The sequence below is a fragment of the Pseudomonas asplenii genome, from assembly GCF_001293465.1.
Classification (GTDB): Bacteria; Pseudomonadota; Gammaproteobacteria; order Pseudomonadales; family Pseudomonadaceae; genus Aquipseudomonas; species Aquipseudomonas fuscovaginae_B.
The window spans coordinates 83,627-137,541 of the sequence record NZ_JSYZ01000025.1; the positions used below are offsets into that span (position 1 = coordinate 83,627).

General features: G+C 64.7%; 53 protein-coding genes and 1 pseudogene. 36 read left to right on the top strand and 18 right to left on the bottom strand.

What is annotated here, in order from left to right; all coding sequences use genetic code 11:
- The first annotated feature begins 179 nt into the window (after positions 1–179).
- Genes PF66_RS27090 through PF66_RS27100 form a run of 3 tightly spaced genes read left to right on the top strand, consistent with a single transcriptional unit; the run spans position 180 to position 2,860 of the window.
- Positions 180–1,361: an acetyl-CoA C-acyltransferase family protein gene (locus PF66_RS27090; RefSeq protein WP_054064358.1), complete on the top strand. Its 1,182-nt coding sequence runs from the start codon at positions 180–182 to the stop codon at positions 1,359–1,361.
- 11 nt (positions 1,362–1,372) lie between these two features.
- A complete protein-coding gene (locus PF66_RS27095) occupies positions 1,373–2,227 on the top strand; it encodes a 3-hydroxybutyryl-CoA dehydrogenase (protein ID WP_054061216.1) in 855 nt (284 codons plus the stop codon).
- A gap of 6 nt (positions 2,228–2,233) precedes the next feature.
- The gene (locus tag PF66_RS27100; RefSeq protein WP_054061221.1) at positions 2,234–2,860 is read left to right on the top strand and encodes a TetR/AcrR family transcriptional regulator; all 627 of its coding nucleotides are present in this window, start codon (positions 2,234–2,236) and stop codon (positions 2,858–2,860) included.
- Positions 2,861–2,969: 109 nt separating this feature from the next.
- Here PF66_RS27100 and PF66_RS27105 read toward each other — a convergent pair whose 3' ends face one another.
- Positions 2,970–3,320, bottom strand: coding sequence for a hypothetical protein (locus tag PF66_RS27105; protein ID WP_054064359.1), 351 nt, complete (start codon positions 3,318–3,320; stop codon positions 2,970–2,972).
- A 275-nt stretch (positions 3,321–3,595) separates the two neighbouring features.
- Here PF66_RS27105 and PF66_RS27110 point away from each other — a divergent pair, with 275 nt between their 5' ends.
- Both PF66_RS27110 and PF66_RS27115 read left to right on the top strand, forming a co-directional pair.
- Positions 3,596–4,702: an enoyl-CoA hydratase/isomerase family protein gene (locus PF66_RS27110; protein WP_054064360.1), complete on the top strand. Its 1,107-nt coding sequence runs from the start codon at positions 3,596–3,598 to the stop codon at positions 4,700–4,702.
- 4 nt (positions 4,703–4,706) lie between these two features.
- Complete coding sequence (locus PF66_RS27115; protein WP_054064361.1) at positions 4,707–5,858, top strand: acyl-CoA dehydrogenase family protein; 1,152 nt, start codon at positions 4,707–4,709, stop codon at positions 5,856–5,858.
- 133 nt (positions 5,859–5,991) lie between these two features.
- Here PF66_RS27115 and PF66_RS27120 read toward each other — a convergent pair whose 3' ends face one another.
- The 6 genes from PF66_RS27120 to PF66_RS27145 all read right to left on the bottom strand — a co-directional run bounded on the left by PF66_RS27120 (position 5,992) and on the right by PF66_RS27145 (position 12,909).
- A complete protein-coding gene (locus PF66_RS27120; protein WP_054064362.1) occupies positions 5,992–6,765 on the bottom strand; it encodes an enoyl-CoA hydratase in 774 nt (257 codons plus the stop codon).
- A 15-nt stretch (positions 6,766–6,780) separates the two neighbouring features.
- The gene (locus tag PF66_RS27125; RefSeq protein WP_054064363.1) at positions 6,781–7,908 is read right to left on the bottom strand and encodes an acyl-CoA dehydrogenase; all 1,128 of its coding nucleotides are present in this window, start codon (positions 7,906–7,908) and stop codon (positions 6,781–6,783) included.
- A 9-nt stretch (positions 7,909–7,917) separates the two neighbouring features.
- Complete coding sequence (locus PF66_RS27130) at positions 7,918–9,105, bottom strand: acetyl-CoA C-acyltransferase (protein ID WP_054064364.1); 1,188 nt, start codon at positions 9,103–9,105, stop codon at positions 7,918–7,920.
- 11 nt (positions 9,106–9,116) lie between these two features.
- Positions 9,117–9,884, bottom strand: a complete 768-nt coding sequence (locus PF66_RS27135; RefSeq protein ID WP_054064365.1) for an SDR family NAD(P)-dependent oxidoreductase — start codon at positions 9,882–9,884, stop codon at positions 9,117–9,119.
- A 120-nt stretch (positions 9,885–10,004) separates the two neighbouring features.
- Complete coding sequence (locus PF66_RS27140) at positions 10,005–11,651, bottom strand: AMP-binding protein (RefSeq protein ID WP_054064366.1); 1,647 nt, start codon at positions 11,649–11,651, stop codon at positions 10,005–10,007.
- Between the two features lie 241 nt (positions 11,652–11,892).
- Positions 11,893–12,909 carry an AraC family transcriptional regulator gene (locus PF66_RS27145; RefSeq protein ID WP_054060814.1) on the bottom strand — a complete coding sequence of 339 codons (1,017 nt, stop codon included), beginning with the start codon at positions 12,907–12,909 and terminating at the stop codon, positions 11,893–11,895.
- A gap of 211 nt (positions 12,910–13,120) precedes the next feature.
- Here PF66_RS27145 and PF66_RS27150 point away from each other — a divergent pair, with 211 nt between their 5' ends.
- The 6 genes from PF66_RS27150 to PF66_RS27175 all read left to right on the top strand — a co-directional run bounded on the left by PF66_RS27150 (position 13,121) and on the right by PF66_RS27175 (position 19,706).
- Positions 13,121–14,755: a J domain-containing protein gene (locus PF66_RS27150; RefSeq protein ID WP_054064367.1), complete on the top strand. Its 1,635-nt coding sequence runs from the start codon at positions 13,121–13,123 to the stop codon at positions 14,753–14,755.
- A complete protein-coding gene (locus PF66_RS27155; RefSeq protein ID WP_054064368.1) occupies positions 14,755–15,723 on the top strand; it encodes a DUF3829 domain-containing protein in 969 nt (322 codons plus the stop codon). Before PF66_RS27150 ends, PF66_RS27155 begins: the two co-directional genes overlap by 1 nt.
- A 108-nt stretch (positions 15,724–15,831) precedes the next feature.
- Positions 15,832–16,296 carry a VOC family protein gene (locus tag PF66_RS27160; RefSeq protein ID WP_054060811.1) on the top strand — a complete coding sequence of 155 codons (465 nt, stop codon included), beginning with the start codon at positions 15,832–15,834 and terminating at the stop codon, positions 16,294–16,296.
- Between the two features lie 113 nt (positions 16,297–16,409).
- Positions 16,410–17,285 carry an alpha/beta fold hydrolase gene (locus PF66_RS27165; RefSeq protein WP_054064369.1) on the top strand — a complete coding sequence of 292 codons (876 nt, stop codon included), beginning with the start codon at positions 16,410–16,412 and terminating at the stop codon, positions 17,283–17,285.
- 101 nt (positions 17,286–17,386) lie between these two features.
- On the top strand, positions 17,387–18,679 hold the full coding sequence (gene dctA / locus PF66_RS27170) for a C4-dicarboxylate transporter DctA (RefSeq protein WP_054060809.1): 1,293 nt from the start codon (positions 17,387–17,389) through the stop codon (positions 18,677–18,679).
- A 112-nt stretch (positions 18,680–18,791) separates the two neighbouring features.
- Positions 18,792–19,706, top strand: a complete 915-nt coding sequence (locus tag PF66_RS27175) for a LysR substrate-binding domain-containing protein (RefSeq protein ID WP_054060808.1) — start codon at positions 18,792–18,794, stop codon at positions 19,704–19,706.
- A gap of 54 nt (positions 19,707–19,760) precedes the next feature.
- On the opposite strand, the gene leuD is transcribed toward PF66_RS27175, so the two are convergent.
- The 5 genes from leuD to PF66_RS27200 form a co-directional block, all read right to left on the bottom strand.
- Entirely contained in the window at positions 19,761–20,375 is a 615-nt protein-coding gene (gene leuD / locus PF66_RS27180) for a 3-isopropylmalate dehydratase small subunit (RefSeq protein WP_054064370.1), read from the bottom strand.
- Positions 20,372–21,793: a 3-isopropylmalate dehydratase large subunit gene (gene leuC, locus PF66_RS27185; RefSeq protein WP_054064371.1), complete on the bottom strand. Its 1,422-nt coding sequence runs from the start codon at positions 21,791–21,793 to the stop codon at positions 20,372–20,374. The genes leuD and leuC overlap by 4 nt, the downstream gene beginning before the upstream one ends.
- A 167-nt stretch (positions 21,794–21,960) precedes the next feature.
- Positions 21,961–22,542, bottom strand: a complete 582-nt coding sequence (locus PF66_RS27190) for a hypothetical protein (protein ID WP_054064372.1) — start codon at positions 22,540–22,542, stop codon at positions 21,961–21,963.
- Positions 22,539–22,766, bottom strand: coding sequence for a hypothetical protein (locus PF66_RS27195; RefSeq protein ID WP_054064373.1), 228 nt, complete (start codon positions 22,764–22,766; stop codon positions 22,539–22,541). Before PF66_RS27195 ends, PF66_RS27190 begins: the two co-directional genes overlap by 4 nt.
- 326 nt (positions 22,767–23,092) lie before the next feature.
- A complete protein-coding gene (locus tag PF66_RS27200; protein ID WP_054064374.1) occupies positions 23,093–24,286 on the bottom strand; it encodes a lysozyme inhibitor LprI family protein in 1,194 nt (397 codons plus the stop codon).
- Between the two features lie 267 nt (positions 24,287–24,553).
- Here PF66_RS27200 and PF66_RS27205 point away from each other — a divergent pair, with 267 nt between their 5' ends.
- The 9 genes from PF66_RS27205 (at position 24,554) to PF66_RS27245 (ending at position 34,496) form a co-directional block, all read left to right on the top strand.
- Complete coding sequence (locus tag PF66_RS27205; protein ID WP_054064375.1) at positions 24,554–25,387, top strand: ABC transporter substrate-binding protein; 834 nt, start codon at positions 24,554–24,556, stop codon at positions 25,385–25,387.
- 15 nt (positions 25,388–25,402) lie between these two features.
- Positions 25,403–26,905: an amino acid ABC transporter permease/ATP-binding protein gene (locus PF66_RS33705; protein ID WP_054064376.1), complete on the top strand. Its 1,503-nt coding sequence runs from the start codon at positions 25,403–25,405 to the stop codon at positions 26,903–26,905.
- Positions 26,902–27,579 carry a GntR family transcriptional regulator gene (locus PF66_RS27215; protein ID WP_054064377.1) on the top strand — a complete coding sequence of 226 codons (678 nt, stop codon included), beginning with the start codon at positions 26,902–26,904 and terminating at the stop codon, positions 27,577–27,579. The genes PF66_RS33705 and PF66_RS27215 overlap by 4 nt, the downstream gene beginning before the upstream one ends.
- Before the next feature lie 16 nt (positions 27,580–27,595).
- Positions 27,596–28,444, top strand: coding sequence for an urea carboxylase-associated family protein (locus PF66_RS27220; RefSeq protein WP_054060759.1), 849 nt, complete (start codon positions 27,596–27,598; stop codon positions 28,442–28,444).
- 362 nt (positions 28,445–28,806) lie between these two features.
- Positions 28,807–29,103 carry a hypothetical protein gene (locus PF66_RS27225; RefSeq protein ID WP_054064378.1) on the top strand — a complete coding sequence of 99 codons (297 nt, stop codon included), beginning with the start codon at positions 28,807–28,809 and terminating at the stop codon, positions 29,101–29,103.
- 286 nt (positions 29,104–29,389) lie between these two features.
- Positions 29,390–32,104, top strand: a complete 2,715-nt coding sequence (mgtA, locus tag PF66_RS27230; RefSeq protein ID WP_054060761.1) for a magnesium-translocating P-type ATPase — start codon at positions 29,390–29,392, stop codon at positions 32,102–32,104.
- 116 nt (positions 32,105–32,220) lie between these two features.
- Complete coding sequence (locus PF66_RS27235; RefSeq protein WP_054060762.1) at positions 32,221–32,436, top strand: hypothetical protein; 216 nt, start codon at positions 32,221–32,223, stop codon at positions 32,434–32,436.
- 24 nt (positions 32,437–32,460) lie between these two features.
- Positions 32,461–34,161 carry a Na/Pi cotransporter family protein gene (locus PF66_RS27240; RefSeq protein ID WP_054064379.1) on the top strand — a complete coding sequence of 567 codons (1,701 nt, stop codon included), beginning with the start codon at positions 32,461–32,463 and terminating at the stop codon, positions 34,159–34,161.
- Positions 34,149–34,496: a DUF2493 domain-containing protein gene (locus PF66_RS27245; RefSeq protein WP_054060764.1), complete on the top strand. Its 348-nt coding sequence runs from the start codon at positions 34,149–34,151 to the stop codon at positions 34,494–34,496. Before PF66_RS27240 ends, PF66_RS27245 begins: the two co-directional genes overlap by 13 nt.
- 184 nt (positions 34,497–34,680) lie before the next feature.
- Here the strand turns inward: PF66_RS27245 and PF66_RS27250 are convergent, their stop codons facing one another.
- Entirely contained in the window at positions 34,681–34,980 is a 300-nt protein-coding gene (locus tag PF66_RS27250; protein WP_054064380.1) for a putative quinol monooxygenase, read from the bottom strand.
- A gap of 184 nt (positions 34,981–35,164) precedes the next feature.
- On the bottom strand, positions 35,165–35,368 hold the full coding sequence (locus tag PF66_RS27255; protein ID WP_054060766.1) for a hypothetical protein: 204 nt from the start codon (positions 35,366–35,368) through the stop codon (positions 35,165–35,167).
- Between the two features lie 137 nt (positions 35,369–35,505).
- Here PF66_RS27255 and PF66_RS27260 point away from each other — a divergent pair, with 137 nt between their 5' ends.
- Positions 35,506–36,156, top strand: coding sequence for an HAD-IA family hydrolase (locus tag PF66_RS27260; protein WP_054064381.1), 651 nt, complete (start codon positions 35,506–35,508; stop codon positions 36,154–36,156).
- A 12-nt stretch (positions 36,157–36,168) separates the two neighbouring features.
- On the opposite strand, the gene PF66_RS27265 is transcribed toward PF66_RS27260, so the two are convergent.
- The gene (locus PF66_RS27265) at positions 36,169–37,425 is read right to left on the bottom strand and encodes a 3-phosphoshikimate 1-carboxyvinyltransferase (protein WP_054064382.1); all 1,257 of its coding nucleotides are present in this window, start codon (positions 37,423–37,425) and stop codon (positions 36,169–36,171) included.
- A gap of 207 nt (positions 37,426–37,632) precedes the next feature.
- On the opposite strand from PF66_RS27265, the gene PF66_RS27270 reads away from it, so the two are divergent.
- From PF66_RS27270 to PF66_RS27305, 9 genes and pseudogenes are all read left to right on the top strand, one after another.
- Complete coding sequence (locus PF66_RS27270; protein ID WP_054064383.1) at positions 37,633–37,911, top strand: hypothetical protein; 279 nt, start codon at positions 37,633–37,635, stop codon at positions 37,909–37,911.
- Positions 37,912–38,006: 95 nt separating this feature from the next.
- Positions 38,007–38,126: pseudogene (locus PF66_RS33545) on the top strand (hypothetical protein); the annotation flags it as partial.
- Positions 38,127–38,309: 183 nt separating this feature from the next.
- On the top strand, positions 38,310–38,900 hold the full coding sequence (locus PF66_RS27275) for an amino acid synthesis family protein (protein WP_054061345.1): 591 nt from the start codon (positions 38,310–38,312) through the stop codon (positions 38,898–38,900).
- A 26-nt stretch (positions 38,901–38,926) separates the two neighbouring features.
- Positions 38,927–39,757: an alpha/beta fold hydrolase gene (locus PF66_RS27280; protein ID WP_054061344.1), complete on the top strand. Its 831-nt coding sequence runs from the start codon at positions 38,927–38,929 to the stop codon at positions 39,755–39,757.
- Positions 39,754–41,232, top strand: coding sequence for an aldehyde dehydrogenase (locus tag PF66_RS27285; RefSeq protein ID WP_054064384.1), 1,479 nt, complete (start codon positions 39,754–39,756; stop codon positions 41,230–41,232). The genes PF66_RS27280 and PF66_RS27285 overlap by 4 nt, the downstream gene beginning before the upstream one ends.
- Positions 41,233–41,244: 12 nt before the next feature.
- Positions 41,245–41,730: a flavin reductase family protein gene (locus tag PF66_RS27290; RefSeq protein ID WP_054059577.1), complete on the top strand. Its 486-nt coding sequence runs from the start codon at positions 41,245–41,247 to the stop codon at positions 41,728–41,730.
- 57 nt (positions 41,731–41,787) lie between these two features.
- Complete coding sequence (locus PF66_RS27295; protein ID WP_054059576.1) at positions 41,788–42,183, top strand: carboxymuconolactone decarboxylase family protein; 396 nt, start codon at positions 41,788–41,790, stop codon at positions 42,181–42,183.
- Positions 42,184–42,262: 79 nt separating this feature from the next.
- Positions 42,263–43,015, top strand: coding sequence for a GntR family transcriptional regulator (locus PF66_RS27300; protein ID WP_054059575.1), 753 nt, complete (start codon positions 42,263–42,265; stop codon positions 43,013–43,015).
- Position 43,016: 1 nt separating this feature from the next.
- The gene (locus tag PF66_RS27305) at positions 43,017–43,580 is read left to right on the top strand and encodes an NUDIX hydrolase (RefSeq protein ID WP_054064385.1); all 564 of its coding nucleotides are present in this window, start codon (positions 43,017–43,019) and stop codon (positions 43,578–43,580) included.
- A gap of 143 nt (positions 43,581–43,723) precedes the next feature.
- On the opposite strand, the gene PF66_RS27310 is transcribed toward PF66_RS27305, so the two are convergent.
- Positions 43,724–44,017 carry a DUF1330 domain-containing protein gene (locus tag PF66_RS27310; RefSeq protein WP_054059573.1) on the bottom strand — a complete coding sequence of 98 codons (294 nt, stop codon included), beginning with the start codon at positions 44,015–44,017 and terminating at the stop codon, positions 43,724–43,726.
- A gap of 73 nt (positions 44,018–44,090) precedes the next feature.
- On the opposite strand from PF66_RS27310, the gene ribBA reads away from it, so the two are divergent.
- The 6 genes from ribBA to PF66_RS27340 all read left to right on the top strand — a co-directional run bounded on the left by ribBA (position 44,091) and on the right by PF66_RS27340 (position 50,168).
- Positions 44,091–45,200: a bifunctional 3,4-dihydroxy-2-butanone-4-phosphate synthase/GTP cyclohydrolase II gene (gene ribBA / locus PF66_RS27315; RefSeq protein WP_054064386.1), complete on the top strand. Its 1,110-nt coding sequence runs from the start codon at positions 44,091–44,093 to the stop codon at positions 45,198–45,200.
- A 236-nt stretch (positions 45,201–45,436) separates the two neighbouring features.
- Positions 45,437–46,462, top strand: coding sequence for a polyamine ABC transporter substrate-binding protein (locus PF66_RS27320; RefSeq protein WP_054059572.1), 1,026 nt, complete (start codon positions 45,437–45,439; stop codon positions 46,460–46,462).
- On the top strand, positions 46,459–47,403 hold the full coding sequence (locus PF66_RS27325; protein WP_054059571.1) for an ABC transporter permease: 945 nt from the start codon (positions 46,459–46,461) through the stop codon (positions 47,401–47,403). Before PF66_RS27320 ends, PF66_RS27325 begins: the two co-directional genes overlap by 4 nt.
- Before the next feature lie 6 nt (positions 47,404–47,409).
- Positions 47,410–48,219, top strand: coding sequence for an ABC transporter permease (locus PF66_RS27330; RefSeq protein WP_054059570.1), 810 nt, complete (start codon positions 47,410–47,412; stop codon positions 48,217–48,219).
- A gap of 19 nt (positions 48,220–48,238) precedes the next feature.
- Positions 48,239–49,393 (top strand): ABC transporter ATP-binding protein, encoded by a 1,155-nt coding sequence (locus tag PF66_RS27335; protein WP_054059569.1) that lies wholly within the window; start codon positions 48,239–48,241, stop codon positions 49,391–49,393.
- Positions 49,394–49,541: 148 nt separating this feature from the next.
- Positions 49,542–50,168 (top strand): START domain-containing protein, encoded by a 627-nt coding sequence (locus PF66_RS27340; protein WP_054059568.1) that lies wholly within the window; start codon positions 49,542–49,544, stop codon positions 50,166–50,168.
- 3 nt (positions 50,169–50,171) lie between these two features.
- Here the strand turns inward: PF66_RS27340 and PF66_RS27345 are convergent, their stop codons facing one another.
- Complete coding sequence (locus PF66_RS27345) at positions 50,172–51,200, bottom strand: HNH endonuclease (protein ID WP_054064387.1); 1,029 nt, start codon at positions 51,198–51,200, stop codon at positions 50,172–50,174.
- A gap of 3 nt (positions 51,201–51,203) precedes the next feature.
- Complete coding sequence (locus PF66_RS33550) at positions 51,204–53,531, bottom strand: AAA family ATPase (RefSeq protein ID WP_241494458.1); 2,328 nt, start codon at positions 53,529–53,531, stop codon at positions 51,204–51,206.
- Between the last annotated feature and the right edge of the window lie 384 nt (positions 53,532–53,915).

Genomic DNA, 53,915 nt, shown 5'->3' on the forward strand with positions numbered 1-53,915 from the left:
CGGCTCGGAATGCTCATTGACAACCAGTCAAGTCGGGCGCGACCCCGGGCGTTCCTCGCCGGTTTTCGCCTTGCCTAACCTGCGTTTCAAACAATTTCGTACACAGCCTAAGCTTCCCCACCGGCTCCCCCAACAACAGCAACAGCGAAGCGCCCACGACAACCCAACAGGAGTGCCCCATGTCAAAGCCCGAAGTGTATATCGTCAGCGCCGTCCGGACAGCCATCGGCACCTTCGGCGGCGCCCTGAAGGATGTGCCCCTGAGCGATCTGGCCACCACTGCCGTCAAGGCCGCGCTGCAGCGCAGCGATGTGGACCCGGCGCTGGTCGGCCATGTGGTGATGGGCAACGTCATCCCCACCGATACCCTGGATGCCTACCTGTCCCGCGTTGCCGCGATGAACGCCGGCATTCCCAAGGAAACCCCGGCCTATAACGTCAACCGCCTGTGCGGCTCGGGCCTGCAGTCGATCGTCTCGGCCGCCCAGACCCTGCTGCTCGGCGACGCCGAAGTGGCCATCGGCGCCGGTGCCGAATCCATGAGTCGCGGCCCGTACCTGCTGCCGGCCGCCCGCTGGGGTGCGCGCATGGGCAACGTGCAGGCCATCGACTACATGCTCGGCATCCTCCACGATCCGTTCCACGGCATCCACATGGGCATCACCGCCGAGAACATCGCCGAGCGCAATGGCATCACCCGCCAGATGCAGGACGACCTGGCCCTGGAAGAACAGGTGCGGGCCCGCCGCGCCATCGACGAAGGCCGCTTCGAGGGGCAGATCGCCCCGGTGGAAGTGCGCAGCCGCAAGGGTACCGAGCTGTTCAGCGTCGACGAGCACCCGCGCAGCACCTCGCTGGAACAGTTGGCGCAGATGCGCACCGCCTTCAAGAAGGACGGCACGGTCACTGCCGGCAACGCCTCGGGCCTCAACGACGGCGCGGCCGCCGTACTGATGGCCAGCGCCTCGGCGGTGCAGGCCAACGGTCTCAAGCCCCTGGCCCGACTGGTGGCCTACGCCCATGCCGGGGTCGAACCGGAACTGATGGGCCTCGGCCCGATCCCGGCCACCCGCCTGGCACTCAAGCGCGCCGGCCTGAGCATCGCCGACCTCGACGTGATCGAGTCCAACGTCGCCTTCGCCGCCCAGGCCTGCGCGGTCAGCCAGGAACTGGGCCTCGACCCGGCGAAGGTCAACCCCAACGGCTCGGGCATCTCCCTCGGCCATCCGGTCGGGGCGACCGGTACCATCATCGCCACCAAGCTGATCCACGAGCTGCATCGCACCGGCGGACGCTATGGCCTGGCCACCATGTGCATCGGCGGTGGACAAGGCATCGCCGTCATCTTCGAACGGGTTTAAGGACGATCTTCATGACTATCCAACGTATCGCCGTGATCGGCGCCGGCATCATGGGCAACGGCATCGCGCAGGTCTGCGCGGTGGCGGGCCTGCAGGTCAGCCTGATCGATGTGTCCCAGGCTGCCCTGGACAAAGGGCTGGCGACCCTCAGCGGCAACCTCGACCGCCAGGTGCGCAAGGCCGTGATCAGTGCCGAGGACAAGCAGGCCGCCCTCGGCCGCATCAGCCTGAGTACCGACTACGCGGTGCTGGCCGGAGCCGAGCTGGTGATCGAGGCCGCCACGGAAAACCTCGAACTGAAAAAACGCATTCTCAAGCAGGTCGCCGAAGTGGTCGGCGCCGAGTGCATCATCGCCACCAACACCTCGTCGCTGTCGATCACCGAACTGGCGGCAGCCATCAGCCAGCCGGCACGCTTCATCGGCCTGCACTTCTTCAACCCGGTCCCGGTGATGGGTCTGCTGGAAGTCATTCGCGGCCTGCAGACCAGCGACGCCACCCACGCCAGCGCCCTGGCCCTGGCCACGCAGATCGGCAAGACCGCCGTGACCGCCCGCAACCGCCCTGGCTTCGTGGTCAACCGCATCCTCTGCCCGATGATCAACGAAGCCATCTTCGTCCTCCAGGAAGACCTGGCCAGCGCCGAAGACATCGACGCCGGCATGCAACTGGGCTGCAACCAGCCGATCGGCCCGCTGGCCCTGGCCGACCTGATTGGCCTGGATACCCTGCTGGCGATCATGGAGAGCCTGCACTCGGGCTTCGACGAACCGAAGTACCGGCCGGCGCAGTTGCTCAGGGAAATGGTGGCGGCCGGTTACCTGGGTCGCAAGAGCGGGCGTGGCTTCTACACGTACGAAGGCTGATTGGCCATGGCCCGGGCAGCTCTTGCCATTGCATCGCAGGCGCCGGAACAGAAACCTTCACGCCATCTGGAAACCCGCACCAAAGCCGTGGCGCTGTTTGCCCGGCGCGGGTTCGCCCAGGTTGGCCTGCGGGAACTGGCCGCGCACCTGGGCATCCAGCCGGGCTCGATCTACAACCATATCGAGAGCAAGCAGGCGCTGCTGTTCGAGCTGATCGAGAGCCTGCATCTGGACCTGCTCGAAATTGTCGCCGCGCCTTCGGCGCGGGCCTCGCGCTCGGCAGAAAAGCGCCTGGACGCACTGATAACCGCGCACCTGGACCTGCACCGCGACAAGGCCGATTTCTTCCGCGTCGCGGAGCATGAATTCCACTGCCTGGACGACTCGCAGCAGGCGGCCGTGCTGGAATTGCGCCGCCGCTACGAAAGCCACCTGGTCAAGTTGCTCACGCCCCTGGGCCTCTCCCCTGACGAGTCCCTGGCCCGCACCACCGTGCGCACCTTCCTCTGTCTGCTGAACAACCTGCCGGCCTGGACCGACGATGCCGGCCTGGAGCCACAGGGCCATCGACTGCTGATGCACGGAATTGCCTTGGGCGCAGTGAAAGGCGCCCTGGCCAGTGCCTCTCGGTGAAAATCACCTGAATCAACGGGTGACGTGATCGCCGTTGCTGCTTGATTTCTTCCGGCTGAAAATCAGACGTGCTGCATACCCAGGCCTGCAACTGAGCCCGGCTCCCCCCTCAGAGACAGGTCGCGACAGCCGCCAGCCTTCTGGCACCGATCGGTTTGGTCACGGTGGCGTAGTAGTCGACCACGGTACCCTCGGCCTCGCGGCGGACATCGACGAAGTATTCGGAACCACGGGTGTAGACCGTCGAGCCCCCCTTGTAGCCCGGTTGCAGATAGGCTGCGGCGTCGACATCGAAGACCTTTTCGTCCTGCCAGGAGAACTGGATGCACTGGGCGACGACATTGTCGGCCTTGGTCGAGGTGAAACTCTTGGTCGGCCCGGTGCTGCGGGTCTGATTAATGCCGGGGCCCATGCACCCCGCCAATGCCACTGCCGCCACCGCCCCGATTAACATCCGCATGACCGTTCCCTGCTCGAAAAAAAGAAGCGACTTTAGCACTGAGTCCACGCAATACGAACCGGATTCGCACAGCCTGCCAGCCATGCGGACAGCGCGGATCCGGCTTGCAACCCCGGCACCTTGAGCCAGACTGTCCAGAGGCCTGCCCACACAGGCAAAAATGCAGACAAGACCTGCACTTATCTCGGTTGTACACGGCAAATTTGCACTGATACGATCAACCATCGTTCGCTTGCGAACGCACCTAAAAAGACAATAAAAGCAGGGAGTTAGTAATGACTGCTCGGGTTTCATCCTCCGCTGCGACCGATTTTGACGACACCTCGGCCGATGTCCTGGCGCAGGTGCGCAACCACATCGGTCACCTTACCCTCAACCGCCCCGCCGGCCTCAATGCCCTGACCCTGGACATGATCCGCCTGCTGCAACGCCAGCTCGATGCCTGGGCCGAAGACCCGCAGATCCACGCCGTGACCCTGCGCGGCGCCGGCGATCGCGCCTTCTGCGCCGGCGGCGACATCCGTTCGCTGTACGAAAGCTACAAGAGCGGCAGCCGGTTGCACGAAGAGTTCTTCGTCGAGGAATACGCTCTCGACCTCTGCATTCATCACTACCGCAAACCGGTGCTGGCGCTGATGGACGGTTTTGTCCTCGGCGGCGGCATGGGCCTGGTGCAAGGCGCCGATCTGCGGGTCGTCACCGAGCGCAGTCGGCTGGGGATGCCGGAAGTCGGCATCGGCTACTTCCCGGATGTCGGTGGCAGCTACTTCCTGCCCCGCATTCCCGGCGAGATCGGCCTGTACCTGGGCGTCAGCGGCGAGCAGATTCGCGCCGCCGACGCGCTCTACTGCGGCCTGGCCGACTGGTACCTGGACAGCGACAGGCTGGCCCTACTGGACCAGCGCCTCGACCAGCTGGAATGGCACGACACCCCGCTCAAGGACCTGCAGAGCCTGCTGGCCAAGCTGGCCGTACAGACCCTGCCGGATGCACCGCTGGACAAGCTGCGCCCGGCCATCGACCACTTCTTCGCCCTGCCCGACGTGCCCAGCATCATCGAACAGATGCGTGCAGTGACCGTCGCCGACAGCCATGAGTGGGCCCGGGACGTCGTCAGCCTGCTGGAAACCCGCTCGCCTCTGGCCATGTCCGTGACCCTGGAGATGTTGCGCCGGGGCCGTCACCTGAGCCTGGAAGCGTGCTTCGCCATGGAGTTGCACCTGGACCGCCAGTGGTTCGAGCACGGCGACCTGATGGAGGGTGTGCGCGCCCTGTTGATCGACAAGGACAGAACGCCCCGCTGGAATCCACCCACCTTGCACGCGCTGCAACCCGAGCGGGTCGCACGTTTTTTCCAAGGCCTAGACACAAGCGAAAACTGAAGCCATGCACGATATCGAACTGAGCGAAGAACAAGTGATGATCCGCGACATGGCCCGGGATTTCGCCCATGGCGAAATCGTGCCCCATGCCCAGGCCTGGGAAAAGGCCGGCTGGATCGACGACGGCCTGGTCCGCAAGATGGGCGAGCTGGGCCTGCTGGGCATGGTGGTCCCCGAGGAATGGGGCGGCACCTACGTCGACTACGTCGCCTATGCCCTGGCCGTCGAAGAGATTTCCGCCGGCGATGGTGCCACCGGCGCGCTGATGAGTATTCACAACTCGGTTGGCTGCGGCCCGATCCTCAACTACGGTTCCCAGGCGCAGAAGGAAACCTGGCTGCAGAAGCTGGCCACCGGCCAAGCCATCGGCTGTTTCTGCCTGACCGAGCCGCAGGCCGGCTCCGAGGCGCACAACCTGCGCACCCGTGCCGAACTCAAGGACGGCCAGTGGGTGATCAACGGCGCCAAGCAGTTCGTCAGCAATGGCAAGCGTGCCAACCTGGCGATCGTCTTTGCCGTGACCGACCCGGAGTTGGGCAAGAAAGGCCTCTCGGCCTTCCTGGTGCCGACCGATACGCCAGGCTTCATCGTCGACCGGACCGAACACAAGATGGGCATCCGCGCCTCCGACACCTGCGCCGTCACCCTCAACCAGTGCACGGTACCCGAGGCCAACCTGCTGGGTGAGCGTGGCAAGGGCCTGGCGATCGCCCTGTCGAATCTTGAAGGCGGGCGGATCGGTATCGCCGCCCAGGCGCTGGGTATCGCCCGCGCCGCCTTCGAAGCGGCCCTGCGTTATGCCCGCGAGCGTGTGCAGTTCGACAAGCCGATCATCGAGCACCAGAGCATCGCCAACCTGCTGGCCGACATGCACACCCGGATCAACGCCACGCGACTGCTGATCCTCCACGCCGCACGCCTGCGCAGTGCGGGCAAGCCGTGCCTGTCGGAGGCGTCACAGGCCAAGCTGTTCGCCTCGGAAATGGCCGAGAAGGTCTGCTCCTCGGCGATGCAGATCCATGGTGGGTATGGGTACCTGGAAGATTATCCGGTGGAGCGTTACTACCGGGATGCGCGGATCACGCAGATCTACGAAGGGTCGAGCGAAATTCAGCGGATGCTGATTGCGCGGGAGCTCAAGCACTACCTGGTATAACGCCGGCACCTGTGCCGCAAGCCCAGCCTTGTAGGAGCCGGGCTTGCCCGCGAAGGCGCCCTTGAGGACGCCAGGAGCTTCGCGGGCAAGCCCGGCTCCTACACTGTCCGGCCCTCACAAGATTGGGCCAGACTCAACGATCCTTGAACTGCGCCTCGCGCTTGGCCACGAACGCCGCCATGCCCTCTTTCTGGTCCTCGGTGGCAAACGCCGCATGGAACACCCGACGCTCGAAACGCACCCCCTCGGACAGGCTGACCTCGAACGCCCGGTTGACGCTCTCCTTGATCATCATGCTGATCGGAATCGACTTGCCGGCGATCACGGCCGCCACCTTCAGTGCTTCGTCCAGCAACTCATCGACCGGCACGATCCGCGCCACCAGGCCGCAACGCTCGGCCTCCACCGCATCGATGAAACGCCCGGTCAGGCACAGGTCCATGGCCTTGGCCTTGCCCACCGCACGGGTCAGACGCTGGGTGCCACCCATGCCCGGCAGCACGCCGAGGTTGATCTCCGGCTGGCCGAACTTGGAGTTGTCGGCAGCCAGGATGAAGTCGCACATCAGCGCCAGCTCACAGCCGCCGCCCAGGGCAAAACCGGCCACCGCGGCGATGATCGGCTTGCGCCGGTTCGCCACCCGATCGCTGTCGCTGAACAGGTCGTCGAGGTAGATTTTCGGATAGGTCAGCTCGGCCATTTCCTTGATATCGGCGCCCGCGGCAAAGGCCTTCTTCGACCCGGTCAGCACGACGCAACCGATCTCCGGGTCGGCCTCCAGGCGGTCCAGCGCCTGGTTCAACTCACTGACGATCTGTGCGTTCAGGGCATTGAGCGCCTGTGGGCGGTTCAGGGTGATCAGGCCGACGCGGCCCTTGATGTCCAGCAGAATGGTTTCGTAGCTCATCGTTAATGTCCTTGCTCACAGGTTGCGCGAAATGACCATGCGCTGAATGTCGCTGGTACCTTCATAGATCTGGCAGACCCGCACGTCGCGGTAGATCCGCTCCAGCGGGAAGTCGTTCAGATAGCCATAGCCGCCGAGGGTTTGCAACGCCGAGGAACAGACCTTCTCGGCCATTTCCGAAGCGAACAGCTTGGCCATGGAGGCCTCCACCAGCGCCGGCTTGCCGCTGTCGCGCAGGGCGGCGGCGTAGTGCACCATCTGCCGCGCCACGGCGATCTGGGTCGCCATGTCCGCCAGGCGGAACGCCACGGCCTGGTGCTCGATCAGCGCCTTGCCGAAACTCTGCCGCTCACGGGCATAGTCGCGGGCCGCCTCGAACGCCGCCCGGGCCATGCCCACCGATTGCGCGGCAATCCCGACCCGACCGCCCTCCAGGTTCGCCAGGGCAATACGATAGCCCTCGCCCTCCTCGCCCAGGCGGTTGGCGACGGGGACCTTCACCCCCTCGAAGAGGATCTGGCAGGTATCGGAGGCATGCTGGCCGAGCTTGTCCTCGACCCGCGCGACCTTGTAACCCGGCGCATCGGTGGGCACGATGAACGCGCTGATACCGCGCTTGCCGGCACTCGGGTCGGTCACGGCAAAGACGATCACCACCCCGGCATTCTGCCCGGAGGTGATGAACTGCTTGCAGCCGTTGAGCACGTAGTGGTCGCCCTCCAGCCGGGCGCGGGTCTTCAGGCCACTGGCGTCGGAGCCGGCCTGGGGTTCGGTCAGGGCGAAGGCACCAAGCATCTGCCCACCGGCCAGGGCCGGCAGGAAACGAGCCTTCTGCTCGTCGTTGCCGAAGTTGAGGATCGGCACGCAGCCCACCGAGTTGTGCACGCTCATGATGGTCGAACAGGCGCCGTCACCGGCAGCGATCTCTTCCAGGGCCATGGCGTAGGCCAGGTAACCTGTATCGCAACCGCCCCACTGCTCCGGCACCAGCATGCCGAAGAAGCCCAGTTCGGCCATTTCGCCGATGGCTTCCCGGGGAAAACGGTGCTCACGGTCCCACTCGGCGGCGAACGGTTTGAGCCGTTCCTGGGCAAAGTCCCGGGCGGCATCGCTGATCTGTTGTTGCTCTTGGTTCGGTAGCATGGGGACTCCTTACAGGCACTCGATCGCCATCGCCGTGGCCTCGCCACCGCCGATGCAGATCGCCGCGATACCACGCTTGAGGTTCTGCTGACGCAGTGCCGACAGCAGCGTCACCAGGATTCGCGCACCGGACGCACCGATGGGGTGTCCCAGGGCACAGGCGCCGCCATTGACGTTGACCTTCTCATGGGGGATCTGCAGCTTGTCCATGGTTACCAGGGTGACCACGGCGAAGGCCTCGTTGATCTCGAAACGGTCGACCTGGTCCAGGGTCCAGCCGGTCTTTTTCAACAGCTTGTGGATCGCGCCCACCGGCGCCACCGGGTACAGGCTCGGGGTGTCGGCGAATGCCGCATGCCCGTGGATCACCGCCAGCGGTTTCAAGCCGCGTTTTTCGGCTTCGGAGCGGCGCATCAGCACCAGCGCCGCCGCACCATCGGAAATCGAGCTGGAGTTGGCCGCAGTGACCGTACCGTCCTGGCGGAACGCCGGTTTCAGCGAGGCGATCTTGTCCAGCCTGGCCTTCGGCGGTTGCTCGTCATCGCTGATCAGCCGTTGCTCCTTGCCGACCGTCACCTGCAGCGGCACGATCTCGTCCCTGAAGCGGCCTTCGCGGATGGCCTGTTGCGCACGGGTCAGGGAGGCGACGGCGAAAGCATCCTGGGTTTCGCGGCTGAAGCCGTTGGTCTCGGCGCAGTCCTCGGCAAAGGTGCCCATCAGCCGGCCCTTGTCATAGGCGTCTTCGAGGCCATCGAGGAACATGTGGTCAAGCACCTGGCCATGGCCCATGCGATAGCCCGCGCGGGCGCGGTCCAGCAGGTACGGAGCGTTGGACATGCTTTCCATGCCGCCGGCCACCACCACTTCGGCACTGCCGGCCAGCAGCCGGTCATGGGCCAGGATGGTCGCTTCCATGCCGGAGCCGCACATCTTGTTCAGGGTGGTGCAACGGGTGCCCTTGTCCAGCCCGGCGCCCAACGCCGCCTGACGGGCGGGAGCCTGGCCGAGACCGGCCGGGAGCACACAGCCGAACAGCACCTCGTCGACGGCATCCGCCGCCACCCCGGCGCGCTCGACCGCGGCACGGATCGAGGCGGCGCCCAGTTGCGGCGCGGTCAGGCTCTTGAGGTCGCCCTGGAAGCCGCCCATGGGGGTGCGCACGGCGCTGACGATGACCACGGGATCCTGGATAGTCATGGGTATTTCTCCTATTTGGCAGCCATGCGCAAGGCGCCGTCGAGACGGATCGTTTCGCCGTTGAGCATGCTGTTTTCAATGATGTGCCGAACCAGTGCGGCGTATTCAGACGGTTTGCCCAGCCGCGGCGGGAACGGCACGCCGGCCGCCAGCGAGTCGCGGACTTCCGGGGTCATGCCGGCCATCATCGGGGTTTCGAAAATGCCGGGGGCGATGGTCATCACGCGGATACCGAAGCGTGCCAGTTCGCGGGCGGCCGGCAGGGTCAGGCTGACGATCGCGCCCTTGGAGGCGGCGTAGGCGGCCTGGCCGATCTGACCGTCATAGGCGGCGACCGACGCCGTGTTGATGATCACCCCACGCTCGCCACCGGCATCCGCCTCGCTCTCGGCCATGGCCGCGGCGGCCAGGCGCAACAGGTTGAAACTGCCGATCAGGTTGACGTTGATCACCTGGCTGAAGCTCTCCAGCAGGTGCGGTCCGTTCTTGCCGAGGATCTTCTCGCCGCGCACGATGCCGGCGCAGTTGACCAGCCCGTGCAGGCCGCCGCAGGCGCTGAGCGCTGCCTCGACGGCAGCCTTTGCCTGGTCTTCCCGGGTAATGTCGGCGACCACGCTGCGGGCATTGGCACCGAGCTTCTGCGCCTGGGCGGCGACGGCCTCGGCGTTGAGGTCCACCAGCATCACCCGGGCGCCAGCCGCCACCAGCATCTCGGCGGTTGCCGCGCCAAGGCCGGAGGCACCGCCGCTGACCAGGAAAGCCTTGTCTTGTATGTTCATTGCACTGTCCTTCGTTGGTATTTCAATTCTGGATGGATCTCGGTAGGAGCGGGCTTGCCCGCGAAGCTTTTTCAGCCTGAGGGCCTATTCGCGGGCAAGCCCGGCTCCTACGGGGTCATGTCAGGCCCCGGCCTGGGCCTTGGCGATCTCCTGGTTACGCAGGATGAAACGCTGCAGCTTGCCGCTGGGGGTCTTGGGCAACTCGTCGACGAATTCGATTTCCCGTGGGTAGGCATGAGCCGCGAGGCGCTTGCGCACATGCAGGCGCAGCTCCTCGGCCAGTTGCGGCTCGGCGCGGTACTGGGCATTGAGCACCACGAACGCCTTCACCAGTTCGGTGCGCTCGGGGTCAGGCTTGCCGACCACCGCCGCCTCCACCACCGCCGGGTGTTCGACCAGGGCGCTTTCCACATCGAACGGCCCCACCCGATAGCCGGAGGTGGTGATCACATCGTCGCTGCGGCCAACGAAACTGATACTGCCGTCGGCGTTCAGCTCCACCGTGTCACCACTGAGGTAGTACGGGCCGACGAACGCCTTGGTCTCGAAGCCCTTGTAGCCGTTGAACCAGCACATCGGCGACTGGGAACGATCCAGGGCGAGAATCCCCGGCTGGCCGACACCCAGTTCCCGATGATCGTCGTCGAGCACCACGATGCGATGACCGGGCGAGGCGAAACCCGCCGAGCCGACGTGCACCGGATGCTGCAGGCCGTGGTGGTTGCACAGGACCATGCCCAGTTCGGTCTGCCCGTAATGATCGAGAATAGTGACGTCGAGGTTTTCCGCGAACCAGCGGATCACCTCCGGGTTCAGGGGCTCACCGGCGCTGCTGACGGCGCGCAGGCGCCCCCTGATCCGGCTGGAAAACGCCTCGCCGGCGGCGATCAGCAGGCGGTAGGCGGTCGGTGAACCGGTCAGGTTGGTGATGCCATATTTCTCGATCACCCGGCAGGTGCTGTCCACGGTGAACGGGCCATCGTAGAAGGTGATCGGGTGGCCCAGGCCCAGCGGCCCGGTGATGCCGAAGTAGAGACCGTAGGCCCAGCCCGGGTCGGCGACGTTCCAGAAGGCATCCTCGGGGCGCAGGTCGACCGCGTCGCGGGTGTAGCTCTGAAAGGCGATGATCGCCTTGAGCGGCACTTCCAGCGGCTTGGCGGGGCCGGTGGTACCCGAGGTGAACATCAGCAGGAACGGATCTTCGCCACTGAGCATCAGCGGCTCGCAAGCCGCCGGGTAATTGTCCACCTCGGCCCAGAAGCTGAAGTCGCCACGAACGATGCCCTGCCCCTTGGCACCGGCGACCGTGACGATCGTTGGGCAGTCGGCGACTTCATCGAGCTTGCTGCGGTTGGCCGCATCGGTGACCACCACCTTGGCTGCCGAACTGTTCAGGCGATGCTCGATGGCCTTGGGCCCGAACGCGGTGAACAGCGGCTGGTACACCGCACCGATGCGCCAGGTGGCGAACAGCGTCACCAAGAGCTCGACATTGCGCGGCAACAGCCCGGCAACCTTGTCGCCGCGCCCCACGCCCTGGGCCAGCAGGAAATTGGCGAAACGCCCGGCCTGCTCCTGCAACTGCGTGAAAGTATAGGTGGCACTGCTGCCATCGCAGCCCTCCCAGAACAGGGCGATCCGCCCCGGCAAGGCATACCGGTCACAACATTCGACGCAGGCATTGAGCGCCGTCAGGGTGCCTTTCAGGCTCGTTTCAGCCACGTGCTGATAATTGAAAGTCTCGGTGGCAGTCAGATAGTCACGCATCCCAGCAATCTCCCGGTCTTGTTATTAGAGGAAACCGTAGAAAAACCGAGGAAATAGTCGCCCCGTCAGGGACTTGCGACAATGGTCAAAGCCTTCAACCTGCTTGACTGGTTTGGCCAATGATGAATAGGCACAAGCACCCTCCGGGCGGACGCGGAGCGTCCTGGGAGGCATTCCCACGGGGACCGTGGGAACGATCAAATGAAATGCCGCACAGGGCGGACCAGCATCCTGCCCGGCGCTACTGGCTGTCGTTGAGAATCAGGCTGCGATAATGCCCCGGGTTTGAGCCCGACCACTTGCGAAAGGCCTTGTAGAACGAGCTGATATCGGCAAACCCCAGCCGCGTGGCGATTTCGCCGAAGCTGATCGTCGGTTCGGCCAGCCAGGCAATCGCCAGTTCCTTGCGCACGCTGTCCTTGAGCCCCTGGTAGGTCTGCCCCTCCTCCGCCAGCCGCCTGCGCAGGGTCGAAGCCGACATGCACAGCCGCAGCGCCAGCGCCTCGGTTTCCGGCCACTGCTGGGCCGGCAACTGCCGCAGGTCATGCCGGATCCGGCTGGAAAAACTCTGGGCATCGCGGTACTTGACCAGGATATTGGCCGGCGCATGCCCGAGAAAGCGCTGCAGCTCCTGGTGGCTGCGCTTGATCGGCAGGTCCAGGCAATCGGCGGCGAGGATCATCCGCGTCCGCGGCCGGGCAAAGCGCAGGTTCTCGGAAAACATCACCCGGTAGTCATCGCAGTAGTCCGGCTCGTCGCACCGCAACTCGATGGCCAGGATCGGGATCCGCCGTCCGGCCAGCCAGCAGGCCACGCCATGGACGATCATCCAGTAGGTGAAATAGGTGAACGGTCGCCGGGCCTCCCCCTCAGGCTCCGCCAGGACGATCTCCGCCAGGCTCTGCTGGGTCACCAGTTGGGCCGCCAGGCGTTCGAACATCAGCGAGAGGAACGCCAGCACGGACTCCAGCCCGGCCCTTACCGTCGGCTGCGCCATGCTCGTGCGGGACAGGTAGGCAAAGCTGCCGGCGCGCAGCTTGCGCGGGTCCATGCCGAAGAACTCATCATCATTGCGTCGCGCGAGCAGGCGCCACAGCCGCGCATAGTCACTGGCCGGCACCCGCGCCTCGGGCCGCTGCAGCAACTGCGGGTCGATCCCGACCTTGTCCAGCACCTCTTCGGTGGCCGCGCCCGGGACGCAACTCTGCAGCAGCGCCTCGCGCACCAGATGGATGGAGATGGTGTCTTTTTCCGCCATTGGCTGTCGCCTGAGCCTTGTGCTGATCCTTGTGTCGGCCATCTTAGGCAGCGCCGAGCAAAAAGCCAGCCTGCTGCGCCGATAAAGCCTGTTGCGGCGCAGACAGCAGCACTTTGATACCATCGCTCCCCCATCAGGGAATGATCTTTACCGGGAGTCTTGTGGGCATGATCGTGGTAGCCGCATCGAACACGGCGTTCGAGGTGTATCGATGAGTTGTTGGGAAGTCCTCGGCCTGCCCTCGGATGCCGATCCCCGGAGCATCAAGCGCCAGTACGCCAGCCTGCTCAAGCGCACCCGCCCGGACGATGACCCGGAGGGTTTCCAGCGACTGCGCGAGGCCTACGAGCAGGCACTGGACTGGCGCGAAACGGGCCCCGAGCCAGTACGCGAGGACATCGCAGCAGCCAGCGATACCATCCACTACGACACGGACACCGGCCTGCAGCCCCGCCCCGCCGGCCACTCTGGCGCCCAACGCGCGGCCACGCGGTTACTCGAAGGCATCACTGCGGCCCTGCTCGACGAGCGGTTCGCCAAGGCCCCCCTCTATGGCTGCGAGCACGAATTCGGCGAACAACTGCTGCTGCGCTGTCTCGAACCCGGGCAGGACTTCACGGCGCTGGCCCACTGGGGCCTGGAACGCTTCCAGTGGATGAGCCCGTGGCGGCCTACCGATGTTCCCCGCAGCGCCCTCGCCGAGCTGCATCGACGCCTGTTGGGGAACCTGGAACAAGCCCTCGGCTATCAGCTCGATGTGGGCAATGTCGAAGGTTTCTGGCGCGAGTACTACCACCGGGTGCAACTCTACGGGCTCGACGCCCTGGAGCACCAGCAACCGCTCGATGAAGTACTGGCCAGGTTGTTGCTGGAGTGCCCGCTCTGGTCTGCCCGGCTCTTTCACGCGATGTGCAAGCTGCGGCAGTGGAACGATGTCGGTCCCGCGCCCCGCTGTCCGGAGCCGTACTGGACGCGCCTGCTGGAACGCAGTCGGGACGAAGAACTGCTGTCCCAGCACATGCATCGCCTGCAACTGCCGGCGAATACGCCCGACAACCGCGCCACGCAACTGCTGTTCGCCCCGATGTCACTGGCCGAGCGACGCAGCTTCGCACGCCGCTTCCACAAGGAGGACTGGCAGGCCTGCCAGCAGGCTGCGCAGAGGATCCGGCACGGCCATCCACGCCTGGAAAGCCGGCTGCCCGACGCCAATGCATTCTTCTGGCGCGACTGGCAGTCCGCCGATACCGGTTGGCTTGGCTTCGCCGCGGTGATGTTGGCCTGCACTGCCGCCGCGGTGCAGCAGAAGCTGTTGCCGGGCAGCGGGTTGAAGGCGACGGCCGACGCCATTGCCCTTTGGTCACTGGCCTTGGGCGGGCTCACCGGCACCCTGCTCTGGTTCTGGCCGGCGGTGGCGGACAGCGTCTGGACGCTGGATCATCGTCTCAGCCAACGCCTGTCGCACCGGCTCAGCCCCCGCCGTCCTGCGCCGCTGCTACTGCGCGAACTGCTGCCCTGCTGGCTGGTGGCGGGAGTGACCGCCGCCTGGCTGGGCATGCTCCCCCTGCTGACCTACGCCGGTACGATGCTGGCACTGGCCTGGACTGACCGGATAGGCAAAAGGCCGCGGCGCCATCCCCTCTCCTGCTGGCTGGCCGGCGCCCTGATACTGAGTATCAGCCTCGGCACGCTGGCGCTCTATCTGGCGCACGGCAGGACCGTAGCGGGCCGCAACGAGGGGCTGCAGCCCTGGCCCGAGCGCCTGTGCAGCCGCATGCCGGCAAGCGTCGAGGACTGCCGTCTCCCGGCCACCCGGGAACAGTGGTACGGCAAGGAGGCCCGTTGATGGACAAGCGCTGGTTTCTCTCTGGCGGCGTACTGCTGATCTGCGGTCTCTACCTGCTGGTCGGCACCGAGCGGCAACAGAACCGTTTCGACATCTGGCTGGACCGTCACGACAGTGAGGCGACAGCCGAAGCCAATGCACTGCGGCCACTGGTCAAGTGCGTGAATGTCGCCGAGGTGCCCTGGCGCCTGGATCGCGAGGCCGGGCAAAGCCACAGGGACGATGACTTCCCCTCTCTGCAACGCCATGATTACCAGGCGATAAAAAACGATTTCTGCAAACCCGCCAACGCCTTCAAGGCCAGTCTTGTCGACGGCACGCGGCAGATCGGCCTGCTCGCCGATCGCTACCTGCCAGCCCTGACAAGCGCCCAGGCACCTGGGCTCCTGGACTCGGTCTCGGCCAAGCCTGTGCTGCCGGAGAGACTGGAGGCCCAGTTCAGCAGCGTAATAGCCGAATCGGACAGAAAGCGGCACGCCGAAAGAGTCCAGGCCTTCCTCCCGCTTTCCGACACCTTGCGCCGCGAACTCGAAAGCACCGAGCTCGCGCTGCGCCCGAGGCAGTTGGAACACCTGGAGCAGAAGCTGGGCCGGGACATGCACTGGCACCTGCTGAACTACATGCTGCAAGCCCGCCTGGGCATCGACCGCCTGGAAGCAGCGGCACGCCGGCAGCGACTCGACCTGCCCCTGCTCGGCAGCACCCGTGACGAACTGCGCCAAGCTCAGGAGTCTGCCGAAGCTTATCGCAACGCCCTCCCCGCCAACCGCCGCCATGGTCCGGTCCACGAATTGTGGTCGAGGCTGCAACAGCCGATGCAACAGTACCAGGCCGCCCTGGAGCAGTTGGCAAGCGACTGGCGCAACCACGCCGAACCCCAGGTGCTGAGCGATGCCTTCTGGAACGTCGGCCACCGCTATGACGTCCTGCTGGCGCTCTACAACCGACAGGCGGATGTCGACTTCTGAGACGGCAGCACACTCCGTCAGTTCGCCCAACCCCTCGTCCCCCGTGGCCTATAGTCAGATGACCGGCCACGGTGGCCGGTCATCGCCACACGACAAGGGAGAACGAAGATGAGCGTCAAAGCGATACCGGAGGGTTTCCACAGCATCACCCCCTACCTGGGCGTCAGCCAGGCCGCTGCGGCCATCGACTTCTACAAGCAAGCCTTCGGCGCCACGGAGATCATGCGCCTGTCAATGCCTGATGGCAGCATCGGCCATGCCGAACTGCGCATCGGCGACTCGCCGCTGATGCTCGGCACACCCTGCGGCGAAGGGCCGTTCGTCAGTCCCCAGGGCCCCACCTCGGTCGGTATTCACCTGTACGTCTCGGATGTCGACAAGCAGTTCGAAACCGCCACGGCGGCCGGGGCCACGGTGGTCAGCGAAGTGCAGGACCAGTTCTACGGCGACCGCAGTTGCACCCTCAGGGACCCGTTCGGCCATGTCTGGTTCCTCGCCAGCCACAAGGAAGACCTGACCCAGGCCGAGATCGAGGCACGGGCGGCGAAGCTGTTCCAGCAGTCCAGGGGCTGAACCCTCGCCCGCGACCAGCAACACACTTCATGAACGAGCGCACCACGCTTTGCGCCTTGCCTGTAGCGCTGTGGGACTTAGGATGTCGGCAACCATAACGAGGAGCCACTTCCATGTTCGCCGGATTCCAGAAAGACCAGCGCCACGTCAACGGTGTGGACATCGCCTACCGCGTGGGCGGCAGCGGACCAGGCCTGCTCCTGCTGCACGGCCACCCGCAGACACACGTCATCTGGTACAAGGTCGCGGGCGAGCTCTCCAGGCATTTCACCGTGGTCGCCGCCGACCTGCGCGGCTACGGTGACAGCAGCCGGCCAGAAGCCGACGAGCAGCACCTGAACTACTCCAAGCGCGAGATGGGCCGCGACGGCGTCGAGCTGATGCGCGCCCTGGGTTTCGCGCAGTTTTCGATCCTGGCCCACGACCGTGGTGCCCGCGTCGCCCACCGCCTGGCCCTCGACCACCCCGACGCGGTGCAGCGCATGGTGCTGCTGGATATCGCGCCAACCCTGTCGATGTATGCCCAGACCAACGAAGCCTTCGCCCGCGCCTACTGGCACTGGTTCTTCCTGATCCGCCCGGCACCGTTGCCGGAAAGCCTGATCGAGGCCAACCCGGAGCAGTACCTGCGCAGCGTCATGGGCAGCCGCAGTGCCGGGCTCAAGCCGTTCACCGACGAAGCCTTCAGCGAATACATCCGCTGCCTCAGCCTGCCCGGCAGCGCCCGCGGCGTCTGCGAGGACTACCGCGCCAGCGCCGGTATCGACCTGGAGCACGACCGGGCCGATCTCGACGCCGGGCGCAAGCTGAACCTGCCGCTGCTGGCGCTGTGGGGCGAAGAAGGCACGGTCGGCCGCTGCTTCGACCCACTGCACGAGTGGCAACGGGTCGCCACCGATGTGCGCGGCAAGGCGCTGCCGGGCGGCCATTACCTGGCCGAGGAAATCCCGCAGGCGCTGCTGGACGAGGTGCTGCCGTTCCTGCGTTGACGGGCGCCCTGCAACCCTGATCTGAAACACCCCCTTCCCCGTGGGCCGCCGTGACGGCCCATGGCGGGATCGGCTTGCCTGAAACTCCGGAGATAATAAAAATGACAATCAGAAAACTGCTGGGAACCCTGTATATCCAGGTGGTCATCGCCATCGTCCTGGGGGTGCTGATCGGCAACCACTGGCCACAGGCCGGTGTCGAGCTCAAGCCCCTGGGTGACGGTTTCATCAAGCTGATCAAGATGATCATCGGCCCGATCATCTTCTGCACCGTGGTCTCCGGCATCACCAACATGCACGACGTGAAACAGGTCGGGCGGGTCGGCGGCAAGGCGCTGCTGTACTTCGAGATCGTCTCCACCCTGGCCCTCGCCATCGGCCTGCTGGCGGCCCACGCGCTGCACCCGGGCGCGGGCTTCAACGTCGATGTGAAGACCCTCGACACCTCGGCCATCGCCAACTTCGTCGGCCAGGCCCAACACGGCGAAGGCGTGACCGGTTTCCTGCTGCACGTGATCCCCACCACCTTCTTCGATGCCTTCGCCCAGGGCGAGATCCTGCCGGTGCTGTTCGTATCGCTGCTGTTCGGCCTGGCGCTGGTAATGGCCGGCGAGAAGGCCCGGCCGCTGGTGGGCGTGATCCACCAGGCCAGCGAAGTGTTCTTCCGCATCGTCGGCATGATCGCCCGGGTCGCCCCCATCGGGGCCTTCGGCGCGATGGCGTTCACCATCGGCAAGTATGGCCTGGGCTCGCTGCTGCCGCTGATGAAACTGGTCGGCACCTTCTACCTGACCGCACTGATCTTCATCACCTGCGTGCTGGGCAGCATCGCCCGTTATGCCGGCTTCAGCATCCTGCGCCTGCTGGGCTACATCAAGTCGGAACTGCTGATCGTACTCGGCACCAGCTCATCGGAATCGGCGCTGCCGCAACTGATCCAGAAACTGGAGAAACTGGGCTGTTCCAAGGGCGTGGTGGGCATCGTGGTGCCGACCGGCTACACCTTCAACCTCGACGGCACCAACATCTACATGACCCTGGCGGTGCTGTTTCTGGCCCAGGCCACCAACATCGACCTGACGCTGGAACAGCAACTGACCCTGCTGGCGGTGACCATGCTCACCTCCAAGGGCGCCGGTGCGGTGGTCGGTGCCGGCTTCGTCGCCCTGGCCGCGAGCCTGGCGGTGGTGCCGACCGTACCGGTGGCGGCGATGGTGCTGATCCTCGGTGTGGACCGCTTCATGGCCGAATGCCGCTCGCTGACCAACATCATCGGCAATGCTGTCGCGACCCTGGTGGTGGCGGCCTGGGAAGGCCAGCTCGACCGCAGCAGGATGGCGCCGATCGCCCTCGGCCGCGAGCGCAAGGCCTTGGTGAGCCAGCCCGCCGAGTAATGCTGTAGAAGCAGGATTTATCCGCGAACGGGCCCTCCAACTTCGCCGATAAATCCTGCTCCCACGGATGCTATTCTGGCGGCTCCTGCCGCCAGTGCCCGTTGCCCCGCCCATGAACCCAAAGAAAGACGCCGTGCCCCTGCCCGAAGACCTGCGCGTATTCCTCACCGTCATCCGCAAGGCCGGCTTCGCTGCCGCGGCCGATGAGCTGGGACTGTCGCCCGCCTACGTCAGCAAGCGCATCCAGATTCTCGAAACCACCCTCGCCACGCGCCTGCTGCACCGCACCAGCCGACGGATCGCCCTGACCGAGGACGGCGAACGGGTGCAACGCTGGGCCGTGCGCATCCTCGAAGATTTCCAGCAGCTCAGCGACGAACTGTCCGAAGCCCATGACAGCCCCAGCGGTCGCCTGCACCTGTGCAGCAGCTTCGGTTTCGGTCGCAACCACGTGGCCCCGGCGCTGTCGCGGTTGGCCGAACGCTACCCGGAACTGGAAATCCGCCTGGACCTGTTCGACCGCGTGGTGGATATCGTCAGCGAAGGGTTCGACCTGGAAATCCGCGTCGGCGATGACATCCCCGGCCAGCACATCGGCCGACGCCTGGTCAGCAACCGCCGGGTGCTGTGCGCCGCCCCCGCCTACCTGGAACGACGTGGTACGCCGCACCAACTGAGCGACCTGGAACAGCATGACTGCCTGGTGCTCAAGGAGCGCGACAACGCCTTCGGGATCTGGAACCTGGAGTGCGACGGCCGCCAGGACAGCGTGCGCGTACGCGGGCCGCTGTCGTCCAACAGCGGCGAGATCGTCCTGCAGTGGGCACTGGATGGGCGCGGCATCCTGCTGCGCTCGCTGTGGGACGTCAAACCGCTGCTGGAGCAGGGTCGACTGGTGCAGGTGTTGCACGAGCATACCCAGAGTGCGAATGTCTGGGCGGTGTACCCGACGCGGCTGGCCTACTCGGGGAAGTTGCGGGCGTGCGTGGAGTTTCTGCAGGAGCACTTCCGACAGTTGTCGATCTGAAATTCTTCGGCTGTCGAGTCTTCCCCGTAGCGGGGAAGACTCGACAGTCTCCGTTCAGCTCAACCAGGGATTGGCCTGCAGATGCGAGCGCTCGAACGCCTCGATCTGCTCACGGCGCTGCAACGTGCTGCCGATGGCATCCAGCCCGAGCAGCAAGGCGGATTTACGCAGGGCATCGATCTGGAACCCGATCACGCTGCCGTCCTGCAAACCAATCTGCTGGGCCTGCAGGTCGACCGAAATCTCGGCCCCCTGCGGCTGGCTCACCACCTGCCCCAACCGCTGCACCGTCGCCTCGTCGAGGGTGATCAGCAACACGCCGTTACGCTGGCAGTTGTCGTAGAAGATCCCGGCGAAACTGCTGCCGATCAGGGCGCGGATGCCCACCTGCTTCAACCCCCACACCGCGTGCTCACGGCTGGAACCGCAACCGAAGTTCGGCCCGACCACCATGAAGCTCGCTCCCTGCCAGGCCGGCTGGTTCAGCACGAACTCGGGGTTGGGTTCGCCCGAAGGCAAAAAGCGCAGGTCGAAGAACAACCCGCGATCCAGACCGTTGCGGTCGATACCCTTGAGAAACTGCTTGGGCATGATCACGTCGGTGTCGATATTGGCCGCCAGCATCGGTGCGGCCTTGCCGGTGACCCGGGAAAACGGTTGCAGGCTCATGGGCGTTGCTCCAGGGAACGGATATCGGTCAGGCGCCCGGCAATCGCCGCGGCCGCCACCATCGCCGGGCTCATCAGGTGCGTGCGGGCACCGGCGCCCTGGCGACCTTCGAAGTTGCGGTTGGTACTGGAGGCACAGCGGTCGCCCGCCGACAGCACATCGTCGTTCATCGCCAGGCACATCGAGCAGCCGGACTGGCGCCATTCGAACCCGGCTTCGATGAACACCGCCGCCAGCCCCTCGGCTTCGGCCTGATCGCGGACCTGGGTGGAGCCCGGCACGATCATCGCCCGCACATGCCTGGCCACCTGCTGGCCGCGCACCACCCGGGCCGCGTCACGCAAGTCCTCGATCCGGGCATTGGTGCAGGAGCCGATGAAGGCATGGCTGATGATGATCTCGCTCAACGGCATGCCGGCTTCCAGGCCCATGTAGTTCAGGGCCCGGCGCATGTCCTGGCGCAGGATCGGATCGTCGAGGCTTTCCGGGTCCGGCACCCGTGCACCGATCGGCGCCGCCTGGTCCGGGCTGGTGCCCCAGGTGACCATCGGCTCCAGGGCCGTGGCATCCAGATGCACCTCCCGGTCGAACCGCGCGCCGGCATCGCTCCTGAGCTCGCGCCAACGGGTGACAGCCTGGTCCCACAGTTCTCCCTGTGGCGCCCGCGGCTTATCCTTGAGGTAGGCGAACACCTTCTCGTCCGGGGCCATGAAGGCGCCCCGGGCACCGGCTTCCACGGCCATGTTGCAGATGGTCATGCGCGCTTCGACGCTCAACGCATCGATGGTCGAACCGCAGAACTCGATGGCGTAGCCCGTCGCGCCAGAAGCACCGATTTCGCCGATCAGCGCCATGATCACGTCCTTGGAGGTCAACCCGGCCGCCAGTTCGCCGTCGACCGTCACCCGCAGGGTCTTCAGGCGCTTGTAGACCAGCGTCTGGGAGGCCAGCAGGTGTTCGATCTCCGAAGTGCCGATGCCGAAGCCGAAGGCCCCGAGGGCACCATAGGTGGTGGTGTGGCTGTCGCCGGCCGCCACCACCATGCCGGGCAGGATGAAGCCCTGCTCGGGGGCGACCACATGCTCGATACCCTGGCGCTTGTCGAGCACATCGAACAGTTCGATACCGAAATCGGCGCAGTTCTCGGCCAGGTACGACACCTGCCGCGCCCCGCCGGCATCCGGCATGGCGGCAATGCGCCTGGGCGCGGTGGGGTTCACATGATCGACCACGGCCAGGGCCGTTTCCGGACGCCACACGCCGCGCCCGGCTTCGCGCAGGCCACTGAAGGCTTGCGGGCTGGTGTATTCGTTGATGACCTGGCGGTCGATGTACAGCAGGACATGGCCCTGGTCGTCGAGGCGACACACCGTATGGGAATCGATGTGCTTGTCGTAGAGGGTTCTCGTTGCAGTCATGGTGGCGCTCGCAGGAATGAAAGTACGCGAGGCTGTCGAATCCGACAGACTTCATGGCCATCATAGGGAGCGTGAGAGGTGCATCAATGCCGCGAGGGTGATGGCGAGGAACATGGATCGTGTTCGATCGGCGCTTGCGTTGCACAGGCGCCGGAACAGGCACGGGATCAGTGCGAAGGAATGCCTTCGATGTCCTTGACGATGAAGTTCGGCAAGACGTCGACATAGAACTCCTCGACGTCGGAATTGCCCTTGTTGCTGATCGCGCCCCACATGGTCTTGTAGTTGCGCAGGTTGCCCTGCACGCCGGCTGGCATCAGGCGGTCCCGTGCCTGGGCGAAGCTGAGCACCTCGGCGCCAGACCTGGACACCTTGACCTTGTAGCTGAAATCGACACTGGCCAGGATCGTGTTGTCATCGACGATCATCGACACCAGGCCGCCCTTGGAGTCGCTGATGTGGCGCGTGTACACCGTACTCACGTGCAGCAGGTAGTCGGCGCTTTCGCGGTTTTTGGCATAGCGGCCAATGGTGCTCAGCTTGTCGGACAGTTGATTGCGCAGGCGCTGGCGCAGGATGTCCTGGGACAGAAACCGAGGATTCTCCCCCACCAGTGCCAGATCGAAGGAGTCGATCCAATAGGTGGCGGTTTCCGGGATATGCACCGGTGTGGGCGACACGTAGTAGTCGGATTTTGAAGCACAACCGGCCAGCAGCGCGATGGCCAGGATCAGGGCAGGTACCTTCATGGCCTGGCTCCCTGGGCGTTGCTCAACAGAACATCCATGTAGCTTGTCGGTTCGGCAAACAGTGTCTTCTCGCCAGACAGGCGATCGCTGCCACCGACGCGCCCGATACGCGGCTCATAGCCGCCCCACTGCTCAAGCGTTCCCGGTGACTGGGCACAACCGGCCAATAGCACACCCGCCAGCATGGCGACAGCCAATCGCAACGAACCGAACACATGACCCATCAAACCTGACTCTCCCTGTTATCCACCATGAGTTGTGATTGCCAGCGTTCTCCACTTCGAGCGCGAACAGGTCCTTGACCTGCCAACGATTGGCAAGTTCATGGACCTGGCCTGGCGTGAGCGCCATGAAACGATCGCCCGGGCGACCTGCATCGCCCGGAACGTGAAGAGATGACCCGAAGGGGTGAACACAGGGCGGCTATGCCGCGAGGAAGCTCGTCCGGAGGAGAAATCCGTCTGGACGGTCCCTTGATACAACCGCTTGATACAACTGATATCAATTTAATGGCCGGCATCATAGAGTGCCGGATTTTGGGCGTCAAGAATCAGCCCTCGCTGTTTTCGCCGATGAAGTCCAGGCGGTCACCCAGCCACTGGCGAACGATCTCCCTTGCCGCCTGCCGGGCCTCGCTGGCCGACAGGCCGCGCTCGCGCTGCAGCCAGGCGCTGGTTGACTGGCGGGCCGGTTCAATGACCGCCAGGGCCTGTTGCCGCTGTTTCGTCGGCCAGGACTTGTCGTCGCTCCAGTCACGGATGACCTGCTCGGGATCCGTACCCTGCTGGTCCGCGGCCTTGAGAAAATCCCGCGGGGAAACGGTTGCCCGCAGCGCCATCAGGCTCCAGCCGGCGTAGCTGGCAAAACGGATGGTGCCGCTGTTCTCGCTGGCCGCCGCCAGCACCGGCTCGAAGCTGCTATCGAGCTGTTTCCACGGCCCCTGCCCGAACAGATTGCCCTGGGGCTCGCAGATCGGCGCCCCACTGTCGCGGGTGGAACCATACAACGGGCCAAAGCTGGCGTAGGCATCCTCGCCCTGGCGCGAGAAAATGAAACAGTGCACGTAGGCACGCTGACTGTAGGGCTCATACTCCGATCGCTCGATCAGCATGCGCAGCAGCGTCAGGTCGACCCGCTCACGGCTGACCGAGGCATCCTTCTCGGTATCGGTGAAGACCGACAGCGAGAAACTGTCGTCCGACAACGCCTTGATCGCCACTCGCCGACTTTCCTCGGCCTCCTTTTGCGTGACCCCGCTGGTCGGTTCGAAACGCTGCAGGTAGACCAGCCAGGCGGCGGCCAGGCCATTGCCCGGATACCCTCTCAACCCCTCGGCGGCCTCGGCCGGGTGATAGGGAATGCTGGCGATGAGCGCGTCCAGCGCCGCGGTATCGGGCTGGACCCGCTTGCCCACCTCCACCACCCGCTGGCTCAGCAGAGGTTGCAGACAGGCGGCCAGCTTGTCCGGGGCAGCCGCGCAGGCATTGCGGGCCTGCAGCCAGGTCCGCTGGTCATTGCGCAAGGCCTCACCCGCCTCGGGTGCCAGCGTGGCCATGGCCTTGCTGTAGTAGGCGCCCAGGGCGCCATCCAGCCCGCTCAGTTCGGGGCTGGCACAAATGGCCTTTTCCACCGCCGTGGAGGCCTTCTGGCAATCGAAAGACGCGGCGACCGCGGGCGTACCGGCCCCCAACAGCAGCCCGGAGAGCAACAACATCGAACGGAGGGAGTGTACGTAGCGGTCCATGATGCCCCTTGAGTGAGTGCCTGCCAAAGAGCCGATTGTGCCAAGAGCGCCGATTGCCCGTCTATCGACCGGCAAGCCGCCGGTCCTGCCGGAAAAAAGGCCACACACTGACGCACCACGATGTTACTTGCGGTAAAGGCCGTGCGCTTTTCTGATGCAAATCGCCACCTTGCGCCGGTCTGATCGGCCATGAACCCAGCATATGGCACGACTATTGATATACGTATCCATAACAATTGTTGAACAATCATCAGTGGAGCGTTTCCCATGTCCCGAGTAAAAGCCTTCACCCTCGCCCTGACCTTCTGTGCCGCCAGCGCCGCACAGGCCGCCGACGGCACCCTGCAAGCCGACCGCCTGAGCATCGGCTCGAACCTCACCTACCCGCCCTACACCTACCTGGCCCAGGGCAAGCCGGCGGGCTTCGACCCCGAGTTCATGACCCTGCTCGGCCAGCACCTCAAGCTGACCCCGCAGTTCCAGGACACCCGCTTCGCCAACCTGGTGATGGGCGTCAATGCCCGCCGCTTCGACGTAGTCGCCTCGGCGCTGTACGTCACCCCCGAGCGCGCCGCCCAGGTCGACTTCGTGCCCTACCTCAAGAGCGGCGCCTCGCTGATGGTCCGCGCCGATGACAGCTTCCGCCCGCAGCGCCCGGAAGACCTGTGCGGCAAGCGCATCGGCTCGATCAAGGGCGGCTCGTGGATTCCCAAGCTGATGGCACTTTCCAAGAGCCACTGCGAGGCCAACGGCCAGGCGCCGATCGACTCGCGTGAATTCCCCACCTCGCCGGAAGCGGCCCAGGCGCTGCTGGCCAAGGCCGTCGACGTGCAGTTCGAGGACGCCGCGGTGGCCGCGATCACCGCCGACAAGCTCAAGGGCCGGGTGGTTATCAGTTCAAAGGAACTGATCTACCCGGTGGTGATCGGCCTGGCCGTGCGCAAGGGTAACGATGCGCTGCTCGGCGAGTTGCGCCAGGGGCTGACGGCGATGAAGAGCAGCGGTGAGTACCAGACCCTCCTCACCCGCTACAACCTCGGCGAACCGAGCCCGAGCGAAGTGGCCCTGGCCCTGGGCCAGAATCCCCAGGCGGCACAGTAAGCGGGAGCGTCGAGCATGCAATTCGATTGGCACTACGCCGCAGGCCTGCTGGTCAACGGCGATTTCTGGAAGGCAGTCGGCACCGTGGTGGAGCTGAGTGTCGAGACCTGGCTGCTGGGCATCGTGCTCGGCTTCGTGCTGGCCCTGGCCCGGCAGTCGGGCAACCGCGCCCTCAACCGCGGCGCGGCGCTGTACATCTGGTTCTTCCGCAGCCTGCCGCTGCTGGTGCTGCTGATCTTCGTCTACAACCTGCCGCAGGTGTTTCCAAGCACCAGCGCGCTGTTGTCCAACCCCTACGCCGCGGGCCTGATCGCGCTGGTGTTGAGCGAGGCGGCGTACATCGCCGAGATCCATCGGGGCGGCCTGCTGGCCGTCGCCAAGGGCCAGCTCGAAGCCGGCAAGGCGCTGGGTATCCGCTACACCGGCGTACAACGCCTGATCGTCATCCCGCAGGCGCTGCGGGTAGCCCTGCCGACCCTGGCCAACGAGTACATCACCATCGTCAAGCTGACCTCGCTGGTCTCGGTGATCTCGTTGTCGGAGATCCTGCTGGTGGGCCAGCAGTTGTACACGCAGAACTTCCTGGTCATGGAGACCATGCTCGCGGTGGCCTTCTACTATGTACTGATCGTCACGGTGTTCAGCTACCTGCTGCGGCGCCTGGAACAGCACCTGGACGTGACGCGCCGCCAGCCCAGGGTGATTGCCGACACGACGGAACGGGTCCCCGTCCGCCAGGAGAGCGCCCCGCGGCGCGGCGAGTTCGCCCTGCGGGTGACCGGCGCGCGCAAGCACTATGGCCAGTTGGAGGTGCTCAAGGGCATCGACCTGAACATCCGTTTCGGCGAGGTGGTGTCGATCATCGGCCCATCGGGTTCGGGCAAGACCACCCTGATCCGTACCCTCAACGGCCTGGAGGGACTGGACCGCGGCCAGGTCGAGTTGTGTGGCGCGCCGTTCCTGCGTGGCAGCCACGAGGATGGCGGCAGCCTGGGTAGCCGCCTGCACATGGACGGCATCGTCCAGGTCGGCATGGTGTTCCAGGGCTTCAACCTGTTCCCGCACAAGACGGTGCTGGAAAACGTCGTACTCGCGCCACGCCACCACGGTCACGCCAGCGATGCCGAACTGCGGGCGCTGGGCCTGTCGCTGCTGGCCAAGGTCGGCCTGCGCGAGCACGCCGGCAAGTACCCGCACCAGCTCTCCGGCGGCCAGCAACAGCGCGTGGCGATCGCCCGCGCACTGGCGATGCGGCCCCAGGTGATGCTGTTCGACGAACCGACCTCGGCGCTGGACCCGGAGCTGGTCGGCGACGTGCTGAAGGTGATCGAGGACCTGGCCCGCGAAGGCATGACCATGGTCATCGTCACCCATGAAATGAAGTTCGCCTTCCAGGTTTCCGACCGCGTGGTGTTCATGGAGAGCGGACAGATCGTCCAGGCCGGCGCACCACGCGAACTGCTGGACAACCGCAGCGAACGGATGAGCCGCTTCCTCAAGGATGTGCAACTGGCATGAAAACCAAGACCCCGGAAAAAACCGGCACCGTCCTGTCCCTGGCCGACCAGGTGGCCTGCGAGGTGCGCGAAGACATCATCGGCGGCCGGCTGCTGCCGGGCATGGCGCTGGTCGAGGCCGAGCTGACCGTGCGCTACAACGCCTCGCGCAACACCGTGCGCGAAGCGTTGCACCAGCTCGGGCATGAGGGCCTGGCCACCTATGTGCGCAACAAGGGGGTGATGGTCCGGCGCCTCGGCGTGCCACAAGTACGTGACCTGTTCCTGGTGCGCCGCACCCTGGAGGTCCAGGCGATCCTGGGCAGCAAGCCGCTGCGCGAATACGAGTCCGACCGCATGCTCGACGCCATCGAAGCCGCCGAACTGGCCCGCGAACGCGAGGACTGGCAGGCCTTCGGCACCCATAGCCTGCGCTTTCACCAGCACATCATCGGGCTGTTGCGTAGCCCGTTGCTCGACGCCTTCTTCACCAACATCGCCGCGCAGATGCGCCTAGTGTTCGCCGTGGCGCCCGATGAAGAGAACTTCCAGCGTCCCTGGCTGGAACGCGACCGGCAGATCCACGACCTGCTCGCCGACGGCCGTCGTCATGACGCCGCCGAAGCCATGACCCGTTATCTGGACGATTCCGAGCACGCCCTGCTCGATCTGTTCAACCACCCACCCCGTTCCTGAAACCGGAGACCTACCCATGTACAAGGATTACCCCGCCGCCTATCAGGTCAGCAAGGGCTCGGCCCTGCAGGTCGACAAGCCGTTCTACGATCGCATCCGCGAGCGTCGGGACGCCCGTACCCTGATCGAGTCCTTCGAGGTGCCGATCCGCACCGGCCGCGCCTGGAAGGTGCCGGCCGGCCACGTGTTCCGTGTGACCGCACCGGTCGGCCCGCAGGTCGGCGACTTCAACATCTGGAACGCCAACGACCCGCGCGAACGCCTGTGGGCGGCCCGTACCCGCCAGTTGCAGGGTGCTCACGTGAGCACCTACGACCGCCTCTGGTCGAACCTGCCGTTCCTGCGGCCGCTGGTGACCATCACCGACGACAGCCTGGCCGACTACGGCATCGATGAGCACGGCGGGCGCCTGCACGACCTGCTCGGCACCCGTTGCGACCCCTACGTCAACAAGATGCTCACCGGTGAGGACTTCCACCACCACTGCCACTCCAACCTGACCCGCGCGGTCCTGCCCCACGGCCTGACCGAGTTCGACGTGCACGACGTGCTGAACATCTTCCAGTGCACCGGCCTGAACCATGACGACATGTACTTCATGAAGGCCTGCCCGGCGAAGAAAGGCGACTACCTGGAATTCTTCGCCGAGATCGACGTGCTCTGCGCCCTGTCGACCTGCCCGGGCGGCGACCTGTCGCTGCCGATGTGGGGCCCGGACGCCCAGGACCCGCTGTCCGTGTGCCGGCCGCTGGGCGTGGAGGTCTACCAGCTCGAAGACAGCCTGCTCGAAGGCTGGAAGTCGCCGGAACGCGCCAGCTACAACGGCTTGCATGGACTGGCGATCGGCAAGGCCGATTGGGAGTAAACAACTGCGGGAGCCTGCCATCGCGGCAGGCTCCCCAGCCAACGGTAAAACAACTTCAAATCCAATCCGGCAGTACTTCAGCTGCCATTCAGCTTATATGTATCGAAACAGCCTATTTTTAATTGACTTGATACGCCTCGCTGAGTAAATTTCCCCTGCCTGCGAAACAGGCCCTTTTTCAACTTAAAAAAGAACCCAATGGACACAGTATCCAGACGCAGTCCGATCACCGCGAAGGTGGTTCATCGGGCGCTTAACCCAAATAATGACGGGACTCGACGCACAGTCGGGTGAGCTGCGCCAGGGCCTCGTGCTCCACGTAACTCGCCTCTGCCGGCGCCAGTCCGGTCGCGAGGTGTGTGATGACTTTCAAATCTTCCGTAATGCCAGGCGTTCGCGCCTTTGCTTCCAGCATGCGCGTCAAGATGTCCCGCGAGCCCACTGTGGCCCTGCGGCCCAGCGTCCTGTTCGCAATTCCCTCCTCCGCTCCCCAGGTATCGCCACGTGCGACCATCGGCTGGCGCATCTGCCCGAGCACCGGTCGGCTGCAGCAGCGCTGGAGCTTCGATGACAGCCAGGACCCGCAGAGTAGCGCGCTCGCACACTCACTGCGCGCCGGTAAAACCCTGGAAGGCGCCGTCGAGGTTCGCGCCGCCTAACTATCCGGCGCAAGCGAAGACAACTTCCAAACACGCACTTTCGCAACTTTGAAGTGCACGGGATTTCTTTGCCCGTTAATTAATGAATATCGAGAAAGTCATTATGGACGAAGCCAGTAGTCGGTTCGCTGCCTGTCGTTTTTCCGTGGGCGGGCAGCGAACGTTAAATATTCCCCAACACCCATATTCGAATCGATCGCACTCTCGCGACTCGGCAGGTATTCGCTCGCCCCGCATTCGGTGAGCCGCACATGCCTGGTCGCAAAGACGTGACAGGGGCATTCCCATGAGCAACGTAAAAACTCCGCCACGGCACCACCAGCACAACGGCAAGGACAACACCCGGCTGTCGATGCGCGCCGCCCGCGAATCGCAACAGGACCTGGCCACCACCCTGGGCAACGTCCGCGCCAGCCGCGACGGCCTCACCGAGCTGGACGCCGAAGGCCGCCTGCAGCGCGAAGGCTTCAACGAGGTCGCCCACGACAAGCCGCCCCGCGCACTGGTACAGTTTCTCCATGCGCTGAACAACCCGTTCATCTACGTCCTGCTGATCCTCGCCGGCATCAGCTTCTTCACCGACTTCTGGCTGGCCGAGCGCGCCGGCGAGGACGGCGACCTGACCAAGGTCATCATTATCATGACCATGGTCACCCTCAGCAGCAGCCTGCGCTTCTGGCAGGAGTACCGCTCGGGCAAATCCGCCGAAGCCCTCAAGGCCATGGTCCGCACCACCGCCACCGTACTGCGTCGCGAGCAGATGGGCAGCCAGCCCACCCTGCGCGAAATTCCGATGCGTGAACTGGTGGCCGGCGATATCGTGCACCTGTCGGCCGGCGACATGATTCCGGCGGATATCCGCCTGATCGAGTCCCGCGACCTGTTCATCAGCCAGGCCGTGCTGACCGGCGAAGCGCTGCCGGTGGAAAAGTACGACACCCTCGGCGACGTTGCGCAGAAATCCGCAGCGGGTGCCGCCGCCGACCAGAACAACCTGCTCGACCTGCAGAACATCTGCTTCATGGGTACCAACGTAGTCAGCGGCACCGCCAAGGCCGTGGTGGTCGCCACCGGGCCGCGGACCTACTTCGGCTCACTGGCCAAGGCCATCGTCGGCTCGCGGGTGCAGACCGCCTTCGACCGCGGGGTGAACAGTGTCAGCTGGCTGCTGATCCGCTTCATGCTGGTGATGGTGCCGGTGGTGTTCCTGCTCAACGGCTTTTCCAAGGGCGACTGGGGCGATGCCCTGCTCTTTGCTCTGGCTGTGGCTGTTGGCCTGACCCCGGAAATGCTGCCGATGATCGTCAGCGCCAACCTGGCCAAGGGCGCCGTCGCCATGGCCCGGCGCAAGGTGGTGGTCAAGCGTCTCAACGCGATCCAGAACTTCGGTTCGATGGACGTGCTGTGCACCGACAAGACCGGCACCCTGACCCAGGACCGGATCATCCTCGAGCACCATGTCGACAGCCACGGCCGGCGCAACGATGCGGTGCTGGGCCTGGCCTGGCTGAACAGCCACCATCAGAGCGGCATGAAGAACCTGATGGACCAGGCGGTGCTGCGCTTCTCCGAGCAGGACCCGAAGTTCCAGGTGCCGTTCGCCTACAGCAAGGTCGATGAGCTGCCGTTCGATTTCGTCCGCCGGCGCCTGTCGATCATCGTCAGGGACAACCACGGTGACCACCTGCTGGTGTGCAAGGGCGCGGTCGAGGAAATGCTCGCCATCTCCAGCCAGGTGATGGAGGGTGACACCGTGGTGGCTCTCGACGAGCAGCGCCGCCAGGAACTGCTGGCCCTGGCCAACGACTACAACAAGGACGGCTTCCGCGTGCTGCTGGTGGCCACCCGGAATATCGCCAAAGGCCAGGCCAAGGCCCAGTACAAGACCGCCGACGAGCGCGAACTGGTGATTCGCGGCTTCCTGACCTTCCTCGACCCACCGAAGGAGACCGCCGGCCCGGCGATTGCCGCCCTGCGCGAGATCGGCGTGGCGGTCAAGGTGCTGACCGGCGACAACGCGGTGGTCACCTGCAAGATCTGCCGCGAGGTCGGCCTGGAGCCGGGCCTGCCCCTGCTCGGCCAGGACATCGAGCACATGGACGAGGCCACCCTCAAGCTGCGGGTCGAGGAGCGCACGGTCTTCGCCAAGCTGACCCCGCTGCAGAAGTCGCGGGTGCTCAAGGCCCTGCAATCGAACGGGCACACCGTGGGCTTCCTCGGTGACGGCATCAACGACGCCCCGGCGCTGCGCGATGCCGACGTCGGTATCTCGGTGGACAGTGGCACGGACATCGCCAAGGAATCGGCCGACATCATCCTCCTGGAAAAGAGCCTGATGGTGCTCGAGGAAGGCGTGCTCAAGGGGCGGGAAACCTTCGGCAACATCATGAAGTACCTGAACATGACCGCCAGTTCCAACTTCGGCAACGTGTTCTCGGTGCTGGTGGCCAGTGCGTTCATTCCGTTCCTGCCGATGCTGTCGATTCACCTGCTGCTGCAGAACCTGATCTACGACATCTCCCAACTGGCCCTGCCATGGGACCGGATGGACAAGGAGTTCCTGAGCAAGCCACGCAAGTGGGATGCGAAGAACATCGGCCGCTTCATGCTGTGGATCGGGCCGACCTCGTCGATCTTCGACATCACCACCTTTGCGCTGATGTGGTACGTGTTCGCCGCCAATAGCGTGGAGGTGCAGGCGCTGTTCCAGTCCGGCTGGTTCGTCGAGGGGCTGCTGTCGCAGACGCTGGTGGTGCACATGCTGCGGACCCAGAAGATCCCGTTCTTCCAGAGCACCGCGGCACTGCCGATCATCGTCATGACCTGCATCGCCGTCGCGATCGGTATCTACCTGCCGTTCTCGCCACTGGGCACGCTGGTGGGCCTGGTGCCGTTGCCGATGAGCTACTTCCCGTGGCTGGTGGGCACCCTGCTGACCTACTGCGTGCTGGCCCAGACCATGAAGACCCTGTACATCCGCCGCTTCAAGCAGTGGTTCTGACGAGCACCCGAGTACGACACCGTCCCCTGTGGGAGCGCCGCCCGGCCGCCTCCCATCAGGAGGGTCGCGGTGTTCGTGCCCGGATCGAACCCACCGGATAAACCCGGGAGACGGCCATGAACCCATTGAAAAAATGCTTCGCCCTCCTCGACCACGGCGTCCGGGCACTGGCGGTACGGTGCCTGAGCAAGGCCGCCCAGGTCGTCCGCCGTGTCACCGTCAGGCTGTATGTCCGCAGGCACCTGACCGGTGTCGAGATGCGTTACCTGCTGGGGTTGTCCAGCACCATCAGTCGTGCCTCGGTGAGGCTACTGCGCCCACCCAGGAAGTAACACACCAGCACAGGGAGAACCCTCATGTCTGGAACCACTCTGTTGATCAAACTCGCCGGCACCATCGCCCTGTTGCTGTGGGGTACCCACATGGTCTCCACCGCCCTGCTGCGCGGCTTCGGCACCCAACTGCGCAACGGCCTGGGCCGCAACCTGGATAAGCGCTGGAAAGCCCTGCTGTCGGGCATCGGCCTGACCGCCATCCTGCAGAGCAGCACGGCGGTCAGCCTGATGGCGACCTCGTTCACCGCCGCCGGCACCCTGAGCCTCGCGCCGGCGCTGGCGGTGATGCTCGGCGCCAACATCGGCTCGACCCTGGTCGTGCAACTGCTCAGTTTCAATACCTCGCTGGCGATCCCCATCGTCCTGCTGCTCGGTTTCGTGGTGTTCCGCCTGCGCGATGACTCGCGCTACGAGAGCATCGGCTGCGCACTGATCGGCCTGGGGCTGATGCTGCTCGCGCTGAACCTGCTGGGCGGCGTGCTCGGCCAGATGGAAAGCACCCCGGTCTTTCAGGCGGTGATGCAAGGCCTGCAGGGCGACATCCTGATCGCACTGCTGGTCGCCGCCCTGCTGACCTGCATCTGCCACTCCAGCGTGGCGGTGATCCTGCTGATCGCCTCGCTGGCCAGCACCGGCGCAATGACGCCGATCACGACCCTGGCTTTGGTGCTGGGGGTAAACATCGGCGGTGCCTTGCCACCCGTGCTCAATGCCAGCACTGCGGTCGCCCGGCGCCTGCCGCTGGGCAACCTCGCCGTGCGGCTGTTCGGAGCGCTGCTGATCCTGCCCTGGGTGTCGTGGCTGGGCCCACTGCTGGAACACTCGGGCATCGCCCCGGACCGTCAGGCGGTGTACCTGCACAGCGCCTTCAACCTGCTGCTGGGGCTGGGCTTTCTCGGCCTGGTGGAACCCATGGCCAACCTGCTGACGCGCTGGCTGCCGGCCCCCGAACCGGCAGCCGACCCAGGCATGCCGCAGTACCTCGACGAAGCCGGGCTGGAAGTGGCCAATGTCGGCCTGTCCAACGCCGTGCGCGAAGCGCTGCGCCTGGCCGACATGCTGTCGGTGATGTTCAGCCAGATGCTCGGGCTGTTCGAGAGCCCGACCCAGGCAACCCCCGAGCAGATCCGCCAACTGGACCAGTCACTGGACCTGCTCAGCGCCGCCATCCGCGCCTACCTCGCGGACATCGGCCAGGATGGTCTCTATGACGAGGACGCCGACCGCGCCCAGGAAATCCTCATGTTCGTGATCAACCTGGAGCATGCCGGCGACATCCTCTCCAGCAACCTGGCGCAGTTGGCCGCACGGCGCCGCAGGCGCGGCGAGGGCTTCTCGAAGTTCGAGCTGGGGCACATCCATCGCCTTCACGATGAGCTGCTGGAAAGCCTGAGCCTGGCCATCACCGTCTTCCTGCGCGAGGACATTGCCAGCGCCCACCACCTGGTCGCCCGCAAGGCCTCGATCCGTCGCCTGGAGGCCAATGCCAGTCGCGAGCACTTTCGCAAGCTCAGTGCCGACAAGAGCGCCTGGGCCGAATCCGGGGACATCTTCCAGCGGGTGCTGCGCGACTACCGCCGGGTGCATCACCACATCGCCGCCCTGGCCTACCCGGTGCTGGAGCGCGCCGGCGAACACATCCCGGGCCTGGGCGAGCCGCTGGAGGCGTCCGGTCCGACACGGGGCCGCAACGACAAGGATGACTACCCATGCGCGTCCTGATCTGCGCCGGCCGCTACTACATGAATGCCGCCCTGTGTCGCAAGGTGCTCGAGGCCTACCACGCCCGGCAGGGCATCGAGGTGCTGGTGCACGGCGGCAACCAGCATCTGGGCAGCACCCTGGAGGACTGGGCCCGGGAAACCGGCGCCCACATCGTGCGCTACCCCTCCAACTGGCAGCGCTACGGCAAGCAGGCCGAGCGGCGCCGCAACCGGTTCATGTTGCAGGACAGCGAACCGGACCTGGTGATCGCCTTCCCCGGCGGCAGCGACACCGAAGAACTGGTGGCCCAGGCCAGGGCCAACGGCATTGACACCCATTCGATCGACGATTGAGCGAGACACCCATGCACAAGCACCCTCGAACACAAGGTGCGGCGTACGCGGGTTGCGACGTACGCAGGCTTGTGGTGTACGCAGGCAGGCGAGTAACGCGCCTGCCACAGGGCATCAAGAGAGGAAGTCAGCACAGTCATGTCGAATCCCGAAAGGAAAATGGACGCGTCCCTGCGTGGCGGTATTACTGTCCGGGTACTTCATTGAGCAACAGGACCTGCTTGTCCTGAACCAGGTCGGCAGCGGCGGCCCCCATGATCCCGTAGTGCTGGGTTACACGATGGCGCTCGATCGCATCCATGTCGCTCCAGGTCTCGATGAAAACGAAGCGCCCGGGATTTTCCCGGTCGACATGCAGGGTGTATTCATGGCAACAGGCTTCTTGACGCGAGGGCACCACAGCGGCCTTCAGCACGGCCTCCAGCTCGGCAGCCTTGCCCGGTTTGGCTTGAAGAATGGCAACGACACGAATTGCATGGTTCATGGTTTTTCACCTGAATGGGAACTGGGTGCAAAAAGGCACCAGGGCCGACGATGATGATCTCTCGTCGCTCGACCATCAAGGCCGCAAGGCTCTGAACCGCGACGGACAAGGAGGTTCCCGGCGATCTGCGAACAGGGCCATTGCCTACACGACAGGCAGGCAACAGCCGGATCAGGACACGCCATCAGGGCTTGAGCGGCGTTTCCCGGTCGCGCTCGGGCATCTCCTTGCCATCCTCGGGATGCTTCCAGGTTTGCGGCGGTGGCTCATCGTCCACCTCATCCTCGACGACTTCGTCCTCCTCGGGCGCCGGCACCTCACGCCAGGGCATCGCGCCCAGGGGATGCCGCGAAAACGGAAGGGTCACACCGGCAGGCTGAGTATCCATACGCACCTCGCATCGACCGCCCGGACCGTCCGGGCATGGAATTCTCAGTGTAGCAAGCGCGGTACCGACCGTTGCCCACCCGCTCGGCCAGAGGAGGTGGCGTGTTAGCATGGGCTTTTGCCCGGAGGGGATACGCCATGTTTGAGGGTCAGCGCTTCGCGGCGTTTCTGTTCGATATGGACGGGACGCTGCTCAACTCCATCGCCGCCGCCGAGCGCGTCTGGAGCCACTGGGCGCAACGGCATGGCCTGGATGTACCGGCCTTTCTGCAGACCATCCATGGCGTGCGCTGCATCGATACCATCCGCCGGCAGAACCTGCCGGGTATCGACGCCGAGCGCGAGGCTGCGGCCATTTCCCAGGCCGAGATCGACGATGTCGAAGGCGTGGTGGCCATCGAGGGCGCGCGGGAGTTTCTCGCCACCCTGCCCGCCCACCGCTGGGCGGTGGTGACCTCGGCCCCGCGCGCCCTGGCGCAAAGCCGCATGGCCGCCGCCGGCATTGCCCTGCCGGCGCTGGTGATCACCGCCGAAGACGTCAGCCGTGGCAAGCCGGCACCGGACGGCTACCTGCTGGCCGCCCGGCGACTGGGTGTCGAGCCGTCACAGTGTCTGATTTTCGAGGATGCGCCCGCCGGTATTGGCGCGGCGGAAGCGGCGGGTATGGCGGTGACGGTGATCACCGCCACCCACAGCCACCCCCTGGAGACAGCGCACCCGACGCTGGCGGACTACAGCCGGGTGACGGTCGACAGCAACGACCAGGGCCTGGCGCTGGTTCAGGCCTGACCCTCGGTTGCCTTACGAAGCGTATTGCACGCCCAGCGACGCCAGGGCCTTCCAGTAGTCCGGGTAGGTCTTGGCCACGCAATCCGGGTCCTGGATGCGGATACCGGAAACCTTCAGCCCGGCCAGGGCAAAGCACATGGCGATGCGATGGTCGGAGTGGGTGTCGATCAGCGCGTTGCAGCTCGTACCGGCCAGCGCCGGATCGGCCGCCACCAGCAGATCATCGCCCTCCACCGCGGCCAGCCCGGCCCGGATCTCGTTCAGGCCATCGTGCAGCGCCTGGACCCGGTCGCACTCCTTGACCCGCAGGTTCGCCAGCTCGACGAAACGCACCGGCGTGCGGTTGAACGCCGCCAGCACCGCCAGGGTCGGGATCGCGTCCTGCATCTGCGAACCGTTGATCACCGCCGGCATGTTGGGGAACTGCTGGATCACCTCCAGGGCCTTGGCGTCCGGCTGGGTGAAATCTTCACCGGCCACGCCGAGGTCGATACGCCCTGCCGTCAAGGCCTCTGCCGCCCACAGGTAGGTGGCGGCGGAAGCGTCCGGCTCGACCTGGTAGTCGCAGGCGCTGTAGCCGGTGGCCGCGACCCGCCAGGTGCTCTCGTCGACCGCCTCGACCTGGGCGCCGAAGGCACGCATGCAGGCCAGCGTCAGGTCGACGTAGCCGCGGGCACCGATGTCCTTGCCGGTCAGCGCCACTTCTACCGGTTCCTCACCGCAGGCCGCCAGCATCAGCAGCGCCGACACGTATTGGCTCGACAGGCCGCCGTCGATCTCGAAACGCCGCGCCTGCACGCGGCCCTGGCCGCGCACGGTCACCGGCGGGCAACCGGTGGGGCTTTCGACATCCAGGCCGGCTCGACGCAGCGCATCGAGCAACGGGCCGATCGGACGTTTCTGCATGTAGTGGTCACCATCGAGCACCACCGTGCCGTTGACGGTGCTCACAGCCGCGGTCAGAAAGCGCACCGCGGTGCCGGCATTGCCGAGGAACAACGGTTGTTCCGGCACCTGCAACTGGCCGCTGCCGGTGACCACGAACGTGGTGTCGTCGGGTTCGCTGATGGTCACGCCCATCTGCCGCAGGGCATTGGACATGTGGCGGGTATCATCGCTTTTCAGCGCGCCGGACAGGCGGCTGGTGCCCTTGGCCAGGGCGGCGAGCAACAGGGCCCGGTTGGTGATCGACTTCGAACCGGGTGGCGTCACCTTGCCGTTCAGGGACGCGTTCGGCGGGATCACGGTGAGGGTTTGCTGCACAGCCATTGATCAACTCTCCAGGCTCGAAAGGTACGCGCACAGGCTCGTGCGCCTCGACAGTCCGCCATGATGCCATTAATGGGCCCGGCGGATCATCCGTTTCTGTCGGGCAGGCCATGCATGACAGGCGCGACTGTCTGGCCTGCGGGTCTTGCGCTTGACCGACAACCCCGGACAATAGAGTCGACTCTTTTTTCCGATAATGAACGTGCCATGACCGCCGACCGCCGACAACACCTTCCATCCCTGCCCTGCCTGCTCCTGCTGGCCTGCAGCTTTTCGATGATCGCCGGTTGCTCCGGGCACCAGACGCCGGTCAATGGTTACCCCTGCTACGCCAAGGCGGTGCCGAGCACCGGTGTCGGCGGACTGGCCTGGGGGCCGAACGTGAAGACCGCCAGCGCGAAATCCCTGGACAACTGCCGGCGCTACGCCGCCGAATCGGGTGGAACGCCAGGCTCCTGCAGGGTGACGGCGGCCAGCTGCCGCTGACGATCCGCGCCGCAGGGCGTGGCGGACGCTTGCCGACGATCACGGGAGCATCGCCGGCAAGCCGACGGGTCAGGCCTGACGGGTACCGGGCGCCATGGTCCTGCCGCGGCGCGCCGCTGTGCATGGACTACTCCAGCCAGCGCCAGTCGCAGCCGGGGTTGCGCCAATTGATGGAAATGATTCGCCAGCAGAACCTGCCCGGCCGGCAGTTCTGACCTTTCAGCCGGGCGTATCGATACCCGGCCCTTCCCGCCGCCAGCGTTCAGAACCGGCTCCTCAGCCGCTCGTTCCGACCTCCGGTCATTCTTGGGCAGCACAAACTCGTTGAAGGGGCTTGCGCAGTCAATATTATGGTATACCATCATACCAACAGACTGACACACAACCGAGGAGCCCCCATGAGTTTCGAAATTCGCAAGATCGTCAGCTACATCGAGGAAACCTTCATCGAAGGCGGCAAGGCCACCGACAAGCCGGTGACCATGATCGGCCTGGCGGTAGTGATCAAGAACCCCTGGCTGGGCCGTGGTTTCGTCGAAGACCTGAAGCCTGAAATCCGTGCCAACTGCTCCGACCTCGGCGCCCTGATGGTCGAGCGCCTGGTCAAGGCCATTGGCGGTGCCGAGAAGATCGAAGCCTATGGCAAGGCCGCCGTGGTCGGCGCCGATGGCGAGATCGAACACGCTTCGGCGGTGATCCACACCCTGCGCTTCGGCAACCACTACCGCGAAGCGGTCAAGGCCAAGAGCTACCTGAGCTTCACCAACAAGCGCGGCGGCCCGGGCACTTCGATCCAGATCCCGATGATGCACAAGGACGACGAAGGCCTGCGTTCGCACTACATCACCCTGGAAATGCAGATCGAAGACGCGCCACGTGCCGACGAAATCGTCGTGGTCCTCGGTTGCGCCGACGGCGGCCGCCTGCACCCACGCATCGGCAACCGCTACATCGACCTGGAAGAGCTGGCCGCCGAGAAAGCCCAGTAATCAGATAAGAAAGGCAGGAGCGCTCCATGATTCGGCACACCGCTGAACGCACCCCGGCCGGCACCAGTTACCTGGCGACCGGCGAAGGCCAACCCGTCGTCCTGATCCACGGGGTCGGGCTGAACAAGGAAATGTGGGGCGGCCAGATCGTCGGTCTCGCGCCGCACTACCGGGTCATTGCCTACGACATGCTCGGGCACGGCGCCAGCCCGCGCCCGGACCCCGACTGCGGGCTGCTCGGGTATGCCGATCAGTTGCGCGAACTGCTCGACCACCTGCAATTGCCCACCGCCTGCGTCATCGGTTTCTCCATGGGCGGGCTGGTCGCCAGGGCCTTTGCCCTGAACTATCCGCAACGGCTGCAGAGCCTGGTGGTGCTCAACAGCGTATTCAACCGCAGTGCCGAACAGCGCGAAGGTGTCATCGCCCGCACCAGCCAGGCCGCGGAGCACGGTCCGGATGCCAATGCCGAGGCGGCCCTGTCGCGCTGGTTCAGCCGCGAATACCAGGCCGCCAACCCGGCGCAGATCGCCGCGATCCGCCAGGTGCTGGCCAGCAATGACCCGCAGGGCTACCTGACCACCTACAAGCTGTTCGCCACCCAGGACATGTACCGCGCCGACGACCTGCACACCATCCAGGTGCCGACGCTGGTCGCCACCGGCGAACTGGACCCCGGTTCGACGCCGCTGATGGCCCGGCAACTGGCCGAGCGGATTCCCGGCGCGCAGGTTGCCGTACTCGCCGAGCAACGGCATATGATGCCGGTGGAATCACCACGCCTGGTCAACCAGGTACTCCTGGACTTCCTTGCAACCACCTACGTCCAACAAACCATAAAGGGGATCGTTGCATGACACTCGCACGCTTTCAGATGTGCATCGGCGGCGAATGGGTCGATGCCCTGTCCGGCAAGACCTTCGACAGCCTCAACCCGGCCCTGGCCGAAGCCTGGGCACAACTGCCCGATGCCGACGAAGCCGATGTCGAGCGCGCCGTCCAGGCCGCCCAGGCGGCCTTCGACCACCCGGCCTGGCGCGGCCTGAGCGCCACCGCCCGGGGCAAGCTACTGCGCCGCCTGGGCGACCTGATCGCCGAGAACAGGGAGCAACTGGCGCAACTGGAAAGCCGCGACAACGGCAAGCTGATCCGCGAGACCCGCGGCCAGGTCGGCTACCTGCCGGAGTTCTTCCACTACACCGCCGGCCTGGCCGACAAGCTCGAAGGCGGCACCCTGCCGCTGGACAAGCCGGACCTGTTCGCCTACACCGTGCACGAGCCGATCGGCGTGGTCGCGGCGATCATTCCGTGGAACAGCCCGCTGTACCTCACCGCGATCAAGCTGGCGCCGGCCCTGGCGGCCGGCAACACCATCGTGATCAAGCCGTCCGAACATGCCTCGGCGACCATTCTCGAACTGGCCCGGCTGGCCCTGGAAGCCGGCATCCCGCCCGGCGTGGTCAACGTGGTCACCGGCTACGGCCCGAGCACCGGCGCCGCCCTCACCCGCCACCCGCTGGTGCGCAAGATCGCCTTCACCGGCGGTGCGGCCACCGCGCGCCACGTGGTGCGCAGCAGTGCCGAGAACTTCGCCAAGCTGTCCCTGGAACTGGGTGGCAAGTCACCGAACATCATCTTCGCCGACGCCGACCTCGACAGCGCGATCAATGGCGCGGTCGCCGGGATCTATGCCGCCTCCGGCCAGAGCTGCGTGTCCGGCTCGCGCCTGCTGGTGCAGGACGAGATCTACGACGAGTTCGTCGAGCGCCTGATCGCCCGCGCCCGGCGCATCCGCATCGGCAACCCGCAGGATGAAACCAGCGAGATGGGCCCGATGGCCACCGCCCAGCAACTGGCCGTGGTCGAAGGCCTGGTCGCCGACGCCCTGGCCGAAGGCGCGCGCCTGCGTACCGGCGGCAAGCGCGCGGACATCGGCGGCGGCTGGTTCTATGAACCGACCCTGTTCGAGTGCGACCGCAATTCGATGAAGATCATGCAGGAAGAAGTCTTCGGCCCGGTCGCCTCGGTGATCCGTTTCAAGGACGAAGCCGAAGCCCTGGCCATCGCCAACGACTCGCAGTTCGGCCTCGCCGCCGGTATCTGGACCCGCGACCTGGGCCGTGCCCATCGCCTGGCCCGGGACGTGCGCTCGGGGATCATCTGGGTCAACACCTACCGCGCCGTCTCGGCCATGGCGCCGATCGGCGGCTTCAAGAACAGTGGCTACGGCCGTGAGAGCGGTATCGATTCGGTGCTGGCCTACACCGAGTTGAAAACGGTGTGGATCAACCTCTCGCAGGCACCGATGCCCGACCCCTTCGTGATGCGCTAGGAGACAGCTGAAATGATCGAACCCGGTATCTACAAAGAAGTCATGGGCTCCTTCCCCTCCGGCGTCACGGTGGTCACCGCCCTCGACGCCGACGGCGGTATCGTCGGCATCACCGCCAGCGCCTTCAGCGCACTGTCGATCGACCCGGCGCTGGTGCTGTTCTGCCCCAACTATGCTTCAGACACCTATCCGATCCTGCGCGACAGCAAGCAGTTCGCGATTCACCTGCTGTCCGCCGACCAGACCGCCGAAGCCTATGCGTTCGCCGGCAAGGGCAAGGACAAGGCCAGGGGTATCGACTGGAGCCTCAGCGAGCTGGGCAACCCGCTGCTGGCCAAGGCCACGGCGATCATCGAGTGCGAGCTGTGGCGCGAGTACGACGGCGGCGATCACGCGATCATCGTCGGCGCGGTGAAAAACCTGATCCTGCCACAGGACCCGGTCACCCCGATGATCTACCACAAGGGCAAGCTGGGCGCGCTGCCGGCCCTGGCCTGATCACCGTTTCGGCCGTGCGCCGGCCTCTCGCGCACGGCCCTTTTTCGAGGACGCGACATGAGCAACGAGAAATACCGGCAGGGTCTGCAGATCCGCACCCAGGTACTGGGCGAAGCCTATGTGCAGAAATCCATCCAGAATGCCGACGACTTCAGCCGTCCACTACAGGAACTGGTCACCGAATACTGCTGGGGCCACGTCTGGGGCCGTGAGGGTTTGTCGCTCAAGGAGCGCAGCATGATAAACTTGGCGATGATTTCGGCCCTCAACCGCCCCCACGAACTCAAGCTGCACGTACGGGGCGCCTTGCGTAACGGCCTCAGTCGTGAACAAATACGCGAAATCCTGCTTCAAGTCGGTATTTATTGCGGTGTCCCCGCGGCCGTGGACAGTTTCCGGCTGGCCCGCGAAGCCTTTGCCGAGGCCGACGCCGAAGCAGGTTCCTCCAGTTAACCGATGGCTGTCCGGCACGGCGTAGCAGGCCCGATACCCTGTTCCCGTGCCCAGGACGACCCGACTCAGAGCGCAACCGATGAAACGCCTGCCACTCGACGACAACTTCAAGGTCAATCGCAACCCCGTCACCCTGCGCGAAATCGTGCTGGACAAGTTGCGAAGCGCCATCATGAACTTCCAGCTGCTGCCGGGAGACCGTCTGGTCGAGCGCGATCTGTGCGATCGCCTGGGCGTCAGCCGCACCTCCGTGCGTGAGGCCCTGCGCCACCTGGAGTCCGAGGGGCTGGTGGCGTTCGCCGATGCCAAGGGCCCGAGCGTGGCCATCATCACCCTGGCCGATGCCCGGGACATCTACGAGCTGCGTTGCGCACTGGAAAGCCTGATCGTCCAGCTGTTCACCCTGCGGGCCAAGGCCAAGGACATCAAGGCCCTGGAAAAAGCCCTGGAGGAAAACCGCAAGGCCCTCAAGGACGGCGAACTGCAGCAGGTGCTCGACTCGGTCCAGGGTTTCTACGACGTGCTACTCGAAGGCTCGGGCAACCACGCCGCCGCCACCCAGTTGCGCCAGTTGCAGGCGCGCATCAGCTACCTGCGGGCTACCTCGGTCTCCCAGGCAAACCGCCGCGGCGCCAGCAACCTGGAAATGGAGCGCATCGTCGAGGCGATCAAGAGCGGCGATCCGCTGGCCGCGCACCAGGCTTCGGTGGACCACGTCCGGGCCGCGGCCAAGGTGGCGATGGAGTACCTGCAACGCAAACAGGACGAGGCCGGGCCGATTCCGGACATCGTCGCCCCTATCGCCGTGAAAGAACCCCGCATAGGTCGCTGAAATGTCAGCCCCGCGCTTCTGTCCGCAATGCGGTGCCGGTGACCTCGCTCACCAGGTGCCACCGGGCGATACCCATGAGCGCCTGATGTGCCGGGGCTGCGGCTACATCCACTACGTCAACCCGAAGATCATCGCCGGCTGCATCATCGAGCGCGACGGTCGCTACCTGCTGTGCCAGCGGGCGATTCCACCACGCCCCGGCACCTGGACCCTGCCGGCCGGGTTCATGGAAAGCGGCGAAACCACCGAGCAGGCCGCCCTGCGCGAGGTCTGGGAAGAAAGCGGCGTGCGCGCGGAAATCATCTCGCCGTACTCGATCTTCAGCGTGCCGAAGATCAGCGAGGTGTACATCATCTTCCGCGCCATCGCCCTGGAGATCACCGACCAGTATGGGCCGGAGACCCTGGACCGCCGTTTCTTCGCGCCCGAGGAAATTCCCTGGGACTGCATCTACTACCCGGCGATCCGGCAGATTCTCGAGCGCTATATCGAGGAGCGACAGGCCGGGGTCTATGGCCTGTATGTTGGTAACGACGATACCGGCAAGGTGCACTTCATCCGCTGAGGCCTTGCGGGGGCCTTGGAGTCCCTGTTCCGATCCTTCCCACGGTCCCCGAGGGAACGCCTCCCAGTCCGCCCTGGTGACGCAGAGCGTCATCGCTGCATTCCCGAACGATCATCACGGCCATTCCCCCGTGTAGTGTCACGTCAGGGCGCCATGCCCTCGACGATGACGATTTCCGCCTCGGCCACGCCCGCGCGGTGCCCCTTGGCCTCCTGATACAAGTCCGAGTGGTAGCAGGCCAGCGCCTGCTCGTAGGAGTCGAACTCGATCACCACGCTGCGCTGCGGCGTCTCCCGCCCTTCCACCGCCTGCGAGCGCCCGCCCCGGGCCAGGAAACGCCCGCCATAGCGGGCAAAGGCCGCCGGCGCGCGGCTGGTGTACTCGGTGTATTGCTCAGGGTCGGTGACATTCACGTGCGCGATCCAGTAAGCCTTCATTGTCGACCTCATTGTTTGTTTATTTTGTATTATGGTATACCACAAATCCTGCCACGCACGCCGAGAATCCAACATGGCCTTTAACAGCATCGAAGAAATAATCGAAGACTACCGCCAGGGCAAGATGGTTCTGCTGGTGGACGATGAAGACCGCGAGAACGAAGGCGACCTGCTGCTCGCCGCCGACCGTTGCGACGCACAGGCCATCAGCTTCATGGCCCGCGAGGCGCGGGGGCTGATCTGCCTGACCCTGACCGACGAGCATTGCCAGCGCCTGGGCCTGGAGCAGATGGTGCCGAGCAACGGCAGCGTTTTCAGCACCGCCTTCACCGTCTCCATCGAAGCCGCCACCGGGGTCACCACCGGCATCTCCGCCGCCGACCGCGCCCGCACCGTGGCCGCCGCCGTAGCGGCCAACGCCTGTGCCGACGACCTGGTGCAGCCCGGCCATATCTTCCCCCTGCGCGCCCGCGAAGGCGGCGTGCTGACCCGCGCCGGACACACCGAAGCCGGTTGCGACCTGGCACGCCTGGCCGGCTTTACCCCCGCCTCGGTGATCGTCGAGGTGATGAACGACGACGGCACCATGGCCCGCCGTCCGGACCTGGAAGTCTTCGCCCGCCAGCACGGGATCAAAATCGGCACCATCGCCGACCTGATCCACTATCGTCTCAGCACCGAGCACACCGTGGTGCGTATCGGCGAGCGCGAGTTGCCGACCGTGCACGGCACCTTCCGCCTGGTGAGCTACGAAGACCGCATCGAGGGTGGCGTGCATATGGCCATGGTCATGGGCGATATCCGCCGTGACGAGCCGACGCTGGTGCGCGTGCATGTCATCGACCCGCTGCGCGACCTGGTCGGTGCCGAGTACCACGGGCCGAGCAACTGGACCCTGTGGGCCGCCCTGCAGCGGGTTGCCGCCGAGGGTCGCGGCGTGGTCGTGGTGCTGGCCAACCATGAATCGTCCCAGGCCCTGCTCGAACGGATTCCGCAACTGACCCAGCCACCCCGCCAGTACAGCCGCTCGCAATCGCGAATCTACTCCGAGGTCGGCACCGGGGCACAGATCCTGCAGGACCTCGGCATCGGCAAGCTGCGCCATCTGGGCCCGCCCCTCAAATACGCCGGCTTGACCGGTTACGACCTCGAAGTGGTCGAGAGCATCCCTTTCACCCAGTAAAGACGGGAGAAAAAACCTCCTGGCCGGATAACCGGTAAGGCAAAATGCTTGCAGAAAGTTTGGAATACCATAATATGACATTCCATAGACCTGACAAACTTTCACAGGAACCCGACCGACAACGAGACAGGCGACTAGCCTTGCCAAGACCGCCTGCAAAGGCACTGAAAAACCAGCTGCTCCCGATAGGCGGGCATCGATAGCCCGCTCAAGAACACAACAATGAGGGCGTGAAAATGGTGTTGAAAAAAGGTACGACCGCTGTATTGCTGGCCGGCTTGCTGAGCATGGGCAGCCAGGCCGCGATGGCCGCCGAAAGCGTCAACTTCGTCAGTTGGGGTGGCAGCACCCAGGATGCACAGAAGCAGGCATGGGCCGACCCCTTCAGCAAGGCCAGCGGCATCACCGTGGTCCAGGACGGCCCGACCGACTACGGCAAGCTCAAGGCCATGGTCGAAAGCGGCAACGTGCAATGGGACGTGGTCGACGTCGAAGCCGACTTCGCCCTGCGTGCCGCCAGCGAAGGCCTGCTCGAACCCCTCGATTTCAGCGTGATCCAGCGCGACAAGATCGACCCGCGCTTCGTTTCCGATCACGGCGTCGGTTCGTTCTTCTTCTCCTTCGTGCTCGGCTACAACGAAGGCAAGCTCGCCGGCAGCAAGCCCCAGGACTGGACCGCGCTGTTCGACACCAAGACCTACCCCGGCAAACGCGCCCTCTACAAATGGCCAAGCCCTGGCGTACTCGAACTGGCCCTGCTGGCTGACGGCGTACCGGCCGACAAGCTCTACCCGCTGGACCTGGACCGTGCCTTCAAGAAACTCGACACCATCAAGAAAGACATCGTCTGGTGGGGCGGCGGCGCCCAGTCCCAGCAATTGCTGGCCTCCGGCGAAGCCAGCCTCGGCCAGTTCTGGAACGGTCGCGTCTACGCCCTGCAGCAGGACGGCGCCCCCGTGGGCGTGAGCTGGAAGCAGAACCTGGTCATGGCCGACATCCTGGTGGTCCCGAAGGGGTCGAAGAACAAGGCCGCCGCCATGAAGTTCCTGGCCAACGCCAGCAGCGCCAAGGGTCAGGCCGACTTCTCCAACCTGACCGCCTACGCGCCGGTCAACGTCGACAGCGTGTCGCGCCTGGATTCGGTGCTGGCCCCGAACCTGCCGACCGCCTACGCCAAGGACCAGATCACCCTTGACTTCGCCTACTGGGCCAAGAACGGTCCGGCTATCGCGACACGGTGGAACGAATGGCTGGTCAAATGAAAATGGCCGCCACCGCGTCCCATTCCTCCCAACCGACCGGAGGCGCCACCGGCGTCGCCGGCTCGGCCTCAGGCAAGGCGGCTGTGATGAACAACACCCCCTCCCTGGCCCGCCGCTGGAAAGGCGCCGGCAACCTGGCACCGGCCCTGCTGTTCCTGGGCGTGTTTTTCCTGGCACCGCTGATCGGCCTGCTGCTGCGCGGCGTGCTGGAACCCACGCCGGGGCTGGACAACTACCAGCAACTGTTCGCCAACTCGGCTTACGCACGGGTCCTGCTCAACACCTTCTCGGTGGCCGGCCTGGTGACCCTGTTCAGCCTGCTGCTGGGCTTCCCGCTGGCCTGGGCGATCACCCTGGTACCACGCGGCTGGGGCCGCTGGATACTCAACATCGTGCTGCTGTCGATGTGGACCAGCCTGCTGGCGCGGACCTACTCCTGGCTGGTGCTGCTGCAGGCGTCCGGGGTGATCAACAAGCTGCTGATGGGCCTGGGCATCATCGACCAGCCACTGGAAATGGTGCACAACCTGACCGGCGTGGTGATCGGCATGAGCTACATCATGATTCCGTTCATCGTCCTGCCCCTGCAGGCCACCATGCAGGCCATCGACCCGATGATCCTGCAGGCCGGCTCCATCTGCGGCGCCAGCCCCTGGACCAATTTCTTCCGGGTATTCCTGCCCCTGTGCCGTCCGGGCCTGTTCTCCGGCGCACTGATGGTGTTCGTGATGTCCCTCGGTTACTACGTGACGCCAGCCCTGCTGGGCGGCGCGCAGAACATGATGCTGCCGGAGTTCATCATTCAACAGGTGCAATCGTTCCTCAACTGGGGCCTGGCCAGCGCCGGCGCCGCCCTGCTGATCCTGATCACCCTGGTGCTGTTCTACTTCTACCTGAAGCTCCAGCCGGAATCCCCGGTCGGCGCGAGCAACGCGAGGTAAGCCGCCATGCTCCTGACCCCGAATGCCATGAGCCGGCGCCTGCGCCTGGGCCTCTATTTCACCACCGGACTGATCGCCCTGTTCCTGCTGCTGCCGATCGTGTTCATCGTCCTGCTGTCGTTCGGCTCGTCCCAGTGGCTGGTGTTCCCACCGCCGGGCTGGACACTGAAATGGTACAGCCAGTTCTTCTCCAACCCGGACTGGATGAATGCCGCCCTGGCCAGCCTGAAGGTCGCGGTACTGACCACCGTGTGCGCCGTGGCGCTGGGCCTGCCGACCGCCTTCGCCCTGGTGCGCGGGCGCTTCCCCGGCCGGGAAATGCTTTACGGGCTGTTCACCCTGCCGATGATCGTGCCGCTGGTGATCATTGCCGTGGCGGTCTATGCGCTGTTTCTCAAGCTCGGCTACACCGGCACGATGTTCGCCTTTGTCGTCAGCCACGTGATCGTCGCCCTGCCCTTCACCATCATCTCGATCATCAACTCGCTGAAGCTGTTCGACCAGTCGATCGAGGATGCCGCGGTGATCTGTGGTGCCTCGCGCCTGCAGGCGGTGTTCAAGGTGACCTTCCCGGCGATTCGCCCCGGCATGGTCGCCGGCGCCCTGTTCGCCTTCCTGGTGTCGTGGGACGAAGTGGTGCTGAGCGTGATGATGGCCAGCCCGACCCTGCAGACCCTGCCGGTCAAAATGTGGACCACCCTGCGCCAGGACCTGACTCCGGTGATCGCCGTCGCTTCGACGCTGCTGATCGGCCTGTCGGTATTGGTGATGGTGATTGCCGCCGCTCTGCGTCGGCGCAACGAACTCAGCGCCTGAGCGCCCGGGAGTAGACAACATGAGTGCCGTGATCAAAGACCCTGCACAACAGAACGACCGCACCCTGGTCAGCCTGCGCAACCTGAACAAGCACTACGGCGACTTCGCCGCGGTGGACAACATCTCGCTGGACATCAGGGACGGCGAGTTCCTGACCTTCCTGGGCTCCAGTGGCTCGGGCAAGAGCACCACCCTGTCGATGCTGGCCGGCTTCGAGAGCCCCAGCTCCGGGGAAATCCTGGTCGAGGGCAAGTCGCTGGTCAACGTGCCGCCGCACAAGCGTGACATCGGCATGGTGTTCCAGCGCTACTCGCTGTTCCCGCACCTCTCGGTGCGCGACAACATCGCCTTCCCGCTGGCCATCCGCAAGCTGGCAGCCGCCGAGCGCGACAAGCGCGTCGACGCCATGCTCAAGCTGGTCCAGCTGGACAAGTTCGCCCACCGCCGCCCCGCGCAATTGTCCGGCGGCCAGCAGCAGCGCGTGGCGATCGCCCGGGCGCTGGTCTACGAGCCACGCATCCTGCTGATGGACGAACCGCTCGGCGCCCTGGACAAGAAGCTGCGCGAAGACCTGCAGGACGAGCTGCGCCAGTTGCATCGGCGACTGGGCATCACCATCGTCTACGTGACCCACGATCAGGAAGAAGCCATGCGCCTGTCCCAGCGTATCGCCATCTTCAGCCATGGCAAGATTGTCGGCCTGGGCAGCGGCTACGACCTCTACCAGAACCCGCCGAACGCCTTCGTCGCCTCGTTCCTCGGTAACTCCAACTTCCTGCGGCTCAAGGCCCAGGGCAACGGTGCCGCCGGTTTCGAAGGGCAAGGGCTGTCTATCCGCCTGACCTCGGGCCTGCAGAACGGCCAGGACATCCTGCTGATGGTGCGTCCGGAGAAGGCCCTGGCCCTGAGCCTGGAACAGGCCGCCGCCGACCCGCTGGCCGCCGGCTGGAACCAGGTCAGGGCAACCGTCAGCGAGGTGCTGTTCCTCGGTGAAAGCCAGACCTGCAGCGTCGTCACCCAGGGCGGTACGGCCATGACCGTCAAGGCCTTGTCCGCCACCGGCATGCCGCTCAAAGCCGGAGATTCAGTCGCCGTGCGCTGGGCCACAGCCGATGCCTGCGTCTATACCGAGTGGCAGGAAAGCGACCTGAACAAGGCCGCCGGCAGCCACTGATACCCGCCTGCTCTCCCTGTCGTCGCGGTCGACTGTCGGCACCGGCAGGGAGCTCCCTACTCTTCCCTTCGAAGCCATCGAATAAATTTCGTGTCCGCGTGTTATATCTGGCAGACACGGACGTTCCTCCGTGCCCCGGAGACCGTCGATGAGAACCCTGCTATCCGTGATCGCCCTGGCAACGGCCTGCCTGAGCAGCGCCGCCATGGCTGCGCCCGAGGCCTGGAAGCTGGCCCATGAAGAGGACGGCATCCAGGTTTTCCTGAGCAAAGTGCCGGGTTCGCGTTACCAGAGCTTTCGCGGCGTGACCGCTATCAAGGCCGAGGTCTCCACCTTGCGCGACCTGCAGGAAAATCTGCGGGTCGCTTGCAAGTGGCTGTACGCCTGCGCCGAGATGCGCCTGTTGAAGAACGACGGCGACGACACCTGGGTCTACCTGACCACCGACCTGCCCTGGCCGGCGGCCCCGCGGGACATGGTGCTGCATGTGCATACCGAACAGAATGACGACGGCAGCCTGATCCGCCGCCTGGAGGCGGCCCCCGACTATCTGCCGTCGGTGCCCGGCCAGATCCGCGTGCGCCAGTTGAGTGGCGTGTGGAAGATGCTGCCCAGGGGTAATGGCGAGACCGAGGTGACCTACCAGTTGCAGGCCGAGCCGGCGGGCGACATTCCCTCCTGGCTGGCCAACCGGTTCGTGGTAGACGCGCCGATGGTCAGCCTCAGGACGTTGCGCGCGGTGGCCGAGCGCCAGGGTGTGCGGGACATGCCCTGAACCTCAGCGGCTCAAACGCGCCCTGAACCCCTCCAGCCACTCCCGAACCATGGCCGAGTAAGGCGCTTCGGGCCGAGCCATGGTCTTGATCTCGCCGAGTATCTGCTCCTGGAGAAAACGCAGGCGCCTGGCAATGCGTTCATTGCGCGCTCGCGCCTGCTCGCTCTCGACAACCGGAGCCTCACTGTCGGGCTCCAGTTCCTGCGCCATCAGCCCCATTTCCACCGCCAGCATCTCCAGAAACTCCAACTGGCGCAGCACCCGCGTGCGCTCCTGCACCAGCCCGAGACGGTTGAGGCCATAGACATGGATCGACACCGCGCCCCGCAGGCTCAACCCACCCGCCAGGGCCTGCTCGATCACCCCACGCAGCTCCGGCCGGACACCTGCCACACCACCGGCCAGGGCCAGACCGCCGCTGTCATGAGGCTTGGGTAGGACCAGGCCGATCAGATTTTCGCTGTCGACATGAAAACGCAGGTGCTCCTGTGGCTGATCCCGGCACGGGTCCAGCAGCAATGCCTGCTCGCCGGAAAAATCCCGGGCCCCCACCGCAGCCCGCTGACCGAGGATCGGAAAGCTGTCCTGCTTGCCGGTCTGGACCACCCGTGAACGGCTGAAATCACGTCCCTCATTGACCAGGCTGACCAGACTGGCCGAGAGCGTGGGCGTCACCTGGCCACTGCGCCGGTTGCAGTGAATACAGCTGGGCAGCAGGTTTTCCCAATCCATGGCGATCCACCAGTAGCCGGGATGATCCGGTTCCTCGTAGACGCGGCCCTTGGGTCGGTAGTGCTCGATATCCACCGGGGCACTGCCGTAGTAGAAGCTCTCGCAGTAGGCGCATTTACCGTGGAACAGCTCATGCAGCTGTTTCTTCACGCTGTCGGACTTGTAGACGGCAAAGGCGGGTAACGCCCCCGTTGGCGCCATGAAGTAATCCTGGAGTTTCTGCAGCTCCTTTTTCGCTGGCGAGTCATCTCCCAACATCGCATCGGGCACGGGGACACTGTCGCGGCTGACGGCACGCATGCTTCAGATGCCCTCCAGGATGCCGAGGATGCGCTGTTTGGCGGCGCTGCGCAGTTGGGCAAGCTTCTGTGTCGAGACCTGTCTACGGCTGTCCAGGTACTCGACCACCGCCTCCTGCACCAGCCGCTGAACCTCGCTGGAACCCACCGGCAAGGCGTCGCTGATATCACGTTCCAACCGCCGTAGCAGGTCCTGCTGCGGCACAGTCAACCGTTCGCCCCGCTCCCGCGCGTTCAACAGATCGGCCAGGCCGGCCAGTTCACGCTCGGTCTCAGGCTGGTCAGTGGAGGCCAGGCTGAAGAAGTCCGAGGTCAGCAGCTGTTCGACCGTGAGTTGGCTGACATTCGGCAGGCGAACCAGTTGCTCGACCATCACCGGCCACTGGACATCCGTGCGTTGATCGCTGGACACACGCTGCATGACGATCACCTCACCATCCTGCATGCCGCGCAGGCACAGCGGATCGTGAGTGGTGACAATGAAAGTGACCTGCGGCAACGCCTCCCGCAACGCGCGCATGATCTGAATTTTCCAGCGTGGATGCAGGTGCGCTTCCACCTCGTCGATCAGTACCACGGCCTGTGCCGTTTCCAGGCTTTCGAAATGCGGATTGAGGCGTCGATTCATCAGGCCCTGGATGATGTCACAGGCCATTGCCAGGACTGAACGGTAACCCGATGAAGCCAGGCTCAGTGGCGTTCGGCACAGGGGCTGGCCATCGCCTGCCGATGTGACGATCAGGCAGCGCTGGTTCTGCGGGTCGCGTTCCATGATCTCGAACGAGCCCTCGATCGAGAGGATGCCGCGCAAGGTTCGAACCACACTGTTGAAGGCATCTGCCTTGAGACTCAGCAACCATTTTTCCGGATTGGACAGCAGAGCTGTCGAGTCGAAAAGGTTGATGATCGATTTACTTGGGCTACGAGGGCTGACCCGCTTCTGGTATTGCCGAAAGGCACCATAGGCAAAGACCTGAGGCAAGAGCGGCTGACCGTCAACCGACAGTCCACGGTCTTCATGCCAGAACTCGCCCTCGCTGATCGTCAGGTGCCGTTCACTACCGCCCTGGAACACCGCTACCACCGATGCCAGACTGCAACGGGGAGTCTGCACCGCGCCCAGTAACTCGGGATCCAGAGGCAACGAGGCGTAGTCCACCGGCAGTTTCGTACAAGCCAGATCGCTGCTGAGCACCAAAGCTGTGGCCTCAAGGATGGAGCTTTTTCCAGCGGCATTTTCACCGAGAATCAGCAGGGCCGGCCGAACAGCATTTGTGCCCGAGGACCGCCTGAGCGGCACGGCGGGTATCCTCAATTCAAGTTGCTCTATGCCCTTGAAGTTGCTGAAGCGGATCGATTCCAACGATGGGCAATCACGCGCCCCGAACGTCTCACTCTTTGCAACGGGTCTGGAATCGCGCACAGCAGTCCCTGCCAGACTGAGCTCCAACCCTCCATACCACTCAACGACATCAGCGCTTTCGCTAAGGGCCCGCAACGTGTGTTCGATACGATCCGGGGCCAGTTCCGAAGCTGAAACCCTGGACTTTGAAAGCGTCAGTACAATGCGTCGGCAGAGCAAATACCAGCAGCCACCAAAATCCATTCGAGCAAAATCGAAAAGCACGGGATGTGAATCGTCCTCTCCCAAGGAAAAAGACCAGTTGCCTATAAGATCGTCGAAGTAAGTCTTCAGCTTGCTTTTGCGCAGCTTTAGCAACTGAATACGATTGAGCTTGAAGTGTGTGATGGTTGCAGCTGCGCGCTCGCTCAAGGCGTAGAGTTCACCCGACAGATCGACCGACAGATGCCGGCTCAGGTCGACCCGCTCGCAAGGGTCGATCAAGACATGACGCTCCTTGAGTGGGTAGCCCCCCCACAGACCGTTACCAGCCTGTGCATAGGCATCAACTTCTTGCGCCGAAGGCAAGGCTACCCGCCGCCCCAAAACCGGGAAGTGGTCCGGCCGTACAGGCTCGCAGTCCTTGCAAATGGCGTAGAGATTCTCCCAGGCACTGCTCAGCCAGATATAATAAAGGTGAGCGTTTGAAGTTCGCTCCAGTGGGCTGGCTTGCGCTCTCGGGCGAAATCGATAAGTTGCCTTAGACTGAACCACCCGTTCGCAGAACGCACATTTACCGTGAAATAACCGGTCCAACCCCGAACGGACTGAGTTCTCATTCAGATCGACAACCGGTTCCGGTGCCCGGCTCTGCGCCCGCTTGGTCCTGTCGGCAAGAAAGTAGTCGGCCAATGCCTGCCTGTCAGCATTGGCCTCCCGACTTTGCAACAGGCTCGGTGGCGGAACGGAACTGCGGTCGAAGCAATACATGAATCTCCTCCATGAGAGGCGGGCCAGAGCAGCGCCTTTCGAAATCCGGCAACTCTAATCGGCAGGCGCCAAAAAGTAGAGGCGTTTTTCGTCGCCACTTCCTACCGCCCCAAGCAGCGTATCGATAAAAGGCCCGTTGCGCATTCGTCGAGAACGGGAGATGGCGGTGCGATGCCAGGAGATTATGCGGTGAAACTTATGGCCCATTCGCGGGCAAGCCCGGCTCCTACAGATGGGTGCCGTATGCAGGCTCTGTGTACGACGCAGACCTGTAGGAACCGGGCTTGTCGCACCGCCGCGAAGCTCTTGCTCCTGCTCTTGCTTGTGATCTTGCTTTTGATCTACCCGCCCCGTTCCCAGCCGGCTGAGTGGAGGTTCTGTTTC

Coding starts and splice junctions, on each gene's coding strand:
- PF66_RS27090 (WP_054064358.1), top strand. CDS start 180: ATGTCAAAGCCCGAAGTGTATATCGTCAGCGCCGTCCGGACAGCCATC.
- PF66_RS27095 (WP_054061216.1), top strand. CDS start 1,373: ATGACTATCCAACGTATCGCCGTGATCGGCGCCGGCATCATGGGCAAC.
- PF66_RS27100 (WP_054061221.1), top strand. CDS start 2,234: ATGGCCCGGGCAGCTCTTGCCATTGCATCGCAGGCGCCGGAACAGAAA.
- PF66_RS27105 (WP_054064359.1), bottom strand. CDS start 3,320: ATGCGGATGTTAATCGGGGCGGTGGCGGCAGTGGCATTGGCGGGGTGC.
- PF66_RS27110 (WP_054064360.1), top strand. CDS start 3,596: ATGACTGCTCGGGTTTCATCCTCCGCTGCGACCGATTTTGACGACACC.
- PF66_RS27115 (WP_054064361.1), top strand. CDS start 4,707: ATGCACGATATCGAACTGAGCGAAGAACAAGTGATGATCCGCGACATG.
- PF66_RS27120 (WP_054064362.1), bottom strand. CDS start 6,765: ATGAGCTACGAAACCATTCTGCTGGACATCAAGGGCCGCGTCGGCCTG.
- PF66_RS27125 (WP_054064363.1), bottom strand. CDS start 7,908: ATGCTACCGAACCAAGAGCAACAACAGATCAGCGATGCCGCCCGGGAC.
- PF66_RS27130 (WP_054064364.1), bottom strand. CDS start 9,105: ATGACTATCCAGGATCCCGTGGTCATCGTCAGCGCCGTGCGCACCCCC.
- PF66_RS27135 (WP_054064365.1), bottom strand. CDS start 9,884: ATGAACATACAAGACAAGGCTTTCCTGGTCAGCGGCGGTGCCTCCGGC.
- PF66_RS27140 (WP_054064366.1), bottom strand. CDS start 11,651: ATGCGTGACTATCTGACTGCCACCGAGACTTTCAATTATCAGCACGTG.
- PF66_RS27145 (WP_054060814.1), bottom strand. CDS start 12,909: ATGGCGGAAAAAGACACCATCTCCATCCATCTGGTGCGCGAGGCGCTG.
- PF66_RS27150 (WP_054064367.1), top strand. CDS start 13,121: ATGAGTTGTTGGGAAGTCCTCGGCCTGCCCTCGGATGCCGATCCCCGG.
- PF66_RS27155 (WP_054064368.1), top strand. CDS start 14,755: ATGGACAAGCGCTGGTTTCTCTCTGGCGGCGTACTGCTGATCTGCGGT.
- PF66_RS27160 (WP_054060811.1), top strand. CDS start 15,832: ATGAGCGTCAAAGCGATACCGGAGGGTTTCCACAGCATCACCCCCTAC.
- PF66_RS27165 (WP_054064369.1), top strand. CDS start 16,410: ATGTTCGCCGGATTCCAGAAAGACCAGCGCCACGTCAACGGTGTGGAC.
- dctA (WP_054060809.1), top strand. CDS start 17,387: ATGACAATCAGAAAACTGCTGGGAACCCTGTATATCCAGGTGGTCATC.
- PF66_RS27175 (WP_054060808.1), top strand. CDS start 18,792: ATGAACCCAAAGAAAGACGCCGTGCCCCTGCCCGAAGACCTGCGCGTA.
- leuD (WP_054064370.1), bottom strand. CDS start 20,375: ATGAGCCTGCAACCGTTTTCCCGGGTCACCGGCAAGGCCGCACCGATG.
- leuC (WP_054064371.1), bottom strand. CDS start 21,793: ATGACTGCAACGAGAACCCTCTACGACAAGCACATCGATTCCCATACG.
- PF66_RS27190 (WP_054064372.1), bottom strand. CDS start 22,542: ATGAAGGTACCTGCCCTGATCCTGGCCATCGCGCTGCTGGCCGGTTGT.
- PF66_RS27195 (WP_054064373.1), bottom strand. CDS start 22,766: ATGGGTCATGTGTTCGGTTCGTTGCGATTGGCTGTCGCCATGCTGGCG.
- PF66_RS27200 (WP_054064374.1), bottom strand. CDS start 24,286: ATGGACCGCTACGTACACTCCCTCCGTTCGATGTTGTTGCTCTCCGGG.
- PF66_RS27205 (WP_054064375.1), top strand. CDS start 24,554: ATGTCCCGAGTAAAAGCCTTCACCCTCGCCCTGACCTTCTGTGCCGCC.
- PF66_RS33705 (WP_054064376.1), top strand. CDS start 25,403: ATGCAATTCGATTGGCACTACGCCGCAGGCCTGCTGGTCAACGGCGAT.
- PF66_RS27215 (WP_054064377.1), top strand. CDS start 26,902: ATGAAAACCAAGACCCCGGAAAAAACCGGCACCGTCCTGTCCCTGGCC.
- PF66_RS27220 (WP_054060759.1), top strand. CDS start 27,596: ATGTACAAGGATTACCCCGCCGCCTATCAGGTCAGCAAGGGCTCGGCC.
- PF66_RS27225 (WP_054064378.1), top strand. CDS start 28,807: ATGACTTTCAAATCTTCCGTAATGCCAGGCGTTCGCGCCTTTGCTTCC.
- mgtA (WP_054060761.1), top strand. CDS start 29,390: ATGAGCAACGTAAAAACTCCGCCACGGCACCACCAGCACAACGGCAAG.
- PF66_RS27235 (WP_054060762.1), top strand. CDS start 32,221: ATGAACCCATTGAAAAAATGCTTCGCCCTCCTCGACCACGGCGTCCGG.
- PF66_RS27240 (WP_054064379.1), top strand. CDS start 32,461: ATGTCTGGAACCACTCTGTTGATCAAACTCGCCGGCACCATCGCCCTG.
- PF66_RS27245 (WP_054060764.1), top strand. CDS start 34,149: ATGCGCGTCCTGATCTGCGCCGGCCGCTACTACATGAATGCCGCCCTG.
- PF66_RS27250 (WP_054064380.1), bottom strand. CDS start 34,980: ATGAACCATGCAATTCGTGTCGTTGCCATTCTTCAAGCCAAACCGGGC.
- PF66_RS27255 (WP_054060766.1), bottom strand. CDS start 35,368: ATGGATACTCAGCCTGCCGGTGTGACCCTTCCGTTTTCGCGGCATCCC.
- PF66_RS27260 (WP_054064381.1), top strand. CDS start 35,506: ATGTTTGAGGGTCAGCGCTTCGCGGCGTTTCTGTTCGATATGGACGGG.
- PF66_RS27265 (WP_054064382.1), bottom strand. CDS start 37,425: ATGGCTGTGCAGCAAACCCTCACCGTGATCCCGCCGAACGCGTCCCTG.
- PF66_RS27270 (WP_054064383.1), top strand. CDS start 37,633: ATGACCGCCGACCGCCGACAACACCTTCCATCCCTGCCCTGCCTGCTC.
- PF66_RS27275 (WP_054061345.1), top strand. CDS start 38,310: ATGAGTTTCGAAATTCGCAAGATCGTCAGCTACATCGAGGAAACCTTC.
- PF66_RS27280 (WP_054061344.1), top strand. CDS start 38,927: ATGATTCGGCACACCGCTGAACGCACCCCGGCCGGCACCAGTTACCTG.
- PF66_RS27285 (WP_054064384.1), top strand. CDS start 39,754: ATGACACTCGCACGCTTTCAGATGTGCATCGGCGGCGAATGGGTCGAT.
- PF66_RS27290 (WP_054059577.1), top strand. CDS start 41,245: ATGATCGAACCCGGTATCTACAAAGAAGTCATGGGCTCCTTCCCCTCC.
- PF66_RS27295 (WP_054059576.1), top strand. CDS start 41,788: ATGAGCAACGAGAAATACCGGCAGGGTCTGCAGATCCGCACCCAGGTA.
- PF66_RS27300 (WP_054059575.1), top strand. CDS start 42,263: ATGAAACGCCTGCCACTCGACGACAACTTCAAGGTCAATCGCAACCCC.
- PF66_RS27305 (WP_054064385.1), top strand. CDS start 43,017: ATGTCAGCCCCGCGCTTCTGTCCGCAATGCGGTGCCGGTGACCTCGCT.
- PF66_RS27310 (WP_054059573.1), bottom strand. CDS start 44,017: ATGAAGGCTTACTGGATCGCGCACGTGAATGTCACCGACCCTGAGCAA.
- ribBA (WP_054064386.1), top strand. CDS start 44,091: ATGGCCTTTAACAGCATCGAAGAAATAATCGAAGACTACCGCCAGGGC.
- PF66_RS27320 (WP_054059572.1), top strand. CDS start 45,437: ATGGTGTTGAAAAAAGGTACGACCGCTGTATTGCTGGCCGGCTTGCTG.
- PF66_RS27325 (WP_054059571.1), top strand. CDS start 46,459: ATGAAAATGGCCGCCACCGCGTCCCATTCCTCCCAACCGACCGGAGGC.
- PF66_RS27330 (WP_054059570.1), top strand. CDS start 47,410: ATGCTCCTGACCCCGAATGCCATGAGCCGGCGCCTGCGCCTGGGCCTC.
- PF66_RS27335 (WP_054059569.1), top strand. CDS start 48,239: ATGAGTGCCGTGATCAAAGACCCTGCACAACAGAACGACCGCACCCTG.
- PF66_RS27340 (WP_054059568.1), top strand. CDS start 49,542: ATGAGAACCCTGCTATCCGTGATCGCCCTGGCAACGGCCTGCCTGAGC.
- PF66_RS27345 (WP_054064387.1), bottom strand. CDS start 51,200: ATGCGTGCCGTCAGCCGCGACAGTGTCCCCGTGCCCGATGCGATGTTG.
- PF66_RS33550 (WP_241494458.1), bottom strand. CDS start 53,531: ATGTATTGCTTCGACCGCAGTTCCGTTCCGCCACCGAGCCTGTTGCAA.